The sequence below is a fragment of the Oceanococcus sp. HetDA_MAG_MS8 genome (assembly GCA_019192445.1).
Taxonomy (GTDB): Bacteria; Pseudomonadota; Gammaproteobacteria; order Nevskiales; family Oceanococcaceae; genus MS8.
On the sequence record JAHCMK010000007.1, the window covers coordinates 53,572 to 111,242 of the forward strand.

Here is a 57,671-nt window from a genome sequence, read left to right on the forward strand (position 1 = left end):
CGTCAAAAGTACCGTCGGAAGCAGGGTCATCGCCAGATGTACACCCAGGTCCGTATCACTGACATCAGCGCCTAAGCTTCAGGAGGTTAAACACTCATGGCACATAAAAAGGCAGGCGGTAGTACTCGTAACGGCCGCGATTCAGAATCCAAACGACTAGGCGTTAAGCGCTTCGGCGGCGAAATGGTCACGGCTGGCAGCATCATCGTGCGCCAACGTGGGACCCGTTTCCGCCCTGGCAGCAACGCTGGTATGGGAACCGACCACACCATCTACGCCAAAGTTGATGGGCGGGTCGAGTTTCAAATCAAGGGCGCCCAAAAGCGCAAAACCATCGCTATTGTTCCCGCCGCTGAATAATCAGCTGCGAACCTTGACACTAAAGCCTCGCCCCAGGGCGGGGCTTTTTTATGCGCCTGAACCATGAAATTTGTCGATGAAGCCATAATCTCGGTCCAAGCTGGCAACGGCGGTGCCGGGGCGGTCAGCTTTCGCCGCGAAAAGTACATCCCTCGTGGTGGTCCTGACGGCGGTGATGGTGGAGACGGGGGTAGCGTATGGCTAGAAGGTCTAGAGGGCCTGGCGACCCTGTCGGAATTTCGCGTTCAGCGGCGCTTTGCAGCGGGTAACGGCCGGCCGGGATCGGGGCGCAACAAGACCGGCCCCAAGGGCGCGGACTGTGTGGTGGAAGTCCCTTGTGGCACCTTGGTTTACGACCATGCTTCGGATGAGCTCATTGGCGAAGTGTTAAGCCATGGTCAGCGTTTGAAGGTGGCCCAAGGGGGATTTCACGGTATTGGTAACGCGCGCTATAAAAGCAGTACCAACCGGGCTCCACGGCAGAGCTCTCCGGGCACACCCGGAGACCAGCGTAAATTGCGTTTGGAGCTGAAATTGCTCGCCGACGTTGGGCTCTTGGGTTTGCCCAATGCGGGGAAAAGTACCTTTCTAGCTGCCGCATCTGCTGCCCGGCCTAAGATTGCGAACTACCCCTTCACCACCTTGCATCCGCAGCTAGGTATTGTCGATTTTCCTGATCGGGCTGGGTACTCCATCGTTGATATTCCCGGCTTGATCGAGGGGGCAGCCCAGGGTGCTGGGCTGGGGGTACAGTTTTTGCGGCATTTGTCCAGGACCCGCGTCTTATTGCACCTGGTGGATGCATCCAATGAGCCTGGAGTTCCGGATATTCAAGAACAGATCCGGACCATTGAGGCGGAATTGGCACAATTCGACTCGGGCTTGCTGAAAGGCCGTCCGCGCTGGCTGGTGCTCAACAAAATCGACGTGCTGAATGAGTCAGATCGTGCCCAAGCCTTGGCGTTGGCTCAGACACTGGCGCAGCGGGTCTTTACAATATCAGCTGCAACGCGAGAAGGCGTGCCTGACTTGCTCAATCATATTGCGAGTTGGCTGCAAGACCTCCGCGCCGAAGACGCCGCGCCAGATCCGGACGCGCCCGCGCCAGAGCCCCCGCATACCGGGGATCCGCGCGAGGCTTAAGCCTCATAAGGAGAGCATATGAACGAATTATGGGTGATTAAACTCGGCTCATCGCTGATTACCCAACATGGACGTTGTTTAGATCGCGATTGGATCGCGCAAATGGCGGCACAAATCTCTCAGCTCCACTCGCGTGGCATAGGTGCTGTGGTGGTGAGCTCGGGTGCGGTCGCCGCCGGCTTGCAGGCTTTGCAAATGGATGGGCGACCAGAGGAGCTGGAAGAGCTGCAAGGCGCCGCTGCCGTGGGCCAGCCTCTGGTGATGCAAGCTTGGTCTCAGGCTCTGCGAGACAATGGTCTGCGCGTCGCGCAAATTCTGCTCAGCCACGACGATGCCCGGCTGCGTGAGCGCTATTTGAATTTGCGCGCCATGGTTCGCCGCCTGGTCGAGTATGGAGTGATACCGATCATTAACGAAAATGACTCGGTATGTACGGACGAAATCAAGTTTGGAGACAACGATCGCCTTGCGGCCATGGTTGCCGACCTTGCGGGCGCCCAGCGTTTGGTATTAGCCACAGATCAATGGGGTTTGCTCACTGCGGATCCGCGCAAAGACCCGGCTGCACGCCGCATTACCCGCGCTGATGCTGGCGACGCCCGCCTGGATGCGATGGCCGGCGACGGCGGCAAACTGGGGCAGGGCGGTATGCGCACCAAGCTGGATGCGGCGCGGCGCTCGGCCCGGAGTGGGGTCAACACCTGGATTGTGCATGGGCGCCAACCGAATCTTTTGCCAGGATTGGTGGACGGCGTGGTTCCAGGAACGGAGCTTTTGGCGCCCACCGGTGACGGTGTGTGGAACGCACGTCGGCGCTGGTTGGGTACAGCCTTGCACGTCGAGGGCGATGTCATCATCGATGCTGGTGCGGCTAAGGTGTTGAGTACCGGCGAGGCTAGCTTGCTTCCTGTTGGTGTCGTAGATGTGCGCGGTGAGTTCTTGTCCGGGGACTTGGTGCGCTGCTTGGATCCAGAAGGTCATGAGGTGGCGCGCGGGCTTATCAATTATGCCGCCGCCGATATGCTGCGCTTATGCGGTGCCAAGGGTCATGAGATCGAAGCGCGACTGGGCCGTGAAGGCGATGCTGAGGTTATTCACCGCGACAACCTACTCATTTCTGGTGGCGATTTAGGCTAGAAGTCTACAGCTCGCGGGGTGATCTGTACTGAACGTCTAGCGCGTAAGGCTGAGGTCGCTACTACCAGTGTTATTGCAGCCGGCCCATCCTCATGATCTGCGCTGAGTGCGTCTTAGCGCGGCTGTGTCTCTTTGCAGTGCTAACGAGCGCTTGGCGAGAGTGTGTACAGGCGAGATCTCGGCTGGTCTGCTTGGCGTGGTGCACTTCCCGCAAAGTAGACAGCCAAAAAAAAGGCCGCAAACAGCGGCCTTTTTTAATCTGTGGCGTATTACGCGCGGTTTAGCCCAGGGCTTTAATCGCTGCGCGTAAACGGCTCTTGGTGCGCGATGCGAAGTTTTTGTGCACCAGACCACGACTAGCGTAACGGTCAAGAACGGGCTCGCACTTGGCAAATGCATCCTGCGCTGCGGCCTTGTCGCCTGAATTCAGGGCGGCGCGCACAGTTTTGATCAAAGTCCGGTAGCGAGACCGCTGCGCAGAGTTGCGTTGGCGACGGTCTTCGGCCTGACGGGCACGTTTTTTAGCTTGGGGAGAATTTGCCACGGGTTAGGCATCCGAATCATTCATGAAGCCTTCGAATTCTAGGGGATAATTAGAACGTGTCAAGATGTCTGTAAAACTCCGCTCGGGATATTCGTGCGCCAAAGCCTTCTTCGTTCCACTGTTGTTGTCAGTGCCGCCACCTTGCTGTCGCGGATTTTAGGTTTTGTCCGTGATGTGATGCTAGCGGTGTGGTTCGGTGCAGGACCGGCTATGGATGCCTTCCTGGTGGCGTTCAAGATCCCCAACTTCCTGCGCAGGCTCTTTGCCGAAGGGGCCTTTTCGCAAGCCTTCGTACCGGTGCTGGCGCAGACCCGGCAAGAGGAGGGAACTGAGGGCGTGCGCAGTTTGGTGGCGCGGAGCTTGGGCTTATTGGCCACTGTGCTCGCCGTGCTCAGCATATTCGCGGTCGCAGCTGCGCCCTGGGTCATAGCCGTCTTTGCGCCGGGGTTTGCTGCTGAGGATGGGCGCGCGGAGTTAGCGGCAGAGTTACTTCGGCTGACCTTTCCTTATCTGCTCTTCATTTCGCTTGTGGCCTTGGCGTCCGCGGTATTGCAGACCTGGGAGCGCTTTGCTTGGCCAGCATTAGCACCAGTGGCGCTGAACATTTGTTTGATCGGCTTTGGTGCCTGGGGGGTATACGCCTGGGAGCGGCCCATCATGGCTTTGGCTTGGGGCGTGTTTTCGGCTGGGGCGGCGCAGCTCATTCTGGTAGCCCTACCACTTCATCGCATGGGCTTGCTGGCCTGGCCGCAATGGCGTCCTCGCGATGCTAAGGTTCGGCGTATTTTGCGCTTGATGGCCCCGATCGTTTTTGCGTCCAGTGTTGCGCAGTTGGCACTTTTGTTGGACAGCATCCTCGCCTCGATACTGGCCGTTGGCAGCGTGAGTTGGCTGTACTACGCAGATCGGCTGATGGAGCTTCCCTTAGGCGTGTTCGCCATTGCCATTAGCACCGTGCTCTTGCCCGGATTGGCGCGGGCCCATGCTCAGCAGAACCATGCGCTGGCGGCGCGCCACTTGGCCTGGGCCGTGCAGTGGAGTGCTCTCATCGTGGTTCCTGCAGCGATTGCCTTGGCGGTACTGGCCGAGGTCTTAGTTGTAGGACTATTTGCCTATGGAGAGTTTTCGGCAGTCGATGCACACATGACTTCGGCGGCACTGCGCGCTTATGCCCTGGGTCTGTTGGGCTTTAGCGGGGTGAAGGTTCTTTTTCCCGCATATTCGTCACGCCAGGACACGCGAACACCGGTGCGTATTGGAATTATCGCTTTGAGCGTTGGCATGCTTTTCAACGTGGTGGCCGTGCTCTGGGCGCTGCGCAATCAATGGGAGCACGCGCATGTGTTGTTGGCGCTGGGGACCTCCGTGGCGGCTTGTCTGAATGCGACGATGTTGTGGCGTAAGCTGCCTGCAGGTCTCAAAGCCAGTGTGCACGGGGCTATGATTTGGCGTCCGCTAGTCGCGGGAGCGGGAATGGGGGTGCTGCTGTGGGCGTCGCTACCCGGGTCAGAGTTTTGGTGGCAGACGGGCCTGTGGACGCGGGTGCTGTGGTTATCCGGGCTCATTCTTGTGGGATTATTGAGTTATGCGATGTTGAGTTTGCTGCTGGGTTTGCGCCTGCATCATCTGCGTAGCCGGGAGGCCTTGTAATGCGGGTGTTTGCCGGGTGGAGACGCCTACGTGAGGATATACAGCCAACCGCGCTGACCTTGGGGAATTTCGATGGCGTCCATCGGGGGCACCAACAGCTGATACAACGGGTTTCAGTGCTGGCGGCGCAACGCAATTTGCGTTCGACTGTGGTGACTTTTGAGCCTCTGCCACGCGAATACTTCGGTCCTCGTCAGGCTCCGCCTCGCTTGTACAGCTTGGCGCAAAAGCTTCAGGCATTGCGGGACGTCGGAGCGGAGCAAGTCGTGGTTTTGCCCTTTGATGCTCGCCTGGCAGCGACCGACGCGGACAGTTTCGTGCAGCGTTTGATCTGTGCCGACCTCAAGGCCAGAGCTTTGGTAATTGGCGATGATTGGCGCTTTGGTAAGGGGCGGCGTGGAGATTTCGCGCTGTTATCACGCTATGCGGAGACTGGGGCATTTGCCCTTGAGCGTGCCCCGACCTTTAGCCTTGAAGGCGATCGAGTGAGTAGCACTCGAATTCGCTCTGTGCTTGCCCAAGGAGACGCTCTGTTGGCTCATCGCTTATTGGGGCGCCCTTACGCGGTGCGTGGTCGTGTGGTTCGCGGGGCCCAGTTGGGGACTCAGTTAGGAACACCTACGGCCAATGTGGTGACTCGGTTTGAGGTGCCTTTGCGTTGGGGGGTCTATTGCGCGTGGTTGAATGGTACCCCTGCCATTGCGAACTTCGGTTGTAGGCCCACAGTGGACGGGGCAGCGCCCTTGCTAGAGGTCCACCTGCTGAGGGATGGCCGTGACCTGTACAATTCCAGGGTCGAAGTGACCTTTGGCGCGTACCTACGCGCCGAACAGAGCTTTTCCGGGCTAGACGCGCTCAAGGCTCAAATCCATCAGGATGTGGAGCAGGCGCGTCACTGGCATCAAACCCACTCAGCTGAATCCTGATCGCGTGCGCAGTCTCTCCAACGTTTACGGCTTATGGCTCTCCTTAGTGATTCTGATTGTGGATCAGGTCACCAAACAGTGGGTGCATCTGGGGGTGGATTGGTACGAGCGCATCCCGGTGTTGCCATTTCTCAATATCACGCATTTGCGCAATACCGGAGCCGCATTTTCCTCCTTTGCCAACTTGCCACCCTGGTTTTTCGTCAGCTTGGCGGTGGCCGTATCCTTGGGAATGATGGTGTGGCTGCGTCGGAACGCTTTTGGTCAGCGCTTGGTGGCATTGGCGTTCTGCCTCATCATCGGCGGTGCTTTGGGCAATGTGATCGATCGTGTGCGGCACGGCTACGTGGTTGACTTCATCGATTTCTACATTGGCGATTGGCATTTTGCCGCCTTCAATGTGGCCGATATGGCCATCTCAGTTGGAGCCTTTTTCCTGGTCGTAGACATGCTGCTGGAATGGCGACGTGGTAGCCAGGGGTCGCGTGTATGAAGATTTTGCTCGCAAATCCGCGCGGTTTTTGCGCTGGTGTTGATCGCGCCATTGAAATCGTGGAGCGCGCTTTAGACCGGTTGCCGCCACCCGTATATGTACGCCATGAAGTGGTGCATAACCGCTTTGTGGTCGATGGCCTCAAAGCTAAGGGCGCCATTTTTGTGGAAGAGGTGGCCGACATCCCCGCTGGCGCTATCTGCATTTTTTCCGCGCATGGCGTGAGTCAGGCCGTGCGGGAGCAGGCGCGCGAACGAGGTTGCACCGTGATTGACGCGACCTGCCCGCTGGTCACTAAAGTGCATGTGGAAGTGGTGCGTTATGCCCGTGAGGGCCGGGACGTGGTCCTGATTGGACATGCCGGACATCCCGAGGTTGAAGGCACCATGGGCCAGTTTGATAACAGCTTTGGGGGGCGCATCCATCTCGTAGAAAGCCCGGAAGACGTGGCCAAGCTGCAACCTCAGCGCCCCGAGCACATGGCCTATGTGACCCAAACCACGCTGTCTATGGACGACACCGCCGTGGTGATTGAGGCCTTGCGTCAGCACTTTCCGCAGATCAAGGGGCCGCGCAAAGACGACATTTGTTACGCCACACAAAACCGTCAGGATGCGGTGCGAGAGCTCGCAAGTCATTGCGATTTGGTGTTGGTGGTGGGGTCTAAAAACTCCAGCAACTCCAATCGCTTATCCGAACTCGCCCGCAATTGTGGCACCCAGGCTTACCTCATCGATGGGGCCGATGACATCGACCCCAGTTGGCTAGAAAACGTCGATAAGGTGGGTGTCACGGCAGGAGCTTCGGCACCTGAAATTTTGGTGCAGCGGGTGATCGACCGCCTGCGCTCCCTTGGCGGAGAAACCGTCCAAGAACGGGAAGGCGTGGAGGAAACCATTACCTTTGCGCTGCCATCTCTATTGCGCGATCCTGCATGACCCAGGCTTTAGCGGCCGATCTGATTGTGATCGGCGGTGGCGTACTAGGCCTGAGTGTGGCGTGGCGAGCGCAGCAGCGCGGTCTGCGCGTTTGCGTAGTAGATGCTTCGATGGGTGCCCCCAGCGCGACGCCATCGTCAGCTGGCGTGCTTTGGCCCCTAGAGCCCCTGGCGGCAGATAGTCCTTTCCGCCGCTGGGTGCAGCAATCCTTAGCGCTTTACCCCGCTTTTCTGAGTAGCCTTACGCAAGCCCCACAGGCCGACTGCGGCTTCGTCCGCCCTGGGCTGTTGCGCTTTGATGCGCAGCCGGACGCGCTAGAGTTGGGGGAAGAATGGGCGGCGCCGTCTTGGCCCGGTCAAATTGCGCCGGTGGAGGGGGCTTGGGTTGCGCATGCAGCGCGAATCGACCCGCCCAAGCTATTGAGCTGTTTGCGTCGCAATTTGCGCGAGGCCGGAGTGAACATACTGCCGGAGCGCGCGCTGGAGCTCAGGGATGAGGGTGAGGTACTCACGGCCTCCAGTCGGCTGCGCGCGGCACATGTGGTGATGGCGACTGGAGCCTGGCCCATGCGCAACGCAGGCGACTTAAGTCCTGTGGCTGGGCAGATGCAGCATCTCCGGCCACAGACGCCGTATCAGGGTCCTATGCTCGTGGACGGTGATGCGTATTTGGTGCCCTTGCCAAGCGGAGATGTGCTCTTGGGCGCAACCCTGGAACAGCGGGGATATGCAGCCAAAGTCACCGAGGTGGCCAAAGACTGGCTACAACAGCGGCTGTCGTCATTTGCTGAGCACCTCGGGCCAAGTCATGTGCAATGGCAATGGTTGGGGTTACGCCCGTGCTACGCGCAGGGACAGCGCCCCCTCATTGGTCAGCTGGAGCCAGGGTCCAGGCTGGCTTGGGCCAGCGGGGCCTACCGACTAGGAATGACGATTGCCCCCGCGGTGGCGGAGCAGGTTAGTGCCTGGGCAGCATCGGAGCCTGCAGCGCTACCGCTTATCGAGGAATAACTGCCGTTTATCGCCACATGCTTGGCGGAGGTACAAGCAGGCGAGAAGATGCAGGCTCCATTTCTTGCGAGGTGATGTTGCGTGATCACCGCCAGCCGCTCTGCGCATCAAGGCCTGACATTGATTGAACTTCTGGTGGTCATGGCCATGGTGGCTATCACCACCACCGTGGCTGTTCCGTCCTTCCAGAATTTCATTCAAAACAATCGCTTGGTCACGGTTGCCAATGAGTTGGTATCCAGCCTGACCTTAGCCCGCTCCATGGCTATCAGCCAGCGTGCGCCGAGCATTGTGTGTCGTAGCGCGAATGCCACGGCGCAAGCGCCAGCCTGTGGTGGGGACGGTCGCTGGGAGGATGGCTGGATCGTGTTTAGCGACCTCAACGGTGACAACGCCTTTAACGCAGCCAATGAGCCCTTGTGGCAGCAGCGGGGGGCGGCGCCAGCATTAGTTGAAATTGGGGCCGGCGCTAACCTCGACCCGATGGTGCGCTTTGCTCCCATCGGTACGGCTCCAGGGTTTAACGGCACCTTTTCCGTATGTGATGACCGCAAAGGGGAAGCACGCCATGCCAACCGTATGCGCGAGATCGTTGTCTCTATCGTCGGTCGTGTGCGGGTCGTGGATGGCGATGGAGGGACCGCATGTCCAGAGTGAATAATCCAATGGCGAGTCCTCAGAGCAATGTGGTCTACAGCCAACAACGAGGGGTCAGCCTAATCGAGGTGCTAGTGGCCCTGGTGGTTCTCAGCGTAGGCTTTGTAGGCTACGCCGGGCTGCAAATGATTGGGGTGCGCACGGCCAGCGATGCCTTACTGCGGACGCAGGCTATTGGCTTGGCTGAAAACATGGTTGAGCGTATGCACGCCAACCGTTCTGCGATTAACGATGTAGAGGTCAACGGTGGCAATAGCCTATACGCCGGTATTCGTTCGGCCAACATCAATTGCGCCGCGCCGCCCTTGAATTGCGACCGTATGGGCGATGGCACCGCCGCTTCTATGTGTAATGTTCCGGAACTGGTGGCTTGGGATGCTTTTACCGTGTACTGCGGTTTCCCGGCGGCCAATGGCGAAACCATGGGAGGAATTCAGGACACCCTCCCCGATGGCGCGCTGGCTGTAGATTGCATTGGAGCCGGTGGTGCTTGTTTGCCCGGCTCTGCTCATCAGGTCACCGTGAGCTGGGAGGAACTGGAGTCTGATGGTGATGCCAACGCCGACCAAGACGGCGATGGAGACAAATTGATGCAAACCCGTCAAGTCCAGCTGCAGGTGGTGCCATGAGGGAGTCAACGCAGCAGGGTTTAACGCTCACCGAACTGCTCATTGCGATGGCGCTGGGGTCGGTGTTAGTGCTTGGAGTGGTTCAGGTCTTTATGTCAGGTAAGGCCTCCTACACCGTGCAGGAGTCGCTGGCCAGGCTGCAGGACAATGGCCGCTACGCAGACTTTTTCTTGGAGCGTACTCTGCGTCAGGCTGGGCGCCCGCAGGAACGCGTGCCCACCAATAATTTTCAGCCGGTGGACTTCCGCCCAGATGGCAGTGGGGAGCCGGCTACTCGCGACGGTGGCGCCAACGGAAACGGGCCCGATGTGGTCACCGTCATGTATCGCTCGAATACCAATTGCTTAGGCAACAATACCAATTATGGTGCGCAAAGCATGGTCGATGCGGAAGGCGCTCTGTATGCGCGCGACCAGTTCTTTCTCGATGACGAGAATCCACCAAACCTGCGCTGCGTCGGTCTTGGAGCGAATGGGCTACCCACACCAGGCAACAATCAGCCGGTGGTGGAGGGCGTGGAAGATTTCCAGCTGCTGTACGGCGTTGATGTGGATGGCGATGGTCAACCTAACCAATATCTGCGCGCCAGTGATGTCCCCAACTTGCAGCGGGAGAACATCGTGAGTATTCGCTATGCCGTGCTGCTGCGGTCGGAAGATGCCATGGGCGCCGCCATGCGCGGCACCACTGCCAGTGATCGCCGCTATGCCGTGCTCGACGCACCCATGCATGGCCCCTTTGATGACCAACGTTTGCGCGAGGTCTTTCAGTCCACTGTAGAACTTCGGAACCGTACCCAATGATTGCTTTGCGCCCCCTTCAGTTGCGTCAACAACAAGGTGTTGCTCTGGTCATCGGGCTCATCATGTTGCTGGTGCTCACCTTGATTTCCCTGTCCGCCCTCAAGATGACCACCCAGCAGCAGCAAATCAGTACCAATGCTGAGTATGCAGCGCTTACCTTCGCGGCCGCCGAAAGTGCTATTCGGTCGACCTATAACGAAGTTTTGGGGCGGTCGGCCCGGCCTGATGATGCGCCTGGTCCTTTGCTGGCAACCACCATGCGGGCCTCTGAAGTCGAAGACCCAACCTGGCCTACACGGGGAGTGGGCGAGATTGAAGGTTTGGATGTGCGCAGCACTATTCGCTACTTAGGCCAAGGTCGCGGTGACGGCCAAACCATCAACATCGGGAGCGGCGGCTTGATATTCCATTATTTCGTCATCGAGGGGCGTGCAGCACTGAATCCTGAAGACTCGCTCTCCGCAGCATTTCACCGCCAGGGTATCCGTCAGGCTGCGCCGCAGTAACAGCTGGAGTTCATAGTATGTATCAGCATTTTTCTCAGTCGATTACGCGCCTGACAGCCCTTGCGCTTTGTGCATGCACTCTCAGCCTGCAAGCCGATGACACGGAGGTGTTTTTTCCTCAGGTCGACAATCTCACCACCGAAACAGCCCGACCTAACATCCTGTTCATCATGGATACCTCGGGCTCCATGGGCAGCACCGACGGTACCGGCGAGACTCGCCTAGAGCGCGTCAAAGAAGCCCTGAATTTGGTTCTGGACGAAATCAACCAAAATGCGAATGTGGGGTTGATGCGCTTGTCGGATGATGAGGGCGGGCCGGTGCTGTTTCCCGTTGCGCCCATTGACTCCAACGCCGAGGCCATCGAAGCCAGCTGCGCTTTGGAGGGTGTAGACGGCAACATTCTCTACACCACAAATCTGGCGACCAATAACCTGCAGGATGTGCGGCTCAATGTTTTAAACCTGCTCGGCACTTTTACATCGCAAGCCAATGTCGAGACTCTCAGCATGGGCCGTGGGCAAGGCGTGCTTAGTCTAGTGGGGCTGGGGGATGACGACTTAGCAAACATGACGGTTGCCTTGCGCTTTCCCAATATCGCCATTCCTCAAGGGGCAACCATTGAAAATGCCGTATTGGAGCTGATGCCAGGAGCCATCAATGCGGGTACCGCAACCTTTAGCATCCAAGCTGAGGATGCGGGCGATTCTGCGGTCCTCACTTCAGGGACCAATATTTTGTCGCGTGACCTCACCACGGAGGAGGTGATTTGGCCTGCAGACGAAGTCGGTGATTGGTTAGACCCGTTTACCGAAATATTAGGTGTCACCGGCGGTGGAACATCGCAGACGACGCCAGACCTTGCGCCGGTTATTCAAGAGGTGGTCAGTCGTTCTGATTGGTGCGGCAGCAATGCATTGACCTTGGTCTTACGGCCGCGCGGCGACACATCCAGTGTGCGGCAATTTTTGGCTGGCCTCACCAATTCCGATGTCGCGCCTACCTTGAGGATTGGCTACAACCGTTTCTTACCGGGATCAGCCAACGGCTGTAGCCTGACCGAGGCGGTGACCGCAGTCGATGTGCGCGCCGATGATGCTGAGGAAAGATTGAATAACGGCCAGGTCCTGCTGTCGAGTAATGACTTGGAACTAGGCCGGGATGGCCGCCGCGAGCAGCTAGTGGGGCTGCGCTTCAACGATATCCAGATTCCACAAGGCGGGACGGTCTCTGAAGCCGTGCTGACATTCACGGCGAAGAACCGCTCCAGTGGCAACTCCAGTTTGCGTATTACGGCGGAGAACACTGGGGACGCGTCTGGGTTTAGCAGCTCGCGCGATTCGATCAGCGATCGATATGCCGGACGCGCGCCAGGGAGCGTCAGTTGGAATCCGGAGAATTGGACCAACCGGAATGGGACTTACGACAGCCCAGATATCTCCGCCTTACTTCAGGCCGTTGTTAACCGACCGGATTGGCAGCCTGGTAACTCGGTGGTGTTTTTCATCGAGGGTTCAGGCACTCGGCGCGCGTTCTCTGTGGACGGATCTAACTCCAAGGCGCCCCGTTTGCGGTACCGGGCACAAGGCACGCTGGAGATTAAGACGGTCCGCACTCGTCTGAAAGAATTGGTCAACGACCTCACGGCCACGGGTTTCACGCCGGTGACCGAGGTACTGACGGAGGCTGCACATTACTACCGTGGCGATGAGGTTTTCTTCGGACGCACTCGCGGTAGTGGCCAGTTCCTGAACGACAATAGTAACGGCGATGGAACTAGCGGCGGCCAAGACGACATCACCAGCAGCGGCCGGTATATGCGTGTAAGCCACTGCGCAACCTACACCGGCGGCCAGCAGGAAGATCCAGATGGTTGTAATCCTCAGGACCCCAACGACTCGGACTGCCGATTCCAATCGATATCGGGTAACCCGCAGTACATCTCGCCAATCGTTGATGAGTGCTCTAGCAATAACATCGTTTTGTTGACCGATGGCTTTCCCAACAACGACACCAATCGGCAATTGGTACGCCGTTTGGCGGGCGGCACCTGTTCGGGCAGTGACTGTGCACCGGAGCTAGCCCGCTTCCTGGCCACAGGCGATCAAGCCTCCGGATTGGAAGGCCTGCAGTCGGTGAACACCTATACCATCGGTTTTGCCAACTTCAACACCCGAGAATACTTAGAAGAGATTGCCGCCGCAGGCAACGGCACCTTCAGCCCGGCCTCCAATGCCGAAGATTTGGCAGAACGTTTCCGGGAAATCATTGCCGAAATTTTGGATAAGAACACCACCTTTGTGGCGCCGGCTGTGACCATCAATACCTACAATCGATTGTCACACCTCGATCAGCTTTACTTTGCCTTGTTCCGTCCGGACGTGGACCCACACTGGCAAGGCAACCTCAAACGTTTCCGTTTGCGGGCCAACCCCGGCCAAATTGTGGACAAGAACGAGAATGCGGCTGTAGATCCCAACACTGGCTTCTTTTTCGACAGTGCGTTTAGTTTCTGGAACGACAGTGGACAGGCCGACGGCGGAAATATTGATAAAGGTGGCGCCGAGGCGGAAATCGTCGCCCCCGGTCAGCGCCGGTTGTACACCAATATTTCTGGCAGCAACCTCACAGCGAGTGGCAATGCCGTAGACGTTGGTAACGACGCCATTAGCAAAGAGGTTCTGGATTTAGTGGGTGAGCCAGACGAGCGCCGGGCCGAAGTGCTGAATTGGGCCCGCGGTATTGATGTGAATGATGATGACGCTGACGGAGACGACACCGATCTGCGCCATGTCATTGGTGATCCTCTACATTCTGAGCCTGTCTTGGTGACGTATTCCGAGGATCAGATCAACCCGGATATCACGATTTACATGGGGACCAACGAAGGCTTTATTCATGCCATCGACGGGCGTGATGGCAGCGAGATCTTCTCCTTTATTCCCAAAGAGCTGCTGCCCAACCTCACCACACTGCAGGAGAACACAGGCACCTGGGCCAGTCGTCCCTACGGCATGGACGGCCCCTTGGTCGCCGTAGTCGAGAGCCCGAATACACCATCACGGAAAATCACCGTTGTGGCGGGTATGCGCCGTGGCGGTACTAGCTACTATGCCTTGGATGTGAGCAACCGAGATGCACCACGCGTGCTGTGGCAGATCAAAGGAGGCTCTACACCGGGCTTTGACGAGTTAGGTCAAACCTGGTCCACACCGATTCCCGTCCGCGTGCAGTTTGGTGGAGCCGTGGAAACCGCCTTGCTCTTCGGTGCCGGATATGACGAAAACCAGGATGCGCGCAACTCTGTCCGGCGCAGCGATGCCGTCGGGCGCGGCGTTTTCCTGGTCCGCGCCAGTGATGGAGCACTGCTATGGTCCGCCGGTAATCCTGAGTTTGGTCCAAGCTTGGCCGTTGCCGACATGCAAGCCAGCGTGCCAGCTGCGCCAGCCGCCATCGACTTAGACGACGACGGCCTCATGGACCGCTTCTACATTGCCGACACCAACGCCAAGTTGTTCCGCTTTGACGTCAACCCCGGCAATTCGGGTGCTGGCAACTTTGCCACGGGTGGACTTATGGCCGACTTAGGCGAGGATAACTCTATTGTGGGCAATCGCCGCTTCTACAATCAGCCAGACGTGGCCTTTGTGCAGCCCGGCACAGTAGAGCCTTTGTTGACGGTGTCGATTGGTAGCGGCTTTAGGGCCGGGCCTCTGGAGACATCCACCCAAGATCGGTTCTATGTGCTGTTCGATCCAGATACTACGGTTGCTGGCCGCAGCTTCTTTAGCAAGGGGGTTATCGATGATCCGGACGCGCAGTTATATGACGCCACGGCGAATGATCTGCAAAGTGCGAGCAACAGTGAGCGCGAGGCGGCGATCCAGGAACTGTTCTCAAAGCGTGGAGCCTATATTGATATGCGAGCCGGCGAAAAGGTACTGACGGTATCGCGCACCTTCGACAATCGCGTATTGTTCGGCAGCTTCCAGCCACCATCAGCCAATGCCAACGTGTGTACTGCCGGGGAGGGCATTTCCAGGCTGTACTTTATGGATGTGATTGGCCTTACGGCCGCTGCAGACCTCAATGACTCCGGCGGCGATCTGACCACGGGGGATCGGGACAAGGAGCTGGCGCACGGCGGTATTCCGCCCAACCCGGTGATTTTGTTCCCTGATTCTGGAGAACAGCCCGTGAACCCCATCGTTTTTGTGGGGCCTGAAAGCTTTGAGTTGCCGACCCAGGTCCGCGCCGAGAAGACCTTCTGGGAGGAGGTTGAGCCATGGAACAACTAATTCGCACTAAGCGTCGCTTCCAGACCGGGTTCAGTTTGATTGAGCTCATGATTGTGGTGACCATTGCCGGCATCGTGATGGCGGTGGCTGTGCCGGCTTACCAGGATCATGTGGTGAATGTGCGACGCGGTGACGCCCAGGGGGCGCTCATGGGCTTAGCCAACGCGCTAGAGCGTTATCACGTGACCAATCGAACCTTCACTGGAGTGGACGCAGACGAGATCCACCCCGGCAAGTCTCCAGTGGATGGCGACGAAACTCACTACTTGCTAAGTATTGAAAATGCCGATGCACGTGGGTTCACCGTGGTCGCCACGCCCAAAGGTGTGCAGGCAAAAAAAGATGATTGTGGCGCCCTAACGTTGACCCGCTCTGGCGCGCGCGGTGTTAGGGGCAGTGCCGACGTGGAAGATTGCTGGCGCAATTAGCTCTACGCACCACGGTGCGTTGAGTTTCGCTGGTTGCTGCCGCTATAATTGCGGGCTTGGCCGGTGTAGCTCAGTCGGTAGAGCAACGCATTCGTAATGCGTGGGTCGGGAGTTCAAATCTCTTCACCGGCACCAGTATCAAATCAAAGCCCTCTCCTTTGGAGAGGGCTTTTTTTATGCGTCAGTATTCTTCAGTTCTCTGACATGCATAAAAAAGCCGGCCTGATGGGCCGGCTTTTTCTTGGTGTGACAGCGTTAGCGCAGCTGACGGCGACAGCCCAGCAGCAACATGCAGAGCACCAAGCCCAGGCCCAGGCTACCGCCTCGGCCACCAGTGCCCAGCAGGCGAGCATCTGCTTCGCCACCAGTGCCAGACTGGCTCACCTTGGACAGCGTTCCATTGCGGTGCACGCGCACAAACGCTGTGCTCACTCCAGCAGGCAGGGTGGCGAGGTAGCGACCGGTGCGGGTATCCACCGAAGCCCACTGAGAGTTGCTGAAATCAGCGCTCGCGGACACCTCAACCTGCACAGACACCGGCGCGAAGCCAGCGTTGCCCAAGTCATCATCCAGACCCATGTCAGGGACAAAGACCTGACCGCCAACGCGCGTTCCCTCGGCGACTGCGCCCAGCGTATCCACGGTGGCCCCAAAGACCAACTCGCCCGCCTGTGGTGCTGCAGGGGTGATGGTCAGACGCGAGGCGTGTGCGCCTTCAAAGCCATAGGCCCATTCCACCTGGCCGGTGAGCTGGAAGTGCACACCCAGGGTTTCTCCGGTGAAGGCCGGCAGGAAGGTGTCAAAGTTGAAGCTGTACTCCGTCCAGGTGGCCGGCGTCACCGCCTGAATAACCGGCTGTGAGCGTGCAATAACGCGGTCGTTGGCACTCAGCACCGCAGTCAAGGTCATGGGGCCGGGTGTAGCGCCTTGCACATAGACCTTGGCGTCGATGGCCGAACCGGTGGGCAGCGCGCCGGTCAAAGGAGCATCCGCATGGAAGATACCTTTGGGGCGGAAGCCGGCTACGGTACTGGTGACGCGCGAGTCAAAGCAGGGCTCCAAGTCGCCAGGCAGGTTTGGCGTGAGCGACATGAATTGCTCATGGTCGCCTTCAGTCGCCGTTTGTGGCAGGCCACAACTTTCGGCGCTGCGGTAAGGCTCACTTTTCTCCCGACGGTGTAACTCGTAACGCAGCACGGGGGCTACCGCCATCTGTAGATCGATGGGAGCATTCTTGTTCGGGAAAGTCTTGAACGGAGCTTGGTTGCTCAGCGGGCCAGCGCCTTTGAACTCAGCCGCGTTGGCAATGTCAGCTGCGCAGGTGTCTTCGTTGCCGTCACCGTCACGGTCGTAGCTGCCGTACAGGGCGTCGCGGAGTTCACAATCCTGGGCGAAGAAGCTGTCCGCGTCGTCGCGGTTCGGCATCTCCATATCGCCCAGCAGCACGGCCAAAGCCCGCTGGCCAGCATTAGGAGTTGCCGCTCCATAGCCCTCCAGGGCGAAGCGACCTTCGGCATTGAGGTTGGCCGGGTAGGGGAACAAAGACAGATCCGCATTCAGCGGTGCCGCAGTCTTAAGCACAGCGGCCCGAAGCTCGCGTCGGGTCAGCTTGCCATCGGCCAAATAAGGGCTGTTTGGAATGGCACGACCTTCGGCGATAACCTGTCCAGGGCGCGTGCCCGTGCGGTAGTCGCCCAAAGCTGCACGAACTTCTCGCAGTACCCAGCCGAACACACCAGCGGTGTAGGGCGAAGCAGCAGAGGTGCCCCCGAAGGCGCATGTGCCGTACAGACCGGTGCGGCAGGCCGAAGGGAGGAAGCCATCACCCCAAGAGGAGATTTGTGCGGGCGTGCCTTCACCAATAATGGCGCCGGAGGTATCGCGGCGCAGAGCGCCCACGTTAATGGTCCAGGAGGGGCCGGTTTGATCGGAGCCGTAGGTGTTGTTGGTAACAGCAAAGGCATTGCCCACACCATTACCAGCTGAGAACAAGATGGTCACACCACGCTCAGCCGCTTCTTTCGACGGCGGGGCGTCGGAGATTGGATCCAAAAAGAGTACGCCCAGTGGAGCACTGCCGACATAGCCATGGCTATGTGAGGTGATCTCCGCGAAGGGCAGTCCATAGACCTCTTCATCGCGCAGTTCATCAATGCTGTAGATCAGACAGGAAGGGCAATAACCGTAGCGGTTGCCCGTCGACACACTGGCCGAGCCCGTACCGTGCCCATTGTTGTCCAAGATGAGATCTGAAGGAGCTGCATCGTAGCCATCAAAGGTCAAGGCACCAATAATCTTCGTGCCGGGGATCCAATGTAGCATTCCGGGCTGCGCCATGGGCACCGCCGAGGAACCATCGAAGAAGAACAGATCCATGTCCTGTTCCGGGTAGTACTCGCCGTTGAGCGTGATCGGCAGAGCGATGGAGCTGCAGGGGTAGTCGCTAATGTATTCACACGGGTGGCGGGTGAAGTTCTGGGTCAGCTCCAGAACCCGCGGGTCTGGATAACTTTCGGCGGAGAACTCCGAGTGGTAAGGGTTAATCCCCGAGTCAGAAATACCAATGATCGCCAGCGGAATGGCCATATCGGCCACTTGGTCTTTGCTGCCGACGTAGACCGATGTCATTTGCTGGGATTCCAGGCCCTGGGCATCGGTCACCAGAAAGCGTACCAAGTGGTGACCCACAGGCAACTCGGTCTGAATGCTTTGGCCGCGGGCATCCACTTCGCCGTCCAAGTCCAAGTCCCAGCCGGTGGCGAAGGGCGGCGTACCGCCGGAAATGGTGCCGCTTAACACTTGCGTGTCGGTGCTGCGAAACTCGTAAGTACCGCCGGCTTGTGCCACGGGGCGGTCGCTGCCCCCGACAACAAAGGACACGGTATCGGTGCTGCTCACACCGAAACGGTCGGTGAGCATCAGTTGAGCTTGGTAGCGGCCCGGCGCCCAGTCCCGCACTTTGAGCCTAGCAAATGCGGTATCTGCTCCAGTGATCGTTTGGCCGTCCACGGTCCACTGGAAGCGATAAGGAGCGGCGCCGCCCCAGCCGCTGCCCTTGAGGACCACAAAGCCATTATTCACATCGGGGCTGGCGCCAGCATCGGCAACGAGGGGTTGGGTGGCAGCAAGGGTGCTGCCCATCAAATCGTCTGCATCAAGCGTGCTGCCAAGGTTAGCCAGCGCCGACCCACAGAAGGTCAGGCACGCTATAGCAGCCGCCGCACGAATACGCGCAGTTGGTCTCATCATTGAATTGTTCTCCGGCCGCAGGCGCTCTTAGGCGCAGCAGGGCATTTGCAAGGTTTCTCCTGGAATCAGCGCCTACGACCTATGCCGCAGGGGTGCTCACCCAAGCACTTAGAGTCAGCAAAAACCTTGCCCTAAGTCAAATGCGGCCGCCCGCATGATGACCATCTTCGGCACTCACATGGCTCTAAGTGATTGATATTCCGCCTAAGAGCAATCTGTATCGATAGAACCGTCAATGTAATTCTGCGTAGACCCGGTGAGACCTGAGCTTGCCGCCCTGAGGCCTACCTGCGATTTACTGGGCTGGTGAAGGTTGCCTTCAAATGGAACTCTGAAGCTTGGTCTTGGGACTGGCAAGAGGCTCAGTCGGCGATGTCAGCCCAAGTTTGCTCTGGCGCTCCCCACGCGGGTGGGGTCGGTCGGCTGACGCAACAGTTCGAGGCCGGGCCAACAGACGCTCGTAGCCTCGGCCACGCAGCTTGCTATGTGGATTTGCAGTACTCTTTGGCACTTTCGGAGACACACTTCAGGGACGAAGCGCCATGACAGACAAGCCCCTTTCCGGCTTACGCATTCTCGACCTTACCCGGCTGTTGCCCGGCCCCTATTGCACTTGGCAGTTGGCTGAAATGGGCGCAGAGGTCATCAAAATTGAAGACCCGGTTTTGGGAGATTACACCCGCAGTTTGAATCCGGCGATGTTCGAGCTGCTGAATCACAACAAGGTTCAGGGCACCAAGCTGGATTTCAAACAGGAAGCCGACCGCCAGCGTTTTCTCACCGAAATGGTTCCGCAGGCGGATGTCGTCGTAGAGGGTTTCAGGCCGGGCGTGCTCGATAAATTAGGTGTGGGCTACCACGCAATTCGCGAGCACAATGCCGCCATCGTCTACTGTGCCATCACCGGTTACGGGCAAGACGGCCCCTACGCAGATCACGCCGGCCATGACTTGAACTACTGCGGTTACTCGGGTTTGCTAGAACAAACCGGGCACTCTGATCGCGAGCCCACGCCCATCTCCTTCCAAATTGCCGATTTGGCTGGTGGAGCGCAGAGCGCCACCATCGGCATTCTGGCGGCGGTGCTCAGTGCTCGGCAAAGTGGTCAGGGACGATTGGTGGACATTTCTATGACCGATTGCACCGCTGCACTGCAGGTGGTGCAGTTTGCCAGCATGGCTGCCCGTAAAGATGATCCTCCTCGCGGACAAGACATGCTCACTGGTGGGCTGCCCAATTACCGGGTGTACCGCTGTGGCGATGGCAAGTTCTTGGCTTTGGGCGCGCTAGAACACAAATTCTGGCAGCGTTTCTGTGCTGCGGTTGGCCGGGATGATCTGGCTAGGGCGCCGCTCGCACCTGGTGCGCCAGCACAGAAAATTGCTGATGAGGTTTCTGAGTTGCTGCAAACAAAGACGCGCGATCAGTGGATGGAAATCTTAGGCCCGGCCGATTGCTGTGCATCTCCCGTTCTTACGCCTAGCGAAAGCCTGCATGACCCGCACCTAAGGGCCCGCGGTGTGCTGGGTGGGGAAGTGGCCAAGCCCCAAATTCATTTGCCGATTCGCTTTGGCTAGTTCGGCCTTGGTTCGCGAATAAGCTGCTGGCCATCAAACTGTGCCTGGGCCGGCGGATGCTGGTTCTCGAGTTGCTCAAGTTGTTGGGGCAGGTGCTCGACTAACCATTGTTTACAGCTGCGAATGCGGGCATTGCCGCGGGTGTCACGATGGTTGAGTAGCCATATACCAACGCTTGGGAAGCTGGGGACCTCGGCCACTCTGAGAACGGGCGCGGTAGCAGGCACATTCAGGCAAGGCAGTAAGGCCACACCAGCGCCGGCCAGCGTGGCTGCTTGTAATGCCATGGCTGAACCAAATCGTGACACCACATTGCGCTGGGGTAGATGTTGTGCCAGCCAGCGGGCTTGCAAGCCATGGGCCAATTCGCCGGTATAGCCCAGCCATGGCCAACGCTCGGCCGGCGTTTTTTCTAGGGCGGGGAGCAGCGAATGATGGGCGTAAAGGGCCGATGGTGTGTTGCCCACCCTCCGACCGACGAGGTTGTCCGGTGGCGCGCGGGTAGCGCGAATGGCCAGATCAGATTGCCGCCGCTCTAGATCCTGCGCCGCGTTGGTGACGTCAATATCGAGCTTCACCTGGGGAAAGGCGCGCTGGAAGTCCGGTAATAAACGAGGCAGCAGTACCGTCGCTAGGATTTCGCTGGTGGTCAGTCTGAGCACCCCGGCGATGCGGTCATCCTGGCCAAGTAGCTGGCGTTCGGCGGCCAGGACCAAATCCTCTATCTCCGCGGCCGCTTGGGCCAGAATCAAGCCCTGCTCATTGCAGCGATAGCCCTGTGTAGCACGAATAAACAAGCGCATTTGTAGGCGCGTTTCCAGCTTGTCCAAACGCCGCAGCAATGTGGAATGTTGGAGCTGCAGGCTTCGCGCGGCGGCTGCCACGCTGCGATGGCGGTGGACGGCCAACACCGTTCTCAACTCATCCCAGTCCAGCCCGCCTGTGCGTGTGTGCACATCCAGTTTGCGCATATGTGTATTTATTGACAGGACGCCTTCAGCCTACTGTATGTCTCACGCCAGCAACAGGCGGCAACCTCAGCACCGACATAGGAGCAACACCATGCAGCGTTTCCAAGACAAAACAATATTGATCACCGGCGGCACCAGCGGTATTGGTTTAGCCACCGCGCAGCGCATCGAAGCAGAAGGGGGGCAGGTTCTGGTGACCGGCTCTAGAGACCAAAGCATTGAGGCTGCACGTCAGGTGTTGAGCTCTAGCGCACAATTCCTGCGCAACGACGTGGCTCAGGTGAACGAAATTGCGGCCCTAGAGGAGTTTGTGCAGCACCACGGGCCTCTGGATGGAGCCTTCTTGAATGCCGGATTTGGCCGCTTTGCACCCCTGGGCCAGATTAGCGCAGAAGAAATCGATGCCAATTACGCGGTGAATGTGCGCGGCCTTTTACTGCAAGCCCAAGCCCTTCAACCTCATTTGGGGCAGTCGGCCAGTTTGCTGCTGACCACCTCGGTCGCCCGTGATATGGGTTTGCCGGCTGGCGCGGTTTATACCAGCACCAAGGGCGCGGTACGCACACTGACTCGGGCACTGGCCAGAGAACTGGCGCCACAAGGTGTACGCGTGAATGCGGTGAGCCCAGGGCCCATCAGTACGGGTTTCTTCGCGCGAACGGGCATGCCTGATTCGGCCATTGCCGAATTTGGCGAGCAAATTCTCAGTCAGGTTCCGTTGGGGCGCTTTGGGACGCCGGCCGAGGTGGCTGCAGTGGCCGCTTTCCTGCTCGCCGACGAAGCCGGTTTTGTCACGGGTTCTGAGTACGTGGTGGATGGCGGCATGAGCGAACTCTAACTGCCTCGTGCAAGAACCTGATTGGGGTTGCAGGCGAGGCCCTGGTGCTCGCTTTGGTCGCATGGCCCCATGACAGGCACAAAAAAGCCCGCCTTAGTGGAGGCGGGCTTGGTATGTCGCCGACCTAAGGCCAGCGTTTATTTTTCCAGGATGGCGGTAACGCCCATGCCACCTGCGGCGCAGATGGAGATGAGGCCGCGACCACCTTTGTTTTCTTCCAGAATCTTGGCCAGGGTGCTCACAATGCGGGCGCCCGTAGCAGCGAAGGGGTGACCCATGGCCAGCGAGCTGCCTTTAACGTTGAGCTTGCTGCGATCAATGCTACCCAGCGGCTTGTCGAGGCCCAGGTACTCTTTGCAGAAGCGCTCGTCTTCCCAGGCTTTGAGGGTGCAGAGCACCTGAGCAGCAAATGCTTCGTGGATTTCATAGAAGTCAAAATCCTGCAGTTTCAGACCACTGCGCTCCAGCATGGCCGGCACGGCGAAGGCTGGTGCCATGAGCAAGCCCTCGGCGCCGCGCACAAATTGGTCTTTAGAGTCGTTGGCTTTGACGAAGTCCACACCCGCGGTTTGACCGGTCACGAACCAGGCTTGAACCTCGAGGTTATTGGCCTTGGCGTATTCCTCAGAGCAGAGGAACACCGCAGCTGCACCGTCGGTGAGCGGCGTTGAGTTCGCGGCGGTCAGGGTGCCAGCCCCGCTCTTGTCGAAAACTGGCTTCAAGGTCGCCAATTTCTCCAGGGTGGAGTCGGGACGCATGTTGTTGTCACGCGTTACGCCGGCGTAGGGCACGACCAGATCGTCGTAGAAACCAGCCTCGTAAGCGGCAGCGGCTTTTTTATGCGACTCAAAGGCCAGCTGGTCTTGGTCGGCACGTGCGATGCCCCAAGCTTGAGCCATATCTTCACAGCTTTGGCCCATGCTCTTGCGGGTGCGGGCTTCGGCGTTAGAAGGAATCTTGGGGGCCAGATGCTTGGGCCGAATTTTGGTCAGAGCCTTGGCGCGCTGCTGTCCGGTCTTGGCGCGGTTCACTTCCATGAAGATCTTACGCAGACCCTCATTAATCATGATGGGAGCGTCCGAGGTCGTGTCGGTGCCGGCAGCAATACCAGATTCGATTTGGCCGGTAGCGATTTTGTTGGCGACCAGAATCACGGTTTCCAGGCTGGTTCCGCAGTATTGGCCGACGTCGTAGGCGGGGGTCTGTGGGGCCAGCTTGGACTCGAGCACGGCCTCACGGGTCATCACATCCTGTGGGTTGAGCTTCAGGACTGTGCCGCCGGCGACTTCGCCCAAGGTCTTTCCAGCCAAGTCGTACTTATCGGCAATTGCGTTGATCGCTGCCGTGAGCATTTGATGGTTGGAAATTTTGGAATAAGCCGTGTTTGAGCGGCAGAAGGGAATACGCGCTCCGCCAACGATGGCAACACGTTTGAGTGACTGACTCATGGATTAATCTCTCCCGAATAGTATGCGTTGCAGTGCAACATTGCGCCGCGACCATAGCAGATTTGCGCCTGCGACGATACGCAGGCGTATGGGCGCCTTCGGGAGGCAGGTGGAATGAGCAGCCTCAAATGAGGGCGGCATCTTCCTCGCGCATGTCCGGAACCTCATGCACTTGTTCGCCTTGTTCGTTTCGTGTTTCTAAGTGCACTGGGTATCCCCACAAGGATTCCACATGGCCGAGCACTACTTCGGCCTCTTTGCTCAGGGGACGGCCGCGGCGTTGGAAGTGGGTGAGTGTGAGACTGCGGTCACCCTTGTGATCAAAGCGAGTGATCTGAATGTCCGGCACCATAGACTCACGCGCGTACTGGCGCGAAAGCAGCTGGCGTAATTTTCGATAGCCTCCCTCGTTGTGGATGGCTTCTACATGCAAATACTCTTCGTCCTCGCGATGGTCGCCAATGGCGAAGAGATGGAGCTCACGCATCAGCCGTGGACTGAGAAACTGGGCGATAAACGACTCATCTTTAAATTGGCGCATGGCAAAATCCAGCACCTTGCGCCAATCACCGCCTGCAATGTCGGGGAAGAAACTGCGATCTTCAGCGGTGGGCGATTCGCAGATACGACGCAGCTCCGAGAACATGCCAAAGCCCAGTGCGTAGGGGTTGATGCCTGAGTAGCCGCGTTGATCGAAGCCTGGTTGATAGACCACATTGGTGTGATTCGCCAGCACCTCGAGTAGGCAGCCATCATCCACATGGCCCTCATCGTATAGACGGTTCATGAGGGTGTAATGCCAGAACGAGGCCCACCCTTCGTTCATGACCTTAGTCTGGCCTTGGGGGTAAAAATACTGCGCCAACTTGCGCACGATGCGCACCAGCTCTCGCTGCCAAGGCTCTAAGGCTGGAGAGTGCTTTTCAATGAAGTACAGCAGGTTCTCTTGGGGCTCCTGAGGCAGAGGGTTGTGGGTGGCGAGATCATCCTGGGCTTCAGGTTGGCGTTTCTTCGGCAGCGTGCGCCAGATGTCGTCAAAGTTGGCCCAGTCATGCGCGGCCCGGTCTGCTTGCCGCGCCGCCTCTGCTTCTGCGGATAGGGGGCGAGGGTGGTGGTATCGATCCACCCCGTGGTGCATCAGAGCATGGGCTGCGTCTAAAACAGCTTCTACGTTCTCCGGGCCATAGCGTTCTTCGCAATCCATTACGTAACGCCGGGCAAAAACCATGTAGTCGATGATGGCGTCGGCCTGGGTCCACTGCCGGAATAAATAATTACCTTTGAAAAAGCTGTTGTGTCCGTAGGCGGCATGGGCGATGACCAAAGCCTGCATCGCTAAGGTGTTTTCCTCCATCAGATAGCTAATGCAGGGGTTGGAATTGATCACAATTTCGTAAGCGAGCCCGGCGCGGCCCCGTTTGTACTGTTGCTCGTGGCCAATAAAGGCCTTGCCAAAACTCCAGTGGGGATAGTGGATGGGTAAGCCCAGTGAGGCATATGCATCGAGCATTTGCTCGGAGGCAATGACCTCGATTTGATTGGGGTAGCAATCTAGGCCGAAGTGGTTTTGAGCCACATCGCCAATGGTCTTATCCAGTTTCTCCAGCAGAGGGAAGGTCCAGTCGGAGCCATGGATTAAGCGTTGACTCATGCCGAGGCCTCCTGAGAAAACAGCGAGCGTAAAACCGGGTAGATCTCGTTGCGATGTCGAGCCTCAGCCATCGCGAAATGCGGGTGGTCGATACGCGCATAGGCACCGGCGAGGGGGCTGGTTCGTCCGGAGGTGTTACCCACTTCCAAATACGCGAAATAGCGCAGTCGATCGAGCAGGCCTTCTAAGCAGCTGCGACTTTTCTCAATGTCGGCCCCAAAGGCATCCCCATCGCTGGCTTGGGCGGCGTACAGATTCCAGCCTTGCCCATAGCGCTCTTGAATGATGTCGTCCAGCAGAGTCAGGGCGGTATTGACAACCGTGCCTCCTGATTTGGGATCGTGAAAGAAGGTGTCTTCGTCAACTTCTTCGGCGTCGGAGGTGTGGCGGATGAAGATGAGTTCTACGGCTTCGTACTTACGGCTGAGGAATAAATACAGCAAAGTGAAGAAGCGTTTGGCCAAGTCCTTGCGGGCCTCATCCATCGAGGCAGATACGTCCATTAAGCAGAACATCGCCGCCCGTGTGACGGGCTCGGCACGCATGGCCCGATGCACATAGCGCAGGTCAAAGTCATCCACCCAAGGAACAGCCGCGATACGCCGCTCCAAATCTGCAATGTCGCTGGCGGGTGCGCCGGCTTCTTGCAGTTGGCGCAGCTCTTCTTTGAGGGGGTTTTGTACGGCCATGCGCCGCGCCATGGCATTGCGCAGCGAACGTACGACGGCCAAATTGGCAGGGGTGCCTTGGGTGGCAAAACCGGCCCGCCGTGGTTTGTTCTCGGTGATGGGTCCCAGCTGAGTGCGCGCCAGGCGGGGAAGTTCCAGATCATCGAAGAACAAGGACATAAACTCGTCCCGCGATAAGGTAAACAGGAACTCGTCTACGGTGTCCTCTCCATCACTGGCATCACCGTCGCCTTGGCCCTGACCTTGGCTGGGTGGGCGCGGAATTTTGTCGCCGGTTTCAAACTCGCGATTCCCAGGGTGAACGACTTCGCGGTCACCTCCCGAGCCATAGCTGAACTGGGGCTCGGAAATGTCTTTGGCGGGCAGTTTGACTTTGGCTCCGCGCTCGAAGTCCCCCATTTTTCGCTTGCTGACAATGTCATCCAAGGAGCGACGAATTTGTTTCTTGTAGCGCCGCAGAAAGCGCACACGGTTCGCTGTGCTTTTGCGTCGATCGTTCAGGCGGCGGTCAATAAAGGTACTCATGACACTATCCTGTCGCGATGGCTCGACCGATGAAGCGGCGTCTTGCGCCGGCCATCAGTCCGCCCGGCTGCGTCCGGTACTTCCCGTTGTAGGAAGACAAAGATTTTTTTGTACCTGCAAAAGTCGTTCGCGTCGAAGCTGCATGACTCCGGCGAGGGCTGCAGGAGCCACCCAGCACGGGCACACGGTCGGGCGTATGTCGGCGACTCTGCGGGGCTTTGGGAGTCGGCATCCTGCCTCCGCCCAAAGCGGCGGGCGTCCATGCCCGCCGCCCTGCGGGCCAAATCCTCCGTGTCGCCGCGCCCTCCCTACAGTGCCCGTGCTGGGTCACGCCTGCTGTAAACGTCTGCGTGCAGTTGTGCGCTGGCGCGCAACAACTGATTGCCGCATTGCAGCTTTCCCGGTCGATGGCGAGCATCGAGACCTCAGGCGCTTTTACGAACGCGTAAATACCATTCGCAGAGCAACCGCACCTGTTTCTCGGTGTAGCCTTTTTCCACCATGCGGGCCACGAAGCTCTCATGCTTGCGTGCCTCATCGGCCGTGGCCTTGGTGTTGAAGGAGATCACCGGCAGTAACTCTTCGGTGGATGAGAACATCTTCTTCTCAATCACTTCACGCAGCTTTTCGTAACTGGTCCAGCGTGGATTCTTGCCCTCGTTATTGGCGCGGGCACGCAGCACGAAGTTCACGATTTCGTTGCGGAAGTCTTTGGGATTGGCAATGCCTGCGGGCTTCTCGATTTTCTCCAGCTCGGTGTTCAGCTGAGCGCGATCGAAGATGGCACCGGTATCGGGGTCGCGGTAATCCTCGTCCTGGATCCAGTAGTCGGCGAAGGTGACATAGCGGTCGAAGATGTTTTGACCGTACTCGGTATAGCTCTCCAAGTAGGCAGTCTGTATTTCTTTGCCAATGAACTCCGCGTATTTGGCGGCGAGATGCCCTTTAATGAAATCCAGCCACTGGCGCTGCAGATCGTCAGGGAGCTGCTCACGCAGGATGCGCTGTTCGAGGATATACATCAGGTGGACGGGGTTGGCGGCCACTTCTTCAGAGTCGTAGTTGAAGGTGGCCGAGAGCACTTTGAAGGCAAAACGGGTCGAAGAACCACTCATGCCCTCATCCACACCGGCGAAGTCGCGATACTCCTGGATGGATTTTGCGCTGGGCTCCGTATCCTTGAGATTTTCACCGTCGTAAACCCGCATTTTGGCGACCATCGACGAGTTTTCTGGCTCCACCAGTCGGGTCAGTACGGACCACTGCGCCAACATATTCAGCGTGCCAGGGGCGCATGGGGCCTCGGCCAGCGAACTCTTGGACAGCAGCTTTTTGTAGATCTTCTCTTCTTCGGAGACCCGCAGGCAGTACGGCACTTTGACGATGTACACCCGATCAAGAAAAGCCTCGTTGCTGCGATTATTTCTAAAGGCCTGCCACTCCGACTCGTTACTGTGCGCCAGCACAATGCCCTGGAAGGGAATCGCGCCCAATCCCTCGGTGCCTTTGTAGTTAGCTTCTTGGGTGGCCGTCAGCAGGGGGTGCAGCATCTTGATGGGAGCTTTAAACATCTCCACGAATTCAAGGAGGCCTTGGTTAGCCAGACACAACCCTCCGGAGTAGGCATAGGCATCCGGATCATGCTGGGCGTGTTTTTCCAGTTGCCGAATGTCGACTTTACCCACCAGGGCGGAAATGTCCTGGTTGTTTTCATCACCAGGTTCGGTTTTGGCAATGGCAATTTGGCGCAGCACGCTGGGCTGTAATCGCACTACGGTGAACTGGCTGAGGTCACCATCAAATTCTTCCAGGCGTTTCACCGCCCAGGGCGAGGCAATGCCCCCGAGGGCGCGGCGCGGGATGCCGTACTCTTCTTCTAGCTGGGGGCCATCGCGGTCAGGGTTAAAAAGCCCTAAGGGTGATTCATTGATGGGGGAACCTTTGATGGCATAGATGGGATAGGTTTCCATCAAAGACTTGAGGCGTTCGGCAAGCGAGCTTTTACCGCCGCCAACAGGGCCCAGTAAGTACAGAATCTGTTTACGTTCTTCCAGGCCCTGAGCCGCATGCCGGAAGTAGGCCACGATCTGCTCAATCACATCTTCCAAGCCGAAAAATTCGGCAAAGGCCGGATAGCGGCGGATCACGCGATTGGAGAAGATGCGGGACAAGCGAGGGTCGGAGCGGGTGTCGATACTTTCGGGCTCGCCAATGGCGGCCAACATGCGTTCGGCTGGGCTGGCCCAGGCTAAAGGGTCCTGTTTACACAGTTCCAAGTAGTCCGCTAAGGACATCTCCTCTTCGCGATGCGCTTGAAAGTTCTTTTGGTATTCGGCCAGTAAGGACATAACTAACTCCTGCGCTGAGGTGATCGTCCGGGCCACCGCGCCGCGCCGCGCGGCGGCTCCTTTGAGTTAATTGCAGCAAAGCACATGCCGTACTCAACACACCTTCCACCATACGCTGATCAGAGAAGGTGTCTAGTGCGTTTTGCACCTTCTGACTACTAGGGATCAGATCAGTTCGGCGGTCAGAAAACCGTCAAGAAATTGGCGTGCCGTCAAGCCTTCGTCCACCCATGCGGAGGAGCAAGGCGAAAAAAATTTGCTTCGGGCTCTTGAAACATGGATGCCTACCCCCAAAGTTGGCACTCGCAGCCGGGGAGTGCCAACGGGTACAGCCTCGGATGATTTTGATCCTGCGGTGCATCGCTGTGCGATGTGGCGCGGGAGACACGTTCGGACACCTGTATTAACACTGGGAGATAACACTCATGAGTTTGCGTCCTCTGCACGATCGCGTGATCGTCAAGCGCCTGGAAGAAGAAACCACGTCGCCGGGCGGCATCGTGATTCCCGACACTGCTACCGAAAAGCCTTCGCGTGGCGAAGTGCTGGCTGTGGGCAACGGCAAAGTGAACGACAACGGCGAAGTGCGCGCGTTGGACGTCAAGGTCGGCGACAAAGTGCTGTTCGGTAAGTACTCCGGCACTGAAGTCAAGATGGATGGCCAAGAGCTTTTGGTCATGCGCGAAGACGACATCATGGCGATCATCGACTAAGACTCGGCGCCTCTGCGTATTTCACCTATTTACTAATTTCAAAGGACAACAATCATGGCTGCCAAAGAAGTCAAGTTTTCCGATCCCGCTCGCCAGAAAATGCTGGCGGGTGTGAACACCCTGGCTAACGCCGTCAAAGTCACGCTGGGCCCCAAAGGTCGCAACGTGGTTCTGGACAAGAGCTTCGGTGCTCCGACCATCACCAAAGACGGTGTGTCCGTTGCCAAAGAAATCGAACTGGAAGACAAGTTCGAGAACATGGGCGCCCAGCTGGTGAAGGAAGTTGCTTCCAAAACTTCCGATGTTGCCGGTGACGGCACCACCACTGCGACCGTTCTGGCCCAAGCCATTTTGCGTGAAGGCATCAAAGCCGTTTCCGCGGGCATGAACCCCATGGATCTGAAGCGCGGTATCGACAAAGCTGTTACCGCCGTCACCGAAGAACTGCACGGCTTGTCCAAGCCTTGCGACGATTCCAAAGCGATCGCTCAGGTTGGCACCATTTCCGCCAACTCCGACGAGTCCATCGGCCAAAAGATTGCCGAAGCTATGGAAAAAGTTGGTAAAGAAGGCGTCATTACCGTCGAAGAAGGTTCTGGCCTGGCCGACGAGCTGGACGTTGTCGAAGGTATGCAATTCGACCGCGGCTATCTCTCTCCTTACTTCGTGAACAACCAGCAAAGCATGCAGGTTGAGCTGGACGATCCCATGATCCTCCTGCACGACAAGAAAATCAGCAACATCCGTGACATGCTGCCGCTGCTGGAAGGCGTGGCCAAGTCCAACCGCCCGCTGCTGATCATCGCCGAAGACGTCGAAGGCGAAGCCCTGGCTACCTTGGTTGTGAACAACATGCGCGGCATCGTCAAAGTTGCTGCCGTGAAAGCTCCAGGCTTTGGCGACCGTCGTAAAGCCATGCTGGACGACATCGCCACCCTGACCGGCGGCGTTGTGATTGCCGAAGAAAAAGGCATGCAGCTGGAAAAAGCCAGCGTCGACATGCTGGGTCAAGCCAAGAAAGTGGTTGTGACCAAAGAAGCCACCACCATCGTTGACGGTGCCGGCGCTTCGGCCGACATCCAGTCGCGCATCGAGTCCATTCGTGCGCAGGTGGAAGAAGCCACCTCCGACTACGACAAAGAAAAGCTGCAAGAGCGCGTGGCCAAGTTGGCCGGCGGTGTTGCCGTGATCAAAGTCGGTGCAGCTACCGAAGTGGAAATGAAAGAGAAGAAGGCTCGCGTGGAAGATGCTCTGCATGCGACCCGCGCTGCTGTGGAAGAGGGCGTAGTCCCTGGCGGTGGCACCGCTTTGGTGCGCAGCTTGAAAGTGCTGGACAGCCTGGAAGGCAGCAATGCCGACCAAAACGCCGGTATCGCTATCCTGCGTCGCGCTATCCAAGAGCCGCTGCGTCAAATCAGCACCAACTCCGGCGCAGAAGCTAGTGTGGTGGTGAACGCTGTGGCTGCTGGTGAAGGCAACTACGGCTTTAACGCAGCTACCGGCGAGTACGGCGACATGCTGGAGTGGGGCATCTTGGATCCCACCAAGGTGACCCGTACCGCGCTGCAGAACGCAGCCTCCATCTCTGGCCTGCTGCTCACCACTGAAGCCATGGTCGCTGAGATCCCTAAAGAAGAAGCTCCAGCAGCTCCTGCTCCTGACATGGGCGGCATGGGCGGCATGGGCGGCTTCTAAGAGCGCTTATGTCTTGGTCGGGAGGGCTGGTCAGCTTCGTCCCGACCCCTACTTCAAGAAAAGCCCGGCTATATGCCGGGCTTTTTTGTGTGCATTGGGTAAGGGCAGCTTGCAACATGCCAGTGCTCCCCGCTTAGGTTCGTTATGTGGAGCTTTTGCTGCAGCAGCTCATGAGCGTTCTGTGGATAAGGTGGCAAGGTTCCTGCTTGCACAATGAATGTCGCTATGACATTTTATTAACACTACGCCAAAGCCTCTTTGGCGCATTTGTTTGTAACGAGAACCTCCCCCATGACATCTAAATTTTTGACGGCCGGCTCCGTGCTGGCGAGCACTTTTGTGTTGACGGCCTGCGGTGGCGGTCAAAGCAGCACTGCTACCAGCCGCGCTGATGCCCCCCTAGAAGTCCGCGCCGATGACAAGGCCCGCGTGGTTGTGGCGTCTATCGATACCGGCATTAACCCGTACCACCAGTTCTATTACGCTGGCGGCCCGCAGTACAGCGACGGCCTTATTCCTAACTCTGTCACCCCGGCCGTACTGGAAGAGTTTGGTATTGGTCCAGAGTGTCAATTAGAAGTGACCCGTACCGGTGACTTCGCCGCCGACTATCAGGCCGACGTGGACAGCGGCCTATGGCGCCAGGCCGAGGTTTGTGAGTTTGTGTGGTTTAAGGGAACAAACTTGTTGTCGGCAAGCTTTTCGGCCGGGTCTATCCCCCACATGCCGGACGACGACGGTGATACCCATGGCGTGGGCGTAAGCGCTGCAGTGCTCAACGCTAACCCAGAGGCTATTGTGCTCTCCGTTGAGGGGATGGCTTCGCCCGACGGTGAAGCGATGTCCTTCACTCACCCAGGCGTGGACATCATCACTACCAGCTATGGACTGCCTGGTTCTTTGCCAATTCCTGGGCACGTGATTAATTCCTACACCGGTGTATGGGGGAATGGGAAGCTGCACTTTGGTGCTTGTGACAACACACCCGCATTGTCTTCAGTGGACACGACCTGTGGCCCGTGGTGGAGTATCGGGATTTCTGGCGTAGAGGAAACCGCCGAAAACGAGCCCGGCGAATCTTCTCTGGGGCGTCAACCGCTGTCCGGCACCTTCCCGGATTTTGTAGCTGACTTCACACAGACCCTCCCATACTGTGCCTTATGTGAAGACGGATACCGCGACGGTGTTGGCGGTACTAGCTTTGCCACACCGCGTTCCGCCGGTATTGCCTCCAAAATCCTTCTCGATGCCCGCCGCCAGCTTGGCCATGTGGGCGGTATCATCAAGATGGCAGACGGCGACACCGTGATGGCTGCTGGTAACGGCATGAACATCACGAATTGGCAAATCCGCCGGGCGCTGGAACAAGCCGCCTGGATTCCAGAAATGGGTGATCAAAACCCCGGGGCGGATGATGCGTTGCCGATCATCCCGCAGATTGGTTTTCTGCAAATTGGCTGGGGTGTGCTCACTACCAACGAAGCGGCCGGCGTGATTACCAATACCAAGATTGCGTTGGGCTTAGAAGAGGGCGAGGTGCCAGCCAAAGGTTTGGGCTATTGCGAATTCCAAACGGGCATCATCCAACTGCGGAAGGTGTATTGGGATAACCTCAATATCGACTCTGAAACCTTTATGAACGCGCCTGCAGAAGATCCATTCATCTTTTGCTGAAGCGGATATTCTGAGTGCTTGAAGGGCGCCTACGGGCGCCCTTTTTTCTGCATAGCGGATAGGCCTGTGGGACTATGATGTTGAACACCGGACGCCTTCGCCTCCTGCCGCTACAATCGCAGGCCAAATAGCACACCATTTTGGGGAAACATGTTGGTTCATCCGGGTTTTGACCCCGTCGCTATTGCCCTCGGGCCTTTGCAAATCCACTGGTACGGCTTGTCTTATTTGGCCGGCTTTTATTTGGGCTGGTATCTGGCAATCCGCCGCCTGCGCTTGCCGCATGTCGCGGTTCAAGGTTGGACCCGCGAGCAATTGGGTGACTTGCTGTTTTACCTGGTGCTGGGTGTCATCCTTGGCGGCCGCATCGGATACGTGCTGTTCTACGCCTTCGACCGCTTGGCAGAAAACCCTCTTTACCTTGTCAAGGTATGGGAAGGCGGTATGAGCTTCCATGGTGGGCTGCTCGGCGTGCTGGTGTCCATGGCGCTGTTTGCGCGGAAGTACCAATACCGGTATTTCCAGGTGACCGATTTTTTAGCCGTGGTGATTCCTGCGGGGCTGATGACCGGGCGCATCGGTAACTTCATCAATGCCGAACTCTGGGGGCGAGTCACCGATGTGCCCTGGGGAATGGTGTTTCCGCTAGTGGGGCCGGAGCCGCGGCATCCCTCCCAGCTCTATCACGCGGCGCTGGAAGGCTTGTTGTTACTCATCGTTCTGCATTGGTTTGCCAAGAAGCCGCGGCCGATGATGGCCACCTCCGGGCTATTTTTAGTGGGCTACGGGGTGTTTCGCACCTTTGTGGAGTTCTTCCGCACGCCGGACGCGCATATAGGATTTTTAGCCTGGGACTGGCTCACCATGGGTATGGTGCTGTCGGCTCCAATGTGGATGGCCGGCCTGGCTCTCATGCTTTGGGCATACCAGCGCAATGAACTCCCTCCTGCGGCGCAAGCACCGGGCAAACCCGGCGGGCGGCGGAAAGCTAAGCGATAATACGACCATGGAGAGTTACCACGCTTTAATGCAGCGCATTCTCGATGAGGGTGTCGATAAGGCTGACCGGACTGGAACCGGGACGCGGTCGCTGTTTGGTGCGCAGATGCGCTTTGACCTGCGTGAGGGCTTCCCCTTGGTCACCACTAAAAAGTTGCACCTGCGTTCCATCATTCACGAACTGCTGTGGTTTTTGAGCGGTGACACCAATATCGGCTATCTCAAAGACAACGGCGTGAGCATTTGGGACGAATGGGCCGATGACAACGGCGATTTAGGGCCGGTGTACGGGAGTCAGTGGCGCAGCTGGCCCAATTACAACGGTGGGCACATCGATCAAATTCAGCGCGTGCTCGACGACTTGCGGGCCAACCCCAACTCCCGTCGCCACATCGTGTCGGCCTGGAATGTGGGTTTGGTCGATCAAATGGCCCTTCCGCCCTGCCATTTGTTGTTCCAGTTTTATGTGGCCGAAGGCCGCTTGAGCTGCATGCTCTACCAGCGTTCCTGCGACTTCTTCCTCGGGGTGCCGTTCAACATCGCCAGCTACAGCTTGCTGACGCATATGGTGGCGCAGCAGGTGGGGCTGGATGTGGGCGATTTTGTCTGGACCGGTGGCGATGTGCATTTGTACTCCAACCACTTCGAGCAGGCCCGTTTGCAGCTCTCGCGCGAGCACCGGCCGCTGCCCAAGTTGGTATTGAACAAAGCCTCCGATCTCTACAGTTACCGCTATGAAGACGTGCAGATAGAAGGCTATGACCCGCATCCGGCAATCAAGGCGCCGGTCGCCGTCTGAGTTCGATGGCCGGGCAGGGGAGGTCCATCTGGAGGCGAATGTGGCGGGTGCTGCATCAGTCGACTTCTCCGCCAGTTGTTCATACCGTTCGTATTGGTCCCTCAGGGCGAGAACTTCTGGTGGCCTCCAACCAAAGCATCCTGGAAGCCGCGCTGGCTGAGGGTCTGCCTTGGCCGCACAACTGCAAGGCGGGCATCTGCCATTCGTGTCGCTGTCAATTGGAGCAGGGTGAAGTCTATGTGCGGCGGGACAAAACCCTGTTCATGACACCAGAAGAGCCCGAAGAGCCGAACACCATACTGGCCTGCCAGAGCGAGCCCCGCAGTGACCTGCGCGTGCATGTGGACGCGCGCGGGAATCGGCCGATCGCTTAGGCTGCAACATCTTGGAGAGCGGGTGCGACGACTCGGCGCTTTGGTTTCTTAAATGGTGTGCACATCCAGCGATTGAGCCAAAACGCGCGTCCCTTGGACATCCTGCTGCAACTACGGTTTCCGTCGGGAATAGCGGCTTCTCGGGTTGAAGCTATTTTCAGCGGATGAACTGCTCAATCACGCTATCTGCACCAATGAGGGGAATGATGCGTAGCAGAACCTGTTCCATCACGCCGGCCTCTGCATGAGTAATGAACTTCGCTTTGCGCTCTTTCCAAGATAGCGTTTGAATGAGGCTGGCTGCCACCACTGACCGTTGATCCAAGTTGCCAATTGGAACTTCGGTAGGACCGCCACGAATACTGGTGCTGATTGGGCAGCAAATGAGCAAGCCCGTTTTCTGGTTGTACGCTTTGGATGACAGCACCAGGGTGGGGCGGTACTTGCCGACCTCCTTTCCCTTGGTGGGCTCAAAATCCAGCCAAGTTACGTCGTTACGCGCGGGAACGTAGTGGCCGGCCATTACTCCCCAACTTCCGAGTCGATTGGTGCAGTAATTTCGTCAGCGTGAGCGGTGTGCGCGTCGAGACCTGCTAACAGCGCAGCCTCGGTAAACGGAAGACGAAGGTTTTTGAGGCGCGGACCGGTAGGTTCAATAATGATGCGGCCATCTTTGGCCTCAATGCGAATTGTGCTGTTCACGGCGAGGCCCGTTTCGGAAAGTATGCCGGCGGGAATCCTCACCGCAGCGCTGTTGCCCCACTTGTTGATCTGGCTGTCCATGACTGCCTCATGAGCTGTTACTGCTACGAGTCGCTACGCTATCACAGGCATGAAATGTGTCAACTATGTAGATACATATGTGTGCGTGTAGGGTCACCGGGCTCAGCGAGCACCATCAGGGGCGAATGCCACTCCCGCGCCTCCCTCATGGCTGTGGTTACCCATAAAAAACGAGCCAGTGAGCGAGCTGCACTGTCGCTTGACGAGGCAAGAACACCTGGCACCACTGTCATGAGTGCTGAGACTTTTGTTGTTTATGCAAGGCGCAGCGATGCGCGAGTGAACCACGCATAATCCTCACATGGATAAATTCGACCGCATCTACGAACTCCATCGGCTTTTCGCCGGGCGCCGAGTGCCTATCTCCATGGACGAGATCATGACGCGCATGGAGTGTTCCAAAGCCACTGCTAAGCGCGGCATCGAAACCCTGCGCGATCAGCTCAACGCGCCTTTAGTGTATGACCGTGACCGCGGCGGCTATCTCTACGCCGCTGGCCAGGATGCCTGGGAGCTTCCTGGCCTCTGGCTCACCAGCCGCGAACTGGTTGCCATGTTGGCGGCCATCAAGTTTCTGAACGAGTCCGGCCAGGGCGTGGTGAGCGAGATGCTGCGTCCTTTCCGGCAGAAGCTGGAAACCATTCTGGCCGGTAAATACACCGGTGCCGGCGAGCTTATCAAGCGGGTGAAGATTCTCTCGATGAATGCGCGCCCCCAAGGAGACTGGTTCCATGTGGTTGCCGAGGCCGTCGCCCGCCGCCGCCAGCTGCATATGCACTACCACGACCGCGCTCGCGACACCCGCAGCGAGCGAACCGTGTCACCTCAGCGCCTGGTGCACTATCGCGATGTTTGGTATCTCGACGCCTGGTGTCATAGCCGTGAGGGGCTGCGGACTTTTTCGCTAGACCGTGTCTCCAACGCTCGCGTTCTCACCGACAAAGCCAAGGATGTGGGTGAAGCTCAACTCGATGCCGAGCTCGCCTCGAGCTATGGCATTTTTTCCGGGCCAGCACGTGACCGCGCGGTACTGATCTTCAGCGCCGAGGCCGCCCGCTGGGTGCAGGCCGAAACCTGGCACCGAGACCAAAAGGGTGAAGAACTGCCGGACGGGCGGTATCGCCTGGAGGTTCCTTTTAGTAACCCCACAGAGCTGGTGCGCGATCTGCTGCGCTACGGAGCGGAGGTTCTGGTCGAGTCGCCGATGGAGCTACGCAAAGCTGTGCAGGGCAACCTGCAGCGCGCTCTCGCGCAGTACTCCAAAGACTAGCCGCCTCTCGAGGAGGCGGCGGAGGCTCATGCGCCTTTTAAGCGGCGTGCGCAGATTTTTTCTCGACCAGTTTAGGTCCATATTTGGCTTCGGCCAGAATCATCCGGGCCGCTTTTTCGCCGATGGCCATGCAGGGGGCATTGGTATTACCGCGCAGGATGGTGGGCATAATGCTGGCGTCGGCCACCCGCAGGCCATCAATGCCGTGCACGCGTAGCTTATCGTCGACCACGGCCATTTCGTCGCTACCCATACGGCAGCTGCCCACCGGGTGATAAACCGTCTCCGCGCGGGCTCGGATGGCGGCATCAATGTCGGCATCACTTTGCACCCCAGGTCCAGGGTAAATTTCTTCGCCGCGGTGCGGCTCCAAAGCCGGTTGATTGACGATGTTGCGGACGATCTTCACCCCAGCACGTAGCTTGAGGATATCGGCCGGATTGCTGAGATACTGCGGGTCAATGCGTGGGTCAGCAAGCGGGTCTGCCGACTCCAGGGTAATTCTCCCCCGGCTGAGAGGCTGCAGGTCGCACACATGTACAGAAAAGCCATAGCCGTGCACCAGCTTGCGCCCATGATCTTCGATTAAAGCGGGCAAAAAGTGGAATTGGAGATCCGGTAATGCTGCCTCGGGGGAAGACCTGGCGAAGCCTCCAGCCTCAGCAACATTCGATGCAAACTGGCCTGAGCCCGTGAGTAGGTAGCGCAGCAGCTCGGACATGGTTTTCGGCACCGCACTGGCAGCCATTCCGATCGGCGCTCGGGTCCTAGATTTATAGCTGAGGATGTAGTCCAAATGGTCTTGGAGGTTGTGCCCAACACCCGGTAGCGCATGCACCAGCGGAATATTGTGCTGCTTGAGTTCGTCAGGGTCGCCAATGCCCGAAAGCATCAGCAGTTGCGGGCTGTTGATAGCGCCCCCAGCCAGAACCACTTGGTCATTGACGCGTAGACGTTCCAGTTGCCCTCGCTCATTGCGCAGCTCCACACCTACGGCGCGCCCATCTTCGACGAGAACACGTGTGACGTGGACGCCGCAGCGAACACTCAGGTTCGGTCTGCCGAGCGCCGGCCGCAAAAAGGCACTCGCGGCGCTCCAGCGACGGCCGTTTTTTTGTGTGACTTGGAATGGGCCTACCCCCTCAAGCTGCTCTCCATTGAAGTCTGTGTTGATGCAATGACCAGCTTCATGCCCAGCCTGGACCCATAAGCGGCTAAGCAGGTTTGGGCTGCGCACGTCGGCGACATTCAGCTCTCCCTTGTCACCGTGATAGCTATCTTGTAGCCGCTCGTTGTGTTCCAGCGAACGAAAAATGGGCAGCATATCGGCATAGCTCCAGCCCTCATTTCCTAGCTCGGCCCAATGATCGTAGTCCGCCGCATGCCCGCGGATATAGACCATGGCATTAATACTGGATGAGCCGCCCAGGGTTTTGCCCCGTGGCCAGAACAAGCGGCGCTTGTTCATGTGTTGCTGAGGAGTGGTATCAAAGCCCCAGTTTCTGGCGTTTTTGCGAATGAGGCCGATGACACCTAGCGGCATGTGAATCAGAGGGTTGTTGTCACGCGGCCCAGCCTCTAGCAACAATACTTGCCGACGAGGGTCGGCCGATAATCGATTGGCCAATACGCAACCAGCACTGCCGGCGCCCACGATGATGGTGTCTACCATAGCGTTTTCCTGGGGTCTCACTCCAGCTCGAAGGATAACAAATCATGGTCGCAATCCTCGTAGGAGATAGTCTCGAGCTGACCCTCACGATCCAGGATACTGACGCTAGCCTATAGCGGAGGAACCCGCAGCTTAGACGCTGGTGTCGTTCATAATATGTGGATGATAAGCACCACCAAATCTTTGTACCCAATGGCATTGGGTGACCTCCGAGCCCCATGACGCCCATTTCTGCAAGAGCTCTGAAAAAGAACACTCCAATTCTTGTGACGGGTGGCTCGGGGTATATCGGTAGTCACACCGTCGTGGCCTTAATTGAAGCGGGATTAGCGCCTGTTGTCGTTGACAACTTCAGTAATAGCTGCAGCATTCCGCTCAAACGTATACAGGAGCTTACCGGCCATTTCGTGCCCTGGGTTGAGTGTGATGTTCGCGACCAGGCCACGTTGAGAAAGGTTTTCCAGCGGTACAAACCTCAAGCAGTGTTCCATTTTGCTGGACTCAAGTCCGTCGCTGAGTCTGTCGCTCAACCGACGCTGTATTACCGCAACAATGTGGAGGGAACATGGGCGGTGCTGGACGTGATGCGCGAACACGACTGCAGGCAATTGGTATTTAGCTCAAGCGCTACGGTCTATGGAAGTCCTCAATTCCTCCCCTATACCGAAGATCATCCGGTCGCTCCAATGAACCCATATGGACAGAGCAAAGCAATGAGTGAGCAGGCTATCGCAGATATGCGGATCGCTTGGCCCGAGTTGCTTGCGGTGAGCTTGCGGTACTTTAATCCCGTAGGCGCACACCCAAGCGGGTGTTTAGGAGAAAACCCACGAGGTACACCGAATAATCTGATGCCTTTCTTATCGCAAGTCGCAGTCGGGAGGCGTCCCTATTTACAGGTATTCGGTACTGACTATCCCACGGTGGATGGTTCTGGCGTTCGTGATTACATTCACGTATCGGATCTGGCCCAAGGCCATGTGGCTGCTTTGCAAGCGCTGCCTACGTTGAGAGATGTCGCAGCAGTTAACTTGGGAACGGGGCATGGTGTCAGCGTGCTACAAATGGTCCGGGCGTTTAGTGAAATATGTGGTCGCGACCTGCCTTGGAAGGAGGCGCCTCGTCGCGCCGGTGACTTACCGGAGTACTTCGCGGATGTTCGGCTGGCAAAGAAAAAGCTGGGCTGGGAGGCTCGCCAGAGTTTAAAGGCCATGTGTGCTGACACTTGGAATTGGCAGCAGTCGAATCCAGAGGGGTACTAGCCTACTGTGTGTTTTGCCGGTTTTACCCAACGCAGTTTGGGAGCTTCGCATGTTGCCGTTATCGATAAATAACCGCTGTTGAAGCTGCGCTCGCGGCATCGTGGTGCTCAGCCGTACAGCAATGGCATGCAGGCGCGAGGGTTTACAAGCAAAAAAAACGCCCAGCCGAAGCTGGGCGTTTTGTGTGGCGGTGTTGGTTGTGGCTTAAGCCGCAACCCGCTGCAGCTCGGCGCTGGGAACCGTGTCGCGGAAGAAGTCTTCGGGTTTGAAAACGTCGACCTCGATGGTTTCCATGCGGGCTTCGTGAGCGGCTTTGAGCTGGTCGGCCTCGGCGCCGGTGATGATCTGCGCTTGCAGGGCGGCATCGATGCTGTCTTCGATGGCAGCCCGTGGGAGCTGCTTGGCGCGGATCGCTTTGGCGATCTTGGCGGCAGCCGGTTGGGCTTCGCAGATCAGCTTGAAGGCGTGCAGCAAGCGGCCGGCGCCAGCGACGTCGGAACCCGCGAGGAAGGTTTCGCGGGTGATTCGTGCCTGTTGCTCGCTGAGGCTTTGCAGGGTTGCTGCACAGGCCACGGTGACCTTGTCCGAGGGGCCGCGGCTGAGCGGATTCACCCGCAGCAGGAAGCTGCCCACGGTGCGTAGGTAGGCGCCAAGGACTGGTGCTTCGAAGTTGGCATAAATGCCTTCGAAGGCCTGTTGGATCTGCGCCAGGGCGTATTCCAGGCTGTATTCCACTAGCACCAGGTCTTCGGCTTTGCGGCCTTCGGCCTCGTAGCGACGCAGGGCTGAGAAGCCCAGGGTGAGCCAGGTCAGCACATCGGCGTAGCGGCCGGTGAGATTGCCCTTGGCCTTGAGCTTGCTGCCCATGAGGAACATGGCCAGGTTTGTAAGCACCGAGAAACGGGTGCTGGCCCAGCCCAGGCGGCGGTAGTAAGTTGCCGTGGGGCCGGAAACCGGCGAGCCGGCACTGTAACCGCGCGTGAGGAAGCGGGTGAAGGCGCGGCCGATGTTCAGGGCGAAGTGACCCATCCAGCCCAGCAAATTCTTGCGGAAGGCGCTGACGTCATTGTTCTCGACGGCCGCCACCGTCTTCATGGCGTAAGGGTGGCAGCGGGTGGCGCCCTGACCAAAGGTAATCAGGGTGCGGGTCATGATGTTTGCGCCCTCGACGGTGATCCCTACTGGGGCCGTGCAATAGCCGGGGCCCACCACATTGGAGGGACCTTGCATCACACCACGACCAGCGAACACATCCATGGCATCGGTGACCACATCCCGGCCGAGCTGGGTGGTGGAGTACTTGAGCGCCGCCGAGACCACCGGCGGTGCAATGCCGCGGTCCAGGGCGGAGCAGGAGTACACCCGCGAGCCTTCAAGCATGTAGGTGAGGCCGGCAATATGGCCGATCTTGGCTTGCACGCCTTCCATTTGGCCGATGTCGATGCCGAACTGCTGACGAACCACCGAATAGGCACCCGTCATCAGGGCCACGGCCTTGGCGCCGCCAATGGCGCCAGCAGGCAGGGAAATGGCGCGGCCACCGGCCAGACCTTCCATCAGCATGCGCCAGCCTTCGCCGACGGCGCTGCGGCCACCAATGACCTGATCCAGACTCGCCACTACATCCGTGCCGATGATGGGGCCGTTGTAGAAGGGCTCGCCAATGGGCTCGTGATGATCGCCGTTGTGCAAACCCGGCGTGCCTTTCTCCAGCAACACCACGGTGATGCCCGGATTCTCGCCCTTGCCCAGCAGATTCTCGGGGTCGTGCACGCGGCAGGCCAGGGAGATCAGGTTGGCGATGGGGGCCAGGGTGATATAGCGCTTGCGGAAGTTCATCCGCAGTTTCAACTCGCCATCGTCGTCCTTGAAGACCACGCCTTCAGCTTTAATGGAAGCCGCGTCCGAACCAGCTGTGGGCTCGGTGAGGCCAAAGCAGGGCATCATCTCGCCCGCAGCCAGCTTGGGCAGGTAGTGCCGTTTTTGCTCTTCGGTGCCGTTCATCTCGATGAGTTCGGCGGCGCCGATGGAGTTGGGAATGACCACCAGCGGCGAGAGCACGCCCGAGACCGCGCCCACCTTGGCCATCACCGAGGAGCGGCCCAGGGCCGAAAAGCCCTTGCCGCCGTACTCTTTGGGAATGATCAGGCCGAAGAAGCCTTCGCGCTTCATGAAGGCCATCACGGTATCGGGGATGCGGCGGCTCTGCGAGATTTCGTAGGGCTTGATCATCCGCAGCAATTCTTCGACGGGGCCATCCATGAAGGCCTGCTCTTCCGCCGGCAGGTCGTTGTAGGCCTCGTTAAGCATCCGCTTGAAGTCAGGGTTACCGCCGAAGAAATCGCCGTCAATCCAGACATGGCCGGCATCGAGTGCCTGGCGCTCGGTATCGGAAATCTTGGGCAGCATGCCGCCCTTACGCATGGTGTTTAGCAATGTTCCAAACATGCCTTGCTCCTGTTGAGAACTGTAATAACTACGCGCTGCGCAGGGTTCTTGGATTCGAGAATGCCGGCAGGGCGCGGTTCATAAGGGATTGAAGGCCGGCCCGCAGAGGCCGGCCCCCAACAGGTGTTACTCGAAGCGCTGGCCTTTTTCGGCCATGTCTTTGAGCAGTTGTGGCGGAGCAAAGCGCTCGCCGTATTGGTCGGCCAGTTGTTGGGCGCGAGCCACAAACTGGGGCAGACCGATCTGGTTGATGTACTGCAGCGTGCCACCACTCCAGGGCGCAAAGCCCCAGCCGAAGATGGAGCCAATGTTGGCGTCGTTGGTTTTGAGCACCACACCTTCTTCCACACAGCGGGCCGTCTCGATGGCCTGGGCGTAGAGCAGTCGATCTTTCATGTCCTGCACGCTGAGCTGCGTGTCGGCCGTGGGGTAATGCTTAGCGAGGCCTGACCACAGCGACTTTTTCTTGCCGTCGTAGTCATAAAAGCCCTTGCCAGCTTTCTTCCCTGGTCGATCCAGCTCGTTGACCATTTTGTCGATGACCTTCAGGCCCGGATGGACGGGGACCGGTTTACCTTCGGCTTCCAGATCCTTGCGGGTCTGCTCGGCCACATGCCAGCCCAGCGAGAGCGACACTTCGTCCTGCAGAGCCAAGGGCGGCATGGGCATACCGGTGGCCTTGCCGGCGGCTTCAATCCGCGAGGGTGCATTGCCTTCGGCGAGCAGGGCAATGCCTTCCATCACGTAGGTGCCAAACACCCGCGAGGTGTAAAAGCCGCGGGAGTCATTGACCACGATGGGCGTCTTGCCGATGGCCAGCACATAGTCAAAGGCGCGGGCCAGAGTTTCGGGCGAGGTTTGCTCGCCGACGATGATTTCCACCAGCGGCATCTTCTCGGCGGGCGAGAAGTAATGCAGGCCGATGAAGTTCTCCGGCGCCTTGCTGGCCTTGGCCAGGCCGGTGATGGGCAGGGTAGAGGTGTTCGAGGCAAACACCCCGCCGGCGGCCATCACTTCTTCCGATTCTTTGGTGACCTGGGCCTTGAGCTCACGATCCTCAAACACCGCTTCGATGATCAGGTCGCAACCGGCCAAGTCATCAGCAGACGCTGTTGGCGTGATGCGATTGAGCAGCTCTTGCCCGGCCTCTTTGGTCATCTTGTTGCGGCCGACCAGCTTCTGCACAATGCCTTCGGCATAGGCCTTGCCTTTGTCGGCGCCTTCCTGGCTTACGTCTTTGACTACGGTTTCGAAACCGGCCTTGGCCGAAACATAAGTAATGCCTGCGCCCATCATGCCAGCGCCCAATACACCCACCTTGGTAAAGCGGGATTTCTCCACCCCAGCCGGGCGGGAGGCGCCTTTTTTGATTTCGTTCAGGCCATACCAGAAGGTACCGATGGTGTTCTTGGCCACTTGGCTGACCACGCAGTTGGCGAAGTAGCGGGCCTCGGTGTCGCAGCCGGTGTCGAAGTCCACCAAGCAGCCTTCGAACACGCAGGACATGATGTTCTGCGGTGCCGGGTATAGACCTTGGGTTTTGTCCCGCAGCATGGAAGGGGCAATGGCCAGCATTTGCACCACGGCCGGATGCTTGGGATCGCCGCCGGGGATCTTGAAGCCTTTTTGATCCCAGGGCTGGCTAGCCTTGGGGTTGGCCACACACCAGGCTTTGGCCTGGGCCAGCATGTCTTCGGGCGTATCGGCGATGGCATCAATCCAGCCCTGGGCCTTGGCCGCATCCACGCGCAGCTCTTTGCCCTCAAGCAGGAAGGGCATGGCTTTCTGCAAGCCCATCATGCGTGGCAGGCGCTGGGTGCCACCGCCACCGGGCAGCAGGCCCAGCTTGACTTCCGGCAAGCCGAACTTGGCCTTAGGATTGTTCAATGCCACCCGGTAGTGACAGGCAAGAGCTAGCTCCAGGCCGCCGCCCAGGGCGGTGCCGTTGAGCGCGGCCACCACCGGTTTGCCGGTGGTTTCCAGGCGGCGAATCAGCGCCTGGAAGGCCTTGGAGGCTTCATAGGCTTCTTGCGGGTCGGTGATCTTGAAGACCTTATCGATATCCGCCCCGGCCAAAAATTCTTTCTTGCCGGAGGTCAGAATCACGCCTTTGATGCTGTCATCGCTTTCCACATCAGCGATAGCCTGGGCAAAGGGGTCGGTGAGTTCTTCGTTGAGCACATTCATCGACCGCCCCGGCATGTCCAGGGTGAGGGTGAGAATGCCGTCGGCGTCGAGGTTGCGGGTAATACTCATGATTTAAACCCTCTCGATGATGGTGGCGATGCCCATGCCGCCGCCTACGCACAGCGAAATCAGAGCGGTGCTTTGGTCGCGGCGTTCCAGCTCGTCGAGCACGGTGCCCAGAATGATGGCGCCGGTAGCTCCCAGAGGATGGCCCATGGCAATGGCGCCACCATTGACGTTCACTTTATCCATGTCCAGGTTCAGGTCGCGCACGGCGCGCAGCACCACAGCGGCGAAGGCTTCATTGATTTCGAAGAGGTCGATATCGCCCACATTCATGCCCGCCTTTTTCAGCGCCTTGCGCGAGGCCGGCGCAATGCCGGTGAGCATGATGGTGGGATCAGAGCCGTCTACGGCACAGGCGCGGATACGCGCGCGGGGTTTCAGGCCCATCTGTTGGCCTTTGTCGCCGCTACCAACCAGCACCAGGGCGGCGCCATCGACGATGCCCGAGGAGTTGCCCGCGTGGTGCACATGGGTGATTTTTTCCACTTCGGGGTACTTGCGCAGAGCCGTGGCGTTGAACCCCATTTCACCCATCATTTGGAAAGAGGGCTTCAAGCCAGCCAGCGACTCCAGGGTGGCGTCGCCGCGGATGGTTTCGTCGTGGTCCAGTACCACCAGCCCGTTCAGGTCGCGGACGGGAATGATGGAGTTTGCAAACCGGCCTTCCTTTTGCGCAATCGATGCCAGTTGCTGGCTGCGGATGGCGTAACGGTCCACCGTTTCGCGATCAAAGCCTTCGAGGGAGGCAATCAGGTCCGCAGAGATACCCTGGGGTACGAAATCGGTGGCCGCGTTCACGGCCGGGTCCATAGCCCAGGCGCCGCCATCGGAGCCCATGGGCCAGCGGCTCATCGACTCAACGCCGCCGCCGACAACCATGTCTTCCTGGCCGCTCATGACTTTCATGGCAGCTAGGTTGACCGACTCCAGGCCGGAGGCGCAGAAACGCGACTGGGTGACACCGGCCACGGATTCATCCCAGCCGGAATACAGAACCGCCGTGCGGGCAATATCCGCGCCTTGCTCGCCCACTGGGGTTACGCAGCCTAGAACTAAATCGTCCACTTCAGCGGTGTTGAGATTGTTGCGCTCCTGAACAGCGTCCAGCAGATTCTTTAGCAAGTGGATCGGGGTGACCTTATGCAGGCTGCCGTCCTTCTTGCCCTTGCCGCGGGGGGTCCTTACGGCGTCGTAAAAAAGGCTTCGCTCATTTTATGCCTCGGGTAATAGTGATTACCGAATGTCTGAGGGCACGATATGTGTCCCCTCCAAGGGAAGGGCCAAACTAGCCCATAAATTCTTGCAGTGCAATAAGACTCGACTCTTGTGTACGAGTTCAAAAAGGGAAATAATGATTACCAATGAGCAAGAAAACACCGTCAAAAGGCCTTCCTCCATGCCCTGCCAGCCTGCGCCCGGCAACGCGCCGGCGAGTGGAGCAGGCGGTACTGGATATTTTCTCCCGGCAGGAGTTTCATAAGGTCAGCCTGTCCGAGGTAGCCAAGCAGGCTCAGGTGAGTCTGCAGACCATTTACAAGTACTACGGCAGCAAGGAATTCCTGCTGTTCGCGACCATCGACGCGATGTTTTCGGGCTTGGCCGCGCGGATGATCGAGCACCTACAGGGGATTGAGACCTTTGCCGATAAGCTTCGCAAAGTGATCTGGGTCATGTTCGATTACTTTGAGCGCCATCCGCGCCTCGCGCAGGTGGTGATCAGTTCGGTGTACCTGAACTCCTGGGCGCGGACGGATGCATTTCGCCAACCAGAGCTGACCGGTGTTTTCCTTAAGGTGCTCCGCGATGGGCGTGAGGCCGGCGTTCTGACCGATGAAGTCGATGAACTCGTAATCATGGATGTGATCATCGGGATCGTCGCGCGGCGTATCACCATGTCGAGTCTGCGCCACAAAGCCGAGCCGCTCACCGCGCAAACCGGGCCGATTTTCAACATGGTGTGGCGGGCCATTACCCCGCCGCCACGCCTCGCCGTATAAAAAAGTGCACGCAGGGCTTGAGTAAGCCCTTAGGCTGCAGGCATAATTGCGGGTTTCATGGGCCTAGCCCAGTCTATTCATCAGGATTTCAAGACTTCATGGTCAAGATTCGCCTGGCGCGCGGTGGCGCCAAGAAAAAGCCCTTCTACCACATCGTGGCTGCAGACATTCGTTCGCGCCGTGACGGCCGTTCCATTGAGCGTCTGGGTTTCTGGAACCCGGTTGCCCGTGGTAAAGACGAAACCTTGCGTCTAGACCTGGATCGTGTGGATCACTGGGTGAGCAACGGCGCCGAAATGAGCGATCGTGTTGCTGCTCTGGTGCGTAACCTGCGCAAGGAGCGCGCTCAGGCTCCAGAAGCTGTGCCCGCCGCAGAAGCTGCAGCCCCGGCGGCTGCCGAAGACGCTGCCGCCAGCTAAAAGCCCGGTGCGCAAGTCGTCCGAGGTTGTGCTCGGGCGTATTCGCGGGGTTTTTGGGGTGCATGGCTGGGTGCGGGTAGAGTCCTTCACCGAAGAGCCCTTAGACATCCTCGACTACACACCCTGGTCTGTTCATGCACGGGCCGGGGTGTTGTCGTTGGTGCCTCTGCAAGGCCGCTGGCAAGGGCCCGGCTTGGTGGTGCAGCTCGGTACCACTGATGGCGGTGTTATCGCTGATCGGGAGTACGCCCAAACCCTGCTGAACGCCGAGATCACCGTTCCCCGCAGTGCCTTGCCCACAGCCGGCGAGGACGAAATCTACCTGGTCGACCTGGTGGGTATGCGGGTGCATGGCAACGACGGCCATGACTTCGGCCGCATTACCCGGGTATTGGATAATGGGGTGCAGCCGGTGATGGAACTGGACGAGGGCGCGCAGCTCATTCCCTTTGTTCGCGGCCCTGTAGTCACACGCACCGATGTTGCGGCTGGGGTTGTCACCTTGGCCTGGACGGCCGAGTATGCGCTTTGACCTGATTACCGTTTTCCCAGGGGTGGTGGCCGACTTTGGTCGCCTCGGAGTCACTGGAGATGCGGTCCGTGCTGGCAAGCTCAGCTTACGCGGGCATAACCTGCGCGATTTCGCTGGCGACAGCGGCCGGCCCGACGACACGCCCTACGGGGGCGGGGCGGGAATGCTGCTTCAGGCCGAGCCCTTGGCGCAGGCTATAGAGGCTGTGCGCGGGATGGCACCGAGCAAGCGGCCGGTCATCGCTCTTGGTCCTCATGGCCGGCCCTTTACGCAGGTGGCCGCACAGCAGCTCAGAGACGTGGGTGGCGCCATTGTGGTTTGTGGTCGCTACGAAGGTTGGGATGAGCGGCTGAATAGCTTGGTCGACGAATGCTTTTCGCTCGGGGACTTCATTATGTCGGGCGCGGAGCTTCCTGCTTTGTGCATTGTTGATGCCTGTGCACGCTTAATTCCGGGTGTGCTCGGCGCCGAAGACGCCTTAGACAGTGAAAGCTTTGTTGACGATTTGCTTGAATTCCCGCAATATACGCGGCCTTACGAATGGCGGGGCCAAGTGGTTCCGCCTGTTTTGTTATCGGGTAACCATGCTGAAATCGCGCGTTGGCGCCGTCAGCAGTCCCTCGGTCGTACTTTTATCCGACGGCCAGACTTGCTCGATAACTTGAATTTATCCGCTGATGATCGCGCACTCCTGCGCGAGTTTCTTGAATCTGAGAGTTGAACATGCACGCGCTGGTCCAGGCGATTGAAGCCGAACAAATGCAAAAGGACGTCCCGGACTTTGCCCCCGGTGACACTGTTGTCGTTCAAGTAAAGGTGAAGGAAGGCGACCGCGAGCGTCTGCAGGCCTTCGAAGGTGTGGTGATTGCCAAGCGTAACCGCGGCCTGAACTCCGCTTTTACGGTCCGCAAAATTTCCCACGGTGAGGGTGTGGAGCGCACCTTCCAAACCTACAGCCCACTGATTGCTGAGATTCAGCTCAAGCGTCGCGGTAAAGTTCGCCGCGCCAAGCTCTACTACCTGCGTGATCTGCGTGGTAAGGCTGCCCGCATTAAAGAAAAGCTGGCTCACAAGGCCAAGTAACCTGCCTGAGTTCCTCTGGCTCGGCCAGGGAATTTACGGCCAAATAATGAGAACGCCCGCTACCTGCGGGCGTTTTTTTTTGCCTGGCCTAGGTGTGGGCTAGACAAACCCGCATCGGGAGCTTGTGAAAAAAATCACACAGGAGTAGATTATGGAAAACGGTGCAATAGTTGCACCGGTTCCAATCTGGCTCATTGAGGTGTTACATGGTGATGTTTCTTAGGTCTAGTGCTGCTTTGTTCGCGGCAGTGGCGGTTGCGGCTTGCGGTGGTGGTTCCAGCGCGGATTTGTCAGGTACGGGAAAGAAAAGCCAAGTTGATGGCACGGTCACCGGGTTCGGCTCGATTATCGTGGACGGCGTGCGCTATCCCACGCCCAATGTGCAGGTGGACGCAGATGGTGACGCTGGAACTCTGCAGGATCTCAGCGTGGGTATGGTGGTTTCGCTGCGGGTGAATGAGGCCGGCGAAGCAATCTTTGTACGCTACCGCGACAATGTCGAGGGCCCGGTATCGAGCGTGGACATGGACAGGGAAGAGTTTGTGGTGCTCGGTCAAACGGTGCGGGTGGATGAACTGACCACCTTCGAGGATGTATCACTGGCGACGCTACAGGTGGGCGACCGCGTCGAAGTTAGTGGGGCAGTGGACACCGATGGCGCAATCCTGGCCTCGTTTGTCGAGTTGGAAACGGATGGGCTCGACGGGGAAGAAGTACTGGGCAATGTGCGTGACTTGGATACAGCCGCATTGACCTTCCGCATCAATGATCTGGTGGTGGACTACAGCGCTGCCTCGGTGGATGTCACCGGTGGTCTGCGGAATGGCCCGCCGGTCGAAGTAGAAGGCGTTTTGAATGCAGATACAGGCGTACTGCAGGCGACCGAAGTCGAATCCTTCGATGTGGTGGTACGTGCGCCTGGTGAAGACGACCTCGATGAGGAGGAGCAGGAGTTGTCCGTCTCTGGTGTGGTCCGTGATCTGGCCGCTGATGGCAGCCGTTTTTCGCTCAACCAGTTCACCGTATTGGTTACGCCCACAACCGAGTTTGATGACGATGGCCCGCAGACTTTGTCAGTCCGCCAACGGGTGGAGGTCGACGGTGTTCTGAACGAATTCGGCGAGTTGGTGGCCACGGAGATTGAGGTGCAGCCTAAGGTGGACTTCGAGATTGAGGGTACCGTCGATGCTGTGGATATCACTGCTGGTACCTTAACGCTGTTGGGTGGTGTCACGGTGACGGTGACGGAGGACACCAGCTTCAAGGATGACAGCGATCAGCCGGTACGCGAGTTCGGATTGGCGGATATCAATCCAGGTGATCGGGTGGAAATTGTTGGCGTGTCGGAGTCGGAACGAATTGTGGCTATTCGGCTAGAACGCGAAGATAGCGATGATGATGAGGATGGCGACGGCGAGCGCGATGGTGACAAGCTGCGCGGTGCGGTAACGCAGGCGGATGCCAACAGCAGTCAGTTTGTCGTGCAGGGCACGACGGTGCAGGTGGATGCATCGACTGAGTTTGAGGGCTACGCCGACGCGGCGGATTTCTTTGCTCGGATACGGCCGGGTGATCAGGTAGAGGTCGAGGGGCGCTACAGTGCTGGCACAATGACTTTGATCGCAACTGAAGTTGAAGCTGAAGAACGCGACGAAGACGACGAAGACGACGAAGACGACGAAGACGACGAAGATGATGAGGTCGATGAGGACGAGTGATCCTCAGCGTGGGAGGAGGTCGGCAGCGTTGTGGCTGCCGGCCATCGCATGCCATGTGGCGGCGGTTATGGCTAAGCAGAAGGAGCTAGAGACATGACAGGGGAGTCGCGCACACTCAACCTTGCTCTGCGCAGAATCTTGCGACCTTTGGCGCGCTTCTGCCTGGCGCAGGGTGTGTCCGCACCCCAGTTCTACGACTTGGTCAAGCAAGAGTTCGTCGCCGCGGCTTTGGAGAAGAAAGGCCGCGATGGTAAGCGCCAAACCAAGTCTGCAATCGCCTTGGCCACAGGACTAACTCGAGTGGAAGTGAGTAAGCAGTGGGGCTCACACTCGGAGAACGATGCGCCTGCGCAAACACGGGTGAATTATGGTCAACGGCTAGTCGCGGCATGGGTGCGCGAGCCGGCGTTTACAGAAGCTCCTGGCAAGCCGCGCCCACTGGCTTTTGATGCGGATGAGTGTAGTTTTGCGGAGTTAGTGCGACGTTTCGGCGCCAATATGCCTCCACGGGCGGCGCTGGACGAACTTCTTGAGAGAGGCGTCGTCAGTGATGATGGGCAGTACATTCGGCTGCTCCGCCGGAGCTACATACCCGAAGGGCTTAGTCCAGAGAAAGTGACCCTACTCGGCATTGATGGTGCTGCGATGCTTGGAACGCTGGAGCATAATCTTCGCCCCGGGGTAAGGCCGCGCTTCGAGCGTAAGGTGAGTTTTCGCCACCTGAATGCGGCAGGCGTAGCCTTGCTTAAGCAGCGGGCCGAGGAGCAAGGGCAGCCTCTGTTGGAGGCCTTGGACGCCGAGTTGGCGAAATTTGCGGCAGATGAGGCGAGTGAAGATACCGCTCACGCGGGCCTGGGGATTTATATTTACGAGGAGCCAGATCACCCTTCCAGCGAATCCTAGCGGTGTATCAGGCACGGGGTTGCTCAGCAGGGGCGGCTCGGCGAGTGGCCCAGCGGCGCTAGCCGAGTGCACACACCCACAAAAAAGCCATCAGCCTGAGGCTGATGGCCGGTGATCAAAGTTGTCAGCAAGCCTTAGGCAGCAAGCATGCGCCGTCTGCGCAGCGCCAGTAGGCCTAATGCCAGTAGCGCGTAGCCCATCGCTCCGCCCTGGCTGAAGGCTCCGCGGCTGCTTGCAGTGTTGGGTTGCTGCCGGCTGGCTGTGGTGCAATGGCTGAGCTGGACATGGTCCACATACCAACCCAGGTTGCCGTTACAGCCGTCCTGACCAAACTCAAATCGTAAGCGCAGGCTATCCCCGGCCTTGGCGCCCAAAGCATCCAAACTGATTTGGCTGGTACCCCAACTGGACTTGGATTCGCCCTGATCAGAGCCAGACCAGGCTGGTTGGCCCGCAATGGGGTTGGTGTTGCCGCCGGCAGTCGCGTCAGTCAGGGTCATGTTGTAGGCGTTCCAGAGGAAAGCCTCTGCGGGCACCAAGGCAAAGTCCGCGCCATTCAGGCTGTATTTGAGGTTGCCGCCGTCAAATTCCGCTTCCGTTTGAATGAACTGATTGATCGACAGCACGCTTTGCTCGGCGGTGATAGCGATGTCGGCAGAGTCCAGTTGGAAGCTGGCTGAAATGTCGCCACCAGGTGCGCAGCTTCCGCCAAAGGTGTTGGCGATAAAAGCGGCTTGACCAGTGTGTGGTTGGGGAATGTCGTCGGTGACGACCCAATTAATTCCTTCGTTACTATCGCCGGTTTGGTTCAGAGTGGCGCTCCAGCCGGCAGGTAGGCTAGTTCCTGCGAAACCCTCTTCGAAACTCACCACCTCTGCTTCACCAGCCGCACAAACTGGCGGGGTCTCGGCCTCGGGTTGGAGCAGGGGTTTGTAGTTGCATTTCACCGTGGGGTCTTGACGCATTTCCACAGCGGTCATCGCCGCTTCCACCGCGGCGCAGGTCTGCGGGGTAATTCGCTCCTCACTAGCGTTGCCGAGCACATCATTCAATGGGACATCGAGCAGATCTAGGCAGGATTGCGCCAAGGCATCGGCGTGATCGGCAAAGTTGGTGCTGGGGATCTGGTAATTCACCATAGCGTGGAAATAAATATGCGCAGCCCGCGTCATGCCGATGGCTGGAATATCCACTCCATTGAAGCTCTTGCCATCGACCAGCATGGCAAAGGCGTGGTTGGGCACTCCAGAGTTCGTGTGCACACCACCGCCGTCGCCAGTTCCGCAGAAGTAGTTTTCCGAGGAGATGACGCTGCCAGGAGAGGGAGTGCTGAGAATGGGAATGCCCAGAATGGGGACATTGGCGCCGAAGTTGTCCGGGTCCCACATGTCGCGTAATAACAGCCCAGCGGCAAGCTCGCTCAGATCTTCACCTAAGACCCAGCGGCTGCCTCCATTTTCGAAGTATTCACCTTCCAGCAAGGTGACACCCAGCGGTCCCTCGATGCCATTCACAAGGTCGTACATTTCGCCAAAAATATCCGAATAGGCTTCATTCAAGGCGCCAGATTGATACTGGTAAATCAGTCCGTGGGTGAACTCGGTGTAGGCATGGCTCCATTCGTGGCTAACAACATCATCGGTATCAAAACCTGGGCAGTAGTTAGTGGAGTCGCCGTTCCAGTAAGCGTTAGGGCAATTCTCGTTAATTAGGTAAACGCTTTTTTGCACCTGCTCAGCGGGGTCTACGGCACCTTCGTCATAGCCTTCACGGCCGAATAAGTTGCGATAGAGATCGTAGGTGCCGCCAGCGAAGATATATAAGTTGTCTGTGGGCAGCTTGGGGATGCGTGAGAGTGGGTCTGAGGACACATCCCCGGCCAGCGGGATGTCAGCGGGTGCCAGCGCACTGCCTTCGGTCAGCAGCGCAGGTACGTCTTGGTTGGGGGTATAAATTTCCCGGTTGAGCTGGGTGTGAATGTTGTTGATGCGATTAATCAGCGCACCATTGCTATGGTCAAGAATGACTTGCTCGCGCACATCGCCGGCTTGGCTGCTAATGCCGACACTGTAGGCCAGGATGGTGGGGCCACCAAAGCCTTCCAGCAAACCGATGGTGTAGTACAGCGGGCCAGCATCTTGGATGTGCAATTGCGACCGCGGATGCGCCTTCTGGACCGCTTGCATGGCCCGCTTTTGGAGCTCTGCTGGGCTCAAACTCTGGCGTGCATCAGCTGCGGGCAGGTCGGCCATGTAGCTCCCGCTAACGCCTTGAATGCCGGCATCATCCATGTGCACTACGAGGCGGGCGCCAAAAACCGGGATGCCTGCATGGGTTTGATCCAAGTGCACGTGAGTGCGCCCGCTACGGTCTTGGCTGATACGAGCCAGCGCGAATTCTTCGGCAGCATCCTCTAAGCCCCAAAGCGACGAGAACTGGTTTAGAAAAGACGTCGCTCGGGTGAAAGGGGCAGCATCCACTGCGTCGACTAACAAGGGGAAGTCTCCCAAGGCGCGCAATATGCTGTGCGGGCGATTTGGGGAGACCTGCCATTGCAGCTGTTGCTGCGTGTGGTTCAACAGGTCAGTCAGTGCGCGGCTACGCGCGGTGTCTTGAGCGGCCACCGGCACGGTAGCGGCGAGGGCGCTGGCGCAAAGTAATGCGCGCGCCATCCGATAAGTCGGCATTTTAGGTTTTCCTCAGGCGGACCGCGTCAGCCCCCACGGCGGGGCTTGCAGGCGGCTAATCAGGTTCTATCGCGTGCAGGGCGATGCGCAGACTCTAGCGGGTTTCATGCCATTGTGGCGAATGCTGGGGGGTTGAAAAGCGGGTTGGCGGCCCTCATTGCAAGCGCTTCGCTGACTAATGGATGACACGCCCCATGGCGGAAAAACACGTCTTTCAAGCCGAGGTGCAGCAACTTCTGCACTTGATGATTCACTCCTTGTATTCCAACAAGGAGATCTTCCTGCGTGAGCTCATCAGTAACGCGTCGGACGCAGCCGACAAGTTGCGCTTTGAGGCCCAAACGACTCCAGACCTCATGGCCGGAGATGCGGAGCTCAAAGTCGAGATTGAGGCCGACAAGGATGCCGGCACCCTAACCATCCGCGATAACGGCATCGGCATGAGCCATGACGAGCTCATGGAGAACTTGGGAACCATTGCCCGCAGCGGAACCAAGAAATACCTGGAGGCCCTGTCTGGCGATCAAGCCAAGGACTCCAACCTCATTGGTCAGTTTGGTGTGGGTTTTTATTCCGCCTTTATCGTTGCGGACAAAGTCACCGTGCACTCGCGGAAAGCGGGTGCAGACGAATCCTGGACCTGGGTCAGTGAGGGGACTGGCGAATACACGCTAGAGCCTAGCGATTTCAATCAGCGCGGCACCCAAATTACCTTGCACCTGCGAGGGGATGATGCGGAGTTTTTGGACTTCCATCGTTTATCGCACATCATCAAGACCTACAGCGATCACATCTCCCTGCCGGTTCGTCTGCGTAAGGACACAACCGAAGACGGTGAGGACGAGGGCTTCGAGGTTGTCAATAAGGGGACAGCTTTGTGGGCGCGGTCCAAGTCTGAGATCAAAGACGAGGATTACCAAGAGCTATTTCGCACGCTCGCTTGGGATTCCGGCGAGGCCTTAGCCTGGGTGCATAACAAAGTAGAAGGCAAACTGGAGTACACCAGCTTGCTGTTCATCCCCTCCAAGGCGCCTTTCGACCTCTACGAACGTGATAGCCGGCGCGGCCTCAAACTGTATGTGCGCCGGGTGTTCATCATGGACGATGCCGAGAAGTTGCTGCCGAATTATTTGCGCTTTGTGCGCGGGGTGATCGACTCTAACGATCTACCGCTGAATGTGTCGCGGGAGCTGCTGCAATCCAACCGGGTTATTGAGCAAATCAAGTCTGCTGCGGTGAAGCGTGTGCTGAGCTTGATTGAGACGATGGCTGAGAAGGAGCCAGAGAAGTTCCAAACGGTGCTTAAAGAGTTTGGGGCTGTGCTTAAAGAGGGTGTGGTAGAGGACCCTGCCAATAAAGAGCAGATTCTCAAAATTCTGCGCTTTGCCACCACCAAGCAGCATGCTGATGACGTTCCGCAGGTGTCGCTGGCGGACTATGTGAAAAACATGCCCTCCGGCCAGGACGCGATTTATTACCTAACCGCCGAATCACGTAAAGCGGCGTTGTCCAGCCCACACTTGGAGATGTTCAAGTCTAAAGATGTGGAGGTTTTGCTCCTCACCGACCGCGTTGATGAGTGGATGATCAATAGCGTGCCCGAGTTCATGGAGAAACCCTTGAAATCGGTGGCGCGGGGCGACATTAAGCTCGACAGCATTATTACTGATGCCAAAGCTGAGGCCGAGAAGGAACGTGTAGCGTCCAGCTTCAAGGAGACTTGCGAGCGCTTGCAAGAAGCGCTCGGCGCTAAGGTCAAAGAGGTCAAGGTGTCCGACCGGCTCACCGAGTCGGCGGCATGCCTAGTCGCCCCAGAGCACGCTATGTCGCGGCATTTAGAGCGCTTGCTCGCGCAGGCCGGTGAAACTGTGCCCGGTAGTGAGCCCATCTTGGAGGTGAACCCCCAGCATCGCCTACTGGAACGCTTGAAAGAGACTAGCGACTCAGACCAATTCGCGGATTTGGCACTGCTGGTCTATGAGCAAGCCGTGTTGGCCGAAGGTGGTCAGCTAGAAGAACCAGCGGCCTTTGTGGCCAGGGTGAATCGCTTAGCCTTCGCTTAAGCGACGCAACTGGGTAAATTCGCAGGGCCCTGCAGCAATATTGCTGTGGGGCCTTGCCTGTTACGGTGCAGACTCAGCGCATCTGCCGTCGCCGCACTAAACCGCAGCGCGTGAAGGCTCGCCCGCCAATACTTGAACCAGGGTTGGGTAATGCGTAGCGGCAATATCCTCCAATTCCTCAGCGCCATCCGGCCAGACCACATCTACGCCAGCGGCAGTGAGCATCCTGAAGAGCATGGGCTTGGGAATATAGGACATGGCCCAGCCATCAAAATTACGCTGGCTGATACCGATGAGCTGCACGCGTTTCACATGTGAGTGGCGAGGGTCTAGGCAAATGGTCTCGTAGGTAGACTCAACAGCGCTGTGGGCGCCTTCTAAAATTTGCAAAAAATAGCCGTTGCCGAAGGACAGCACTCCGGTGATTCCATGGCGTAAGTTGTTATGTCGGGCGCTATGCAGAATGTCGTCTACATCAGCCAGGGTCAGGCTGTTAGACGGCACGCTCACATAGCACAACTGGACAAGACTATGGTCTGGTTTGGTCATGGCTTGCACGGCAGTGTTGAACGGATCCCCTCCGAACCCAGGCGGATGGGCCTGGGCGGCGCTGTTGTTCTACAACAGCTGAGGGCAGTGTGGTTGGAAGCCCCACGATGGTCAAGCCTTGAGGTTGAAGGCCTGGGCGGCGGGTAATGCATGCTGGCGAATCAACCGCGTAGTAGTGCGAGCAGGGCAATACGGGCGCATTTACGCGGAAGGGTTATGGTGCGCAATATTGAGCTGCGGTTCGCGGCGGATAACACTGAGAGCTTGCGTCGCCTGGCCTTTATTCCAGCTGCGAATGTGGGCGTCAACGTCGGTCCAATCCAATGGCAGCCCGGCACTGCGCAGAATTTCAATGAGCAGCGGTTTGGGGACGTAGGCCATGGGCCAGGCTGGGAACCAGCGCTCTTCAATAGCGTGCTGATAAATCACTTGAATGTCTGAATGGCGACTGTCGCTGCGAATCGTGTCCAGACATTGGTTGACCTGGTATTCCTGACCTTCTAGGGCCTGCAAAAAGTAGTGTCTCCCAAATGACAATATGCCGGTGATACCCAGCTGTGAGTTTCGCTTTTGGGCGTCGCGCACGATGGTATGAAGATCATCCAAGCCCACCCCAGGGGCGGGGCGGCTGATGTACAGCAGCTGTATCAAAGTTTGGCCAAGGTCTCGCATTCTCACCCTCACGCCAGACCCAGAAAATAAATAATTCCAGGGCTAGCGAAAAATAAGAAACTTATTGCTGAGAATGCTGCGTTTTCAGTCAATAAAAAGTAAATGCAATGACCTTGTGGCGCATTCCTCGATGTGATTATTCGGGGCACTGTCCTGCATTAATACATGCTCAGCTTCCAACTGAGACATTGACTCAGTGCAATTCGCGGTGCTCAGGCATGCCGCATACGGTCTGTTAATGGCTCAGATGCGATGGTTGTGGCGGATGACATTGGCCGGGGGTTCTAC

The 57,671-nt window shown here is 58.1% G+C and carries 49 protein-coding genes, 1 tRNA gene and 1 pseudogene (2 of these 51 only partly in view); 34 read left to right on the forward strand and 17 right to left on the reverse strand.

All coding sequences use genetic code 11. The features are described 5' to 3' along the window. The 4 genes from rplU to proB form a co-directional block, all read left to right on the forward strand. A protein-coding gene (rplU, locus tag KI787_12405; protein ID MBV6630755.1) for a 50S ribosomal protein L21 crosses the window boundary here: on the forward strand, positions 1-75 show its 3' portion. It extends 234 nt beyond the left edge of the window; only the last 75 of its 309 coding nucleotides appear in the window; its start codon lies off the left edge, out of view; the stop codon is at positions 73-75. Between the two features lie 21 nt (positions 76-96). Beyond that, entirely contained in the window at positions 97-360 is a 264-nt protein-coding gene (gene rpmA / locus KI787_12410) for a 50S ribosomal protein L27 (protein ID MBV6630756.1), read from the forward strand. A 63-nt stretch (positions 361-423) separates the two neighbouring features. Continuing rightward, positions 424-1,503, forward strand: a complete 1,080-nt coding sequence (gene obgE / locus KI787_12415) for a GTPase ObgE (protein MBV6630757.1) — start codon at positions 424-426, stop codon at positions 1,501-1,503. An 18-nt stretch (positions 1,504-1,521) separates the two neighbouring features. Further along, complete coding sequence (gene proB / locus KI787_12420) at positions 1,522-2,640, forward strand: glutamate 5-kinase (GenBank protein MBV6630758.1); 1,119 nt, start codon at positions 1,522-1,524, stop codon at positions 2,638-2,640. 280 nt (positions 2,641-2,920) lie between these two features. Here the strand turns inward: proB and rpsT are convergent, their stop codons facing one another. Beyond that, the gene (gene rpsT, locus KI787_12425) at positions 2,921-3,184 is read right to left on the reverse strand and encodes a 30S ribosomal protein S20 (protein MBV6630759.1); all 264 of its coding nucleotides are present in this window, start codon (positions 3,182-3,184) and stop codon (positions 2,921-2,923) included. Positions 3,185-3,277: 93 nt separating this feature from the next. Here rpsT and murJ point away from each other — a divergent pair, with 93 nt between their 5' ends. From murJ to KI787_12485, 12 genes are all read left to right on the forward strand, one after another. Continuing rightward, positions 3,278-4,834 carry a murein biosynthesis integral membrane protein MurJ gene (murJ, locus tag KI787_12430; protein MBV6630760.1) on the forward strand — a complete coding sequence of 519 codons (1,557 nt, stop codon included), beginning with the start codon at positions 3,278-3,280 and terminating at the stop codon, positions 4,832-4,834. Next, positions 4,834-5,760, forward strand: coding sequence for a bifunctional riboflavin kinase/FAD synthetase (locus tag KI787_12435; GenBank protein ID MBV6630761.1), 927 nt, complete (start codon positions 4,834-4,836; stop codon positions 5,758-5,760). The genes murJ and KI787_12435 overlap by 1 nt, the downstream gene beginning before the upstream one ends. Continuing rightward, on the forward strand, positions 5,711-6,253 hold the full coding sequence (gene lspA, locus KI787_12440; protein ID MBV6630762.1) for a signal peptidase II: 543 nt from the start codon (positions 5,711-5,713) through the stop codon (positions 6,251-6,253). Before KI787_12435 ends, lspA begins: the two co-directional genes overlap by 50 nt. Continuing rightward, positions 6,250-7,191 carry a 4-hydroxy-3-methylbut-2-enyl diphosphate reductase gene (ispH, locus tag KI787_12445; protein MBV6630763.1) on the forward strand — a complete coding sequence of 314 codons (942 nt, stop codon included), beginning with the start codon at positions 6,250-6,252 and terminating at the stop codon, positions 7,189-7,191. The genes lspA and ispH overlap by 4 nt, the downstream gene beginning before the upstream one ends. Continuing rightward, positions 7,188-8,201, forward strand: coding sequence for an FAD-binding oxidoreductase (locus KI787_12450; GenBank protein ID MBV6630764.1), 1,014 nt, complete (start codon positions 7,188-7,190; stop codon positions 8,199-8,201). The genes ispH and KI787_12450 overlap by 4 nt, the downstream gene beginning before the upstream one ends. A gap of 81 nt (positions 8,202-8,282) precedes the next feature. Beyond that, a complete protein-coding gene (locus tag KI787_12455) occupies positions 8,283-8,858 on the forward strand; it encodes a GspH/FimT family pseudopilin (GenBank protein ID MBV6630765.1) in 576 nt (191 codons plus the stop codon). Beyond that, on the forward strand, positions 8,846-9,487 hold the full coding sequence (gene pilV / locus KI787_12460) for a type IV pilus modification protein PilV (protein ID MBV6630766.1): 642 nt from the start codon (positions 8,846-8,848) through the stop codon (positions 9,485-9,487). The genes KI787_12455 and pilV overlap by 13 nt, the downstream gene beginning before the upstream one ends. Next, complete coding sequence (locus tag KI787_12465; protein MBV6630767.1) at positions 9,484-10,290, forward strand: PilW family protein; 807 nt, start codon at positions 9,484-9,486, stop codon at positions 10,288-10,290. Before pilV ends, KI787_12465 begins: the two co-directional genes overlap by 4 nt. Then, positions 10,287-10,796: a hypothetical protein gene (locus tag KI787_12470; GenBank protein ID MBV6630768.1), complete on the forward strand. Its 510-nt coding sequence runs from the start codon at positions 10,287-10,289 to the stop codon at positions 10,794-10,796. The genes KI787_12465 and KI787_12470 overlap by 4 nt, the downstream gene beginning before the upstream one ends. Positions 10,797-10,813: 17 nt before the next feature. Next, a complete protein-coding gene (locus KI787_12475) occupies positions 10,814-15,094 on the forward strand; it encodes a VWA domain-containing protein (protein MBV6630769.1) in 4,281 nt (1,426 codons plus the stop codon). Further along, entirely contained in the window at positions 15,082-15,522 is a 441-nt protein-coding gene (locus tag KI787_12480) for a type IV pilin protein (GenBank protein ID MBV6630770.1), read from the forward strand. The genes KI787_12475 and KI787_12480 overlap by 13 nt, the downstream gene beginning before the upstream one ends. 59 nt (positions 15,523-15,581) lie before the next feature. Further along, positions 15,582-15,657: transfer RNA gene (locus KI787_12485), tRNA-Thr, on the forward strand. A gap of 120 nt (positions 15,658-15,777) precedes the next feature. Here KI787_12485 and KI787_12490 read toward each other — a convergent pair. Then, entirely contained in the window at positions 15,778-18,771 is a 2,994-nt protein-coding gene (locus KI787_12490; GenBank protein ID MBV6630771.1) for a S8 family serine peptidase, read from the reverse strand. Between the two features lie 542 nt (positions 18,772-19,313). On the opposite strand from KI787_12490, the gene KI787_12495 reads away from it, so the two are divergent. Beyond that, positions 19,314-20,348, forward strand: a complete 1,035-nt coding sequence (locus tag KI787_12495) for a CoA transferase (protein MBV6630772.1) — start codon at positions 19,314-19,316, stop codon at positions 20,346-20,348. Here KI787_12495 and KI787_12500 read toward each other — a convergent pair. Further along, complete coding sequence (locus KI787_12500) at positions 20,345-21,319, reverse strand: LysR family transcriptional regulator (GenBank protein MBV6630773.1); 975 nt, start codon at positions 21,317-21,319, stop codon at positions 20,345-20,347. The genes KI787_12495 and KI787_12500 overlap by 4 nt on opposite strands. Before the next feature lie 91 nt (positions 21,320-21,410). Between KI787_12500 and KI787_12505 the strand changes: the two genes are divergently transcribed. Continuing rightward, positions 21,411-22,157, forward strand: a complete 747-nt coding sequence (locus KI787_12505; protein ID MBV6630774.1) for an SDR family oxidoreductase — start codon at positions 21,411-21,413, stop codon at positions 22,155-22,157. Positions 22,158-22,294: 137 nt separating this feature from the next. Here the strand turns inward: KI787_12505 and KI787_12510 are convergent, their stop codons facing one another. The 4 genes from KI787_12510 to KI787_12525 form a co-directional block, all read right to left on the reverse strand. Further along, complete coding sequence (locus KI787_12510; protein MBV6630775.1) at positions 22,295-23,605, reverse strand: acetyl-CoA C-acetyltransferase; 1,311 nt, start codon at positions 23,603-23,605, stop codon at positions 22,295-22,297. 124 nt (positions 23,606-23,729) lie between these two features. Further along, entirely contained in the window at positions 23,730-25,256 is a 1,527-nt protein-coding gene (locus KI787_12515; protein ID MBV6630776.1) for a SpoVR family protein, read from the reverse strand. Next, positions 25,253-26,470: a YeaH/YhbH family protein gene (locus KI787_12520; protein ID MBV6630777.1), complete on the reverse strand. Its 1,218-nt coding sequence runs from the start codon at positions 26,468-26,470 to the stop codon at positions 25,253-25,255. The genes KI787_12515 and KI787_12520 overlap by 4 nt, the downstream gene beginning before the upstream one ends. A gap of 425 nt (positions 26,471-26,895) precedes the next feature. After that, positions 26,896-28,818, reverse strand: coding sequence for a PrkA family serine protein kinase (locus tag KI787_12525; protein MBV6630778.1), 1,923 nt, complete (start codon positions 28,816-28,818; stop codon positions 26,896-26,898). 425 nt (positions 28,819-29,243) lie between these two features. Here KI787_12525 and groES point away from each other — a divergent pair, with 425 nt between their 5' ends. The 6 genes from groES (at position 29,244) to KI787_12555 (ending at position 35,072) form a co-directional block, all read left to right on the forward strand. Next, on the forward strand, positions 29,244-29,531 hold the full coding sequence (gene groES, locus KI787_12530) for a co-chaperone GroES (protein MBV6630779.1): 288 nt from the start codon (positions 29,244-29,246) through the stop codon (positions 29,529-29,531). A gap of 54 nt (positions 29,532-29,585) precedes the next feature. After that, entirely contained in the window at positions 29,586-31,226 is a 1,641-nt protein-coding gene (groL, locus tag KI787_12535) for a chaperonin GroEL (protein ID MBV6630780.1), read from the forward strand. A 291-nt stretch (positions 31,227-31,517) separates the two neighbouring features. Then, complete coding sequence (locus KI787_12540; protein ID MBV6630781.1) at positions 31,518-32,900, forward strand: hypothetical protein; 1,383 nt, start codon at positions 31,518-31,520, stop codon at positions 32,898-32,900. 150 nt (positions 32,901-33,050) lie between these two features. Continuing rightward, the gene (lgt, locus tag KI787_12545; GenBank protein ID MBV6630782.1) at positions 33,051-33,899 is read left to right on the forward strand and encodes a prolipoprotein diacylglyceryl transferase; all 849 of its coding nucleotides are present in this window, start codon (positions 33,051-33,053) and stop codon (positions 33,897-33,899) included. A 7-nt stretch (positions 33,900-33,906) separates the two neighbouring features. Further along, positions 33,907-34,698, forward strand: coding sequence for a thymidylate synthase (locus KI787_12550; protein MBV6630783.1), 792 nt, complete (start codon positions 33,907-33,909; stop codon positions 34,696-34,698). 38 nt (positions 34,699-34,736) lie between these two features. Beyond that, on the forward strand, positions 34,737-35,072 hold the full coding sequence (locus KI787_12555; GenBank protein MBV6630784.1) for a (2Fe-2S)-binding protein: 336 nt from the start codon (positions 34,737-34,739) through the stop codon (positions 35,070-35,072). A 157-nt stretch (positions 35,073-35,229) separates the two neighbouring features. Here KI787_12555 and KI787_12560 read toward each other — a convergent pair whose 3' ends face one another. Both KI787_12560 and KI787_12565 read right to left on the reverse strand, forming a co-directional pair. Next, positions 35,230-35,595, reverse strand: coding sequence for a type II toxin-antitoxin system PemK/MazF family toxin (locus tag KI787_12560; protein MBV6630785.1), 366 nt, complete (start codon positions 35,593-35,595; stop codon positions 35,230-35,232). Beyond that, positions 35,595-35,855: an AbrB/MazE/SpoVT family DNA-binding domain-containing protein gene (locus KI787_12565; protein ID MBV6630786.1), complete on the reverse strand. Its 261-nt coding sequence runs from the start codon at positions 35,853-35,855 to the stop codon at positions 35,595-35,597. The genes KI787_12560 and KI787_12565 overlap by 1 nt, the downstream gene beginning before the upstream one ends. A 301-nt stretch (positions 35,856-36,156) precedes the next feature. Here KI787_12565 and KI787_12570 point away from each other — a divergent pair, with 301 nt between their 5' ends. Then, positions 36,157-37,125: a WYL domain-containing protein gene (locus KI787_12570; protein ID MBV6630787.1), complete on the forward strand. Its 969-nt coding sequence runs from the start codon at positions 36,157-36,159 to the stop codon at positions 37,123-37,125. A 37-nt stretch (positions 37,126-37,162) separates the two neighbouring features. On the opposite strand, the gene KI787_12575 is transcribed toward KI787_12570, so the two are convergent. Beyond that, the gene (locus KI787_12575; protein ID MBV6630788.1) at positions 37,163-38,797 is read right to left on the reverse strand and encodes a choline dehydrogenase; all 1,635 of its coding nucleotides are present in this window, start codon (positions 38,795-38,797) and stop codon (positions 37,163-37,165) included. Between the two features lie 218 nt (positions 38,798-39,015). On the opposite strand from KI787_12575, the gene galE reads away from it, so the two are divergent. After that, positions 39,016-40,059, forward strand: coding sequence for a UDP-glucose 4-epimerase GalE (gene galE / locus KI787_12580; GenBank protein MBV6630789.1), 1,044 nt, complete (start codon positions 39,016-39,018; stop codon positions 40,057-40,059). Positions 40,060-40,263: 204 nt separating this feature from the next. On the opposite strand, the gene KI787_12585 is transcribed toward galE, so the two are convergent. The 3 genes and pseudogenes from KI787_12585 to KI787_12595 form a co-directional block, all read right to left on the reverse strand. Next, positions 40,264-42,507: an acyl-CoA dehydrogenase gene (locus KI787_12585; protein ID MBV6630790.1), complete on the reverse strand. Its 2,244-nt coding sequence runs from the start codon at positions 42,505-42,507 to the stop codon at positions 40,264-40,266. Positions 42,508-42,633: 126 nt separating this feature from the next. After that, positions 42,634-44,763 carry an enoyl-CoA hydratase/isomerase family protein gene (locus KI787_12590; GenBank protein ID MBV6630791.1) on the reverse strand — a complete coding sequence of 710 codons (2,130 nt, stop codon included), beginning with the start codon at positions 44,761-44,763 and terminating at the stop codon, positions 42,634-42,636. A 3-nt stretch (positions 44,764-44,766) separates the two neighbouring features. Next, positions 44,767-45,960 (reverse strand): annotated as a pseudogene (locus tag KI787_12595) (acetyl-CoA C-acetyltransferase). Positions 45,961-46,121: 161 nt separating this feature from the next. On the opposite strand from KI787_12595, the gene KI787_12600 reads away from it, so the two are divergent. The 7 genes from KI787_12600 (at position 46,122) to KI787_12630 (ending at position 51,412) form a co-directional block, all read left to right on the forward strand. Beyond that, on the forward strand, positions 46,122-46,757 hold the full coding sequence (locus KI787_12600; GenBank protein ID MBV6630792.1) for a TetR/AcrR family transcriptional regulator: 636 nt from the start codon (positions 46,122-46,124) through the stop codon (positions 46,755-46,757). 98 nt (positions 46,758-46,855) lie between these two features. After that, positions 46,856-47,176, forward strand: coding sequence for a 30S ribosomal protein S16 (rpsP, locus tag KI787_12605; protein ID MBV6630793.1), 321 nt, complete (start codon positions 46,856-46,858; stop codon positions 47,174-47,176). A 7-nt stretch (positions 47,177-47,183) separates the two neighbouring features. Then, complete coding sequence (gene rimM, locus KI787_12610) at positions 47,184-47,708, forward strand: 16S rRNA processing protein RimM (protein ID MBV6630794.1); 525 nt, start codon at positions 47,184-47,186, stop codon at positions 47,706-47,708. Next, complete coding sequence (gene trmD, locus KI787_12615) at positions 47,698-48,429, forward strand: tRNA (guanosine(37)-N1)-methyltransferase TrmD (GenBank protein ID MBV6630795.1); 732 nt, start codon at positions 47,698-47,700, stop codon at positions 48,427-48,429. The genes rimM and trmD overlap by 11 nt, the downstream gene beginning before the upstream one ends. A gap of 2 nt (positions 48,430-48,431) precedes the next feature. Then, on the forward strand, positions 48,432-48,791 hold the full coding sequence (gene rplS, locus KI787_12620; protein MBV6630796.1) for a 50S ribosomal protein L19: 360 nt from the start codon (positions 48,432-48,434) through the stop codon (positions 48,789-48,791). A gap of 206 nt (positions 48,792-48,997) precedes the next feature. Further along, complete coding sequence (locus KI787_12625; GenBank protein ID MBV6630797.1) at positions 48,998-50,509, forward strand: hypothetical protein; 1,512 nt, start codon at positions 48,998-49,000, stop codon at positions 50,507-50,509. A gap of 93 nt (positions 50,510-50,602) precedes the next feature. Continuing rightward, a complete protein-coding gene (locus tag KI787_12630) occupies positions 50,603-51,412 on the forward strand; it encodes a hypothetical protein (protein MBV6630798.1) in 810 nt (269 codons plus the stop codon). Positions 51,413-51,546: 134 nt separating this feature from the next. Here the strand turns inward: KI787_12630 and KI787_12635 are convergent, their stop codons facing one another. Beyond that, complete coding sequence (locus KI787_12635) at positions 51,547-54,099, reverse strand: M4 family metallopeptidase (GenBank protein MBV6630799.1); 2,553 nt, start codon at positions 54,097-54,099, stop codon at positions 51,547-51,549. A 182-nt stretch (positions 54,100-54,281) separates the two neighbouring features. Here KI787_12635 and htpG point away from each other — a divergent pair, with 182 nt between their 5' ends. Next, positions 54,282-56,162, forward strand: coding sequence for a molecular chaperone HtpG (gene htpG, locus KI787_12640; GenBank protein ID MBV6630800.1), 1,881 nt, complete (start codon positions 54,282-54,284; stop codon positions 56,160-56,162). A 96-nt stretch (positions 56,163-56,258) separates the two neighbouring features. On the opposite strand, the gene KI787_12645 is transcribed toward htpG, so the two are convergent. The 3 genes from KI787_12645 to KI787_12655 form a co-directional block, all read right to left on the reverse strand. Next, complete coding sequence (locus tag KI787_12645) at positions 56,259-56,711, reverse strand: BLUF domain-containing protein (GenBank protein MBV6630801.1); 453 nt, start codon at positions 56,709-56,711, stop codon at positions 56,259-56,261. 201 nt (positions 56,712-56,912) lie between these two features. Then, on the reverse strand, positions 56,913-57,383 hold the full coding sequence (locus tag KI787_12650; protein MBV6630802.1) for a BLUF domain-containing protein: 471 nt from the start codon (positions 57,381-57,383) through the stop codon (positions 56,913-56,915). Positions 57,384-57,626: 243 nt separating this feature from the next. Then, a protein-coding gene (locus tag KI787_12655; protein MBV6630803.1) for a BLUF domain-containing protein crosses the window boundary here: on the reverse strand, positions 57,627-57,671 show its 3' portion. It continues 468 nt past the right edge of the window; only the last 45 of its 513 coding nucleotides appear in the window; its start codon lies beyond the right edge, outside the window; it ends in the stop codon at positions 57,627-57,629.

Bases quoted from the DNA above. Each gene is read 5' to 3' on its own strand.
- rpmA (MBV6630756.1), top strand. From the start codon at position 97: ATGGCACATAAAAAGGCAGGCGGTAGTACTCGTAACGGCCGCGATTCA.
- obgE (MBV6630757.1), top strand. From the start codon at position 424: ATGAAATTTGTCGATGAAGCCATAATCTCGGTCCAAGCTGGCAACGGC.
- proB (MBV6630758.1), top strand. From the start codon at position 1,522: ATGAACGAATTATGGGTGATTAAACTCGGCTCATCGCTGATTACCCAA.
- KI787_12435 (MBV6630761.1), top strand. From the start codon at position 4,834: ATGCGGGTGTTTGCCGGGTGGAGACGCCTACGTGAGGATATACAGCCA.
- lspA (MBV6630762.1), top strand. From the start codon at position 5,711: ATGTGGAGCAGGCGCGTCACTGGCATCAAACCCACTCAGCTGAATCCT.
- ispH (MBV6630763.1), top strand. From the start codon at position 6,250: ATGAAGATTTTGCTCGCAAATCCGCGCGGTTTTTGCGCTGGTGTTGAT.
- KI787_12450 (MBV6630764.1), top strand. From the start codon at position 7,188: ATGACCCAGGCTTTAGCGGCCGATCTGATTGTGATCGGCGGTGGCGTA.
- pilV (MBV6630766.1), top strand. From the start codon at position 8,846: ATGTCCAGAGTGAATAATCCAATGGCGAGTCCTCAGAGCAATGTGGTC.
- KI787_12465 (MBV6630767.1), top strand. From the start codon at position 9,484: ATGAGGGAGTCAACGCAGCAGGGTTTAACGCTCACCGAACTGCTCATT.
- KI787_12470 (MBV6630768.1), top strand. From the start codon at position 10,287: ATGATTGCTTTGCGCCCCCTTCAGTTGCGTCAACAACAAGGTGTTGCT.
- KI787_12475 (MBV6630769.1), top strand. From the start codon at position 10,814: ATGTATCAGCATTTTTCTCAGTCGATTACGCGCCTGACAGCCCTTGCG.
- KI787_12480 (MBV6630770.1), top strand. From the start codon at position 15,082: ATGGAACAACTAATTCGCACTAAGCGTCGCTTCCAGACCGGGTTCAGT.
- KI787_12490 (MBV6630771.1), bottom strand. From the start codon at position 18,771: ATGATGAGACCAACTGCGCGTATTCGTGCGGCGGCTGCTATAGCGTGC.
- KI787_12495 (MBV6630772.1), top strand. From the start codon at position 19,314: ATGACAGACAAGCCCCTTTCCGGCTTACGCATTCTCGACCTTACCCGG.
- KI787_12500 (MBV6630773.1), bottom strand. From the start codon at position 21,319: ATGCGCAAACTGGATGTGCACACACGCACAGGCGGGCTGGACTGGGAT.
- KI787_12505 (MBV6630774.1), top strand. From the start codon at position 21,411: ATGCAGCGTTTCCAAGACAAAACAATATTGATCACCGGCGGCACCAGC.
- KI787_12510 (MBV6630775.1), bottom strand. From the start codon at position 23,605: ATGAGTCAGTCACTCAAACGTGTTGCCATCGTTGGCGGAGCGCGTATT.
- KI787_12515 (MBV6630776.1), bottom strand. From the start codon at position 25,256: ATGAGTCAACGCTTAATCCATGGCTCCGACTGGACCTTCCCTCTGCTG.
- KI787_12520 (MBV6630777.1), bottom strand. From the start codon at position 26,470: ATGAGTACCTTTATTGACCGCCGCCTGAACGATCGACGCAAAAGCACA.
- KI787_12525 (MBV6630778.1), bottom strand. From the start codon at position 28,818: ATGTCCTTACTGGCCGAATACCAAAAGAACTTTCAAGCGCATCGCGAA.
- groES (MBV6630779.1), top strand. From the start codon at position 29,244: ATGAGTTTGCGTCCTCTGCACGATCGCGTGATCGTCAAGCGCCTGGAA.
- groL (MBV6630780.1), top strand. From the start codon at position 29,586: ATGGCTGCCAAAGAAGTCAAGTTTTCCGATCCCGCTCGCCAGAAAATG.
- KI787_12540 (MBV6630781.1), top strand. From the start codon at position 31,518: ATGACATCTAAATTTTTGACGGCCGGCTCCGTGCTGGCGAGCACTTTT.
- lgt (MBV6630782.1), top strand. From the start codon at position 33,051: ATGTTGGTTCATCCGGGTTTTGACCCCGTCGCTATTGCCCTCGGGCCT.
- KI787_12550 (MBV6630783.1), top strand. From the start codon at position 33,907: ATGGAGAGTTACCACGCTTTAATGCAGCGCATTCTCGATGAGGGTGTC.
- KI787_12555 (MBV6630784.1), top strand. From the start codon at position 34,737: ATGTGGCGGGTGCTGCATCAGTCGACTTCTCCGCCAGTTGTTCATACC.
- KI787_12560 (MBV6630785.1), bottom strand. From the start codon at position 35,595: ATGGCCGGCCACTACGTTCCCGCGCGTAACGACGTAACTTGGCTGGAT.
- KI787_12565 (MBV6630786.1), bottom strand. From the start codon at position 35,855: ATGGACAGCCAGATCAACAAGTGGGGCAACAGCGCTGCGGTGAGGATT.
- KI787_12570 (MBV6630787.1), top strand. From the start codon at position 36,157: ATGGATAAATTCGACCGCATCTACGAACTCCATCGGCTTTTCGCCGGG.
- KI787_12575 (MBV6630788.1), bottom strand. From the start codon at position 38,797: ATGGTAGACACCATCATCGTGGGCGCCGGCAGTGCTGGTTGCGTATTG.
- galE (MBV6630789.1), top strand. From the start codon at position 39,016: ATGACGCCCATTTCTGCAAGAGCTCTGAAAAAGAACACTCCAATTCTT.
- KI787_12585 (MBV6630790.1), bottom strand. From the start codon at position 42,507: ATGTTTGGAACATTGCTAAACACCATGCGTAAGGGCGGCATGCTGCCC.
- KI787_12590 (MBV6630791.1), bottom strand. From the start codon at position 44,763: ATGAGTATTACCCGCAACCTCGACGCCGACGGCATTCTCACCCTCACC.
- KI787_12600 (MBV6630792.1), top strand. From the start codon at position 46,122: ATGAGCAAGAAAACACCGTCAAAAGGCCTTCCTCCATGCCCTGCCAGC.
- rpsP (MBV6630793.1), top strand. From the start codon at position 46,856: ATGGTCAAGATTCGCCTGGCGCGCGGTGGCGCCAAGAAAAAGCCCTTC.
- trmD (MBV6630795.1), top strand. From the start codon at position 47,698: ATGCGCTTTGACCTGATTACCGTTTTCCCAGGGGTGGTGGCCGACTTT.
- rplS (MBV6630796.1), top strand. From the start codon at position 48,432: ATGCACGCGCTGGTCCAGGCGATTGAAGCCGAACAAATGCAAAAGGAC.
- KI787_12625 (MBV6630797.1), top strand. From the start codon at position 48,998: ATGGTGATGTTTCTTAGGTCTAGTGCTGCTTTGTTCGCGGCAGTGGCG.
- KI787_12630 (MBV6630798.1), top strand. From the start codon at position 50,603: ATGACAGGGGAGTCGCGCACACTCAACCTTGCTCTGCGCAGAATCTTG.
- KI787_12635 (MBV6630799.1), bottom strand. From the start codon at position 54,099: ATGCCGACTTATCGGATGGCGCGCGCATTACTTTGCGCCAGCGCCCTC.
- htpG (MBV6630800.1), top strand. From the start codon at position 54,282: ATGACACGCCCCATGGCGGAAAAACACGTCTTTCAAGCCGAGGTGCAG.
- KI787_12645 (MBV6630801.1), bottom strand. From the start codon at position 56,711: ATGACCAAACCAGACCATAGTCTTGTCCAGTTGTGCTATGTGAGCGTG.
- KI787_12650 (MBV6630802.1), bottom strand. From the start codon at position 57,383: ATGCGAGACCTTGGCCAAACTTTGATACAGCTGCTGTACATCAGCCGC.